The sequence below is a fragment of the Allorhizocola rhizosphaerae genome, from assembly GCF_003426775.1.
Classification (GTDB): Bacteria; Actinomycetota; Actinomycetes; order Mycobacteriales; family Micromonosporaceae; genus Allorhizocola; species Allorhizocola rhizosphaerae.
The window spans coordinates 1-47,532 of record NZ_QJUG01000042.1 but is presented as its reverse complement, the minus strand read 5'-3'; the positions used below and the strand labels follow the sequence as shown (position 1 = coordinate 47,532).

The following is a 47,532-nucleotide window of genomic DNA, read 5'->3' as shown; positions in this document are numbered from 1 at the left end:
CGCGGTGCTCGGGCCGCTGTTCGGTGCGGGCGTGGCCGCGCTGATCGGCTGGCGCGGCATCTTCTGGCTCAACATCCCGCTCGCGTTGCTCGCGGCCATCGCCGTGTGGCGGCTCGTGCCCCCACACCGGGCGCAGGTGCCTCACCCCGGCCTGTCGGCCGCCGCGGACGACCGCGAGCTTGTGCCCGCCGGGCCGGCCGAGCACCGCGCGCAGCAGGCGCCGCGAGTGGGTGTGGTCGGTGGGCTGTTGCTGGCGGTCGCGCTGGCGCTGCTCGTCATCGGGCTGCACAACCCGTCTCCGGAGACGTCGGTGCTGCCGTCGTGGGGTGTGCCGTTCCTCGTCGCAGGCGGCGTGGCGTTCGTCGTGTTTCTGTTCTGGGAGTCGCGTGCCCGCACGCGGTTGATGGACCCGACCGGTGTCCACATGCGACCGTTCATCGCGTCGCTGGCCGCGAGCTTCTGCGCGGGCGCGGCGTTGATGGTCACGCTCGTGGACGTGCAGTTGGTCGCGCAGACGTTGCTTGGCAAGGATTCCATGGGCGGCACGCTGCTGCTCACCCGCTTCCTGGTGGCGCTGCCCGTGGGGGCCATCATCGGCGGGCTGCTGATCCGGTTTGCGGGCGAGACCGTGCTTACTGTGGTGGGCATGCTGCTGGCCGGGTTTGCATACTGGCGCATTGCGGGGGCGCTCGGGGTGTCCGCTTTGGATGTTGACCTGATCGTCGCCGGGCTCGGGCTGGGCCTGGTGATCGCGCCGCTGTCGGCCATCGTGCTGCGCGTCGTGCCCGCGGCACAGCACGGCATCGCGTCGGCGGCCGTCGTCGTGGCCCGCATGATGGGCATGCTCATCGGGGTCGCGGCGCTGTCGGCTTGGGGGCTGCACCGGTTCCAGGAGTTCACCAAGGATCTGCCCACACCACTGCCGTTCGGCGTCACGCCGCAGGAGTTCGAGCGTCAGGTTGCCGCCTATCGCCTCGCGCTTGAGGCGGCTCTGCGCGCCGAGTATCGCGAGATTTTCCTTGCCACGGCGGTCATTTGCGCCCTCGGCGCGATCGTCGCGCTACTCCTGGGACGGCGGCGCGATGTCGCGTAAGCGAGCCTGGCACCTGGTCGGAGCCGTCTGCCTCGGCGTGCTGCTGTGCTGCGGCAGCGTACCGGCTGGATTCTGGCTTTATGACCGCTACGCCAACGGGTCCGGTCCGCTGCGCCGCGACGGCGGGGACGGATGGGGCGGCCGCGCGGAGGATGGCGGGCATCGGTTTGCCCTCGGGACGCTCATCCGCAACCACCACGACCGGCCCGTGCTCCTCGACGCAGCCCGCCTCGACGGCCTGCCGCCCACCGGCGAACCGGATTCGTCGGGATGGATCCAGGGTCCGACGTTGTTGTTGGTGGACTTCATCTTCGAGAGCCCTGCGCGGCCGTTCCCGGTCGAGCTCGCGCCCGGTGAAGTCACCCATGTCGTGGTGCGATTCAAGGTCCGCTGCGCGCCACCGTCGGGGGCGGACGTCTCGCTCATCCTGCGCGCCACCGTCGACGGCCAGCAGTGGGAGGAACGGGTCGGCGCCCCGATCGACCTGCCCGACCACGCCAAAGACCTGCCGCCGTGCGATTGACGGCAAAATCTGTCGGCACGAGCGGATATCGCGCCGCCTTGACGATCATAGGCCCGCTCTGCTGGAACAATAGGAGCGATGAGCACGACGACATTTGACGAGCTGGAGCGGTATCGCGGCGAGCTGACCGCCCACTGCTACCGCATGCTCGGCAGCCTGCAGGACGCCGAGGACGCGGTGCAGGAGACGCTCATCAGCGCGTGGCGTGGGCTGGACTCGTTCGAGGGCCGCAGCTCGCTGCGCACGTGGCTGTACCGGATCGCCACCCACGCGTGCATCCGGCTCGGCAAGAAACGCATCGAGACACCGGATTACGGGCCGCCGTGGAATCGGGTGGACGACCTCGGTGAGCCGGCCGTCGGGCAGGCATGGCTCGAACCGTTCCCCTCCTTCGAGCGGCGGGAGAGCGTGGAGCTGGCGTTCGTGGCGGCGCTGCAGCACCTGCCGGCCAACCAGCGGGCGGTGCTCATCCTTCGCGACGTGCTGGAGTTCTCGGCGGCCGAGGTGGCGCAACTGCTGGACACCACGCCGGTGTCGGTCAACAGCGCGCTGCAGCGGGCGCGAAAGACCGTGCACGAGCGGGTGCCGCCGGTCAGCCAGCAGGCCGAGCTCGCCGCGCTCGGCGACGCCGGGCAGCGGGAGCTGGTGCGCGCGTTCGTCACGGCGTGGGAAAGCTCCGATGTGGACAGTCTGGTCGGTCTGCTCGCCGACGACGCGCGGTTCACCATGCCGCCGCTGCCCGCCTGGTTTGCCGGGCGCGACATGGTCGCCCGCTTCTTCGCCGAGCGCGTCTTCGCCACGCCGTGGAGACTTCGGCCTGCATCAATCAACGCGCAGCTCGGGTTTGTCTGCTATCAGGGAGGCGGCGAGGGCGAGGTGAGCGCGGTGAATGTGCTCAGCCTGCGCGCCGGCAAGATCACCCGGATCAGCGCGTTCATCGACCCGGACGTCCGCAAAAAGTTTGCCGCGGTGCGATGAGTCCGCGGCCGGGCGTGTCTCTACACCAACATGCGTAAGCTCATCGTCACCAACATCATTTCTGTGGACGGGTACTACTCGGGGCCGGGCGACAACGTGATGGCCATGCCGTTCGATCCCGCGTTCGACCACTACGTCGTCGAACGGCTGCGCGCGGCGGACACTCTGCTGCTTGGGCGCAAGTCGTTCGACGGGTTCAAGGACTACTGGCCGCCGGTCGCCGATGACCCGAACCGGCCCGAGGTCGAGCGCGAAATCTCGCGGCTCAACGGCGCGATGCCCAAGGTGGTCATCTCCGACACGCTCACCCGGGACCGGACCGCGCCGTGGACCAACACCACCATCGTGGGCCGCGCGGATGCCCACGAACACGTGGCCGCCCTGAAGCGGGAGCAGGGCAAGGACATCCTGGTGTTCGGCAGCCACATCGTGTGGAACGGCCTGCTCGCGGCCGGCCTGGTCGACGAGCTGCACCTGATGGTGGGCCCATCCCTGTTGGGTGCGGGCATCCCGATGTTTGAGGGGCACCCGGAGGTACCGCTGCGGCTGCTCGATGCCCGTGTGCTTGCCGGGTCGCAGCTCGTGCTGAGCCGATACGCGCCGCGCTGACCTCACCCGCGGCGGCACCGGCGGGGCCGCATGCCCCGCCGGCGGCGTGGTCATGGTCCGTCCGGCGCCGGGGAACGAAAACCGCCCACCATCCGCCACATTGGACAGTGGCGGGTGGGGAGCGGTCTCGATCGGCTGGTCAGCTGAGGCGCTGCAGGACCAGCTCGCGCACGGTCTTGGCGTCGGCCTGCCCGCGCGTGGCCTTCATGACCGCGCCGATGAGGACCCCGGCGGCGGCGTGGTTGCCGCCCCGGATCTTCTCGGCGACATCGGGGTGCGCGGCGATGGCCTCGTCGATGGCGGAGGTCAGGGCGCCCGTGTCGGACACGACCTCCAGGCCGCGCGCGGCCATGATGGCGGCCGGGTCGCCCTCGCCCGCGAGCACGCCCTCAAGCACCTGCCGGGCCAGCTTGTCGGTCAGCTTGCCCGCGTCGACCAGCGCCTGCAGCTGCGCGACCTGGGCCGGGGTGGCGCCGATCGACGCGAGCTCGACACCGGACTCGTTGGCGCGCCGGGAAAGCTCGCCGAGCCACCACTTGCGGGCCGCCTCGGGCGAGGCACCCGCGGCCACGGTCTGCTCGATGAGTTCGACCGCGCCGGCGTTGAGGATCGACTGCATGTCCAGATCGGACAGACCCCAGTCCTGCTGGAGGCGCTGGCGGTGCACGCGGGGCAGCTCGGGCAGGGCCGCCTTGAGCGAGGCCACCCACTCGGCGTCGGGCGCAAGCGGCACCAGATCGGGCTCTGGAAAATATCTGTAGTCGGTCGCTGTTTCCTTGGAACGGCCGGGAGTCGTGTCGCCGGTGTCCTCGTGGAAGTGGCGCGTCTCCTGGATGATCGTGCCGCCCGTCTCCAGCACGTTGCCCTGGCGGATCATCTCGGAGCGCACGGCCCGCTCGACACTGCGCAGCGAGTTGACGTTTTTGGTCTCGGTGCGGGTGCCCCAGTCGCCGCCCGGACGGTTGAGCGACGTGTTGACGTCGCAGCGCAGCGAGCCCTGCTCCATGCGGACATCGGAGACGCCGAGGGTGCGGATGACATCGCGCAGCTCGGTCACATAGGCCTTTGCGACGGCAGGAGCGAGCGCGCCGGTCCCCGGCACGGGCTTGGTCACGATCTCGACCAGCGGGATGCCCGCGCGGTTGTAGTCCACAAGCGACTCGGTGGCGCCGTGGATGCGCCCGGTCGCGCCGCCCACGTGCAGCGTCTTGCCCGTGTCTTCCTCCAGGTGGACACGCTCGATGCCGATGCGGTGTGTGACACCATCCACCTCCACGTCGAGGTATCCATCGACGCACAGGGGCTCGTCGTATTGACTGATCTGGAAGTTCTTCGGCATGTCGGGGTAGAAGTAGTTCTTCCGGGCGAACCGGCACCAGGTCGCGATGGTGCAGTTGAGCGCGAGCCCGATGCGGATCGTGGCCTCGATCGCGGCCCTGTTGGCCACCGGCAGGCTGCCCGGCAGGCCCAGGCACACCGGGCAGATCTGGGTGTTGGGCTCCGCGCCGAACATCGTCGGGCAGCCGCAGAACATTTTCGTCCGCGTGCCCAGCTCGACATGGGTCTCCAGGCCGATCACCGGCTCGAACCGGGCAACCACATCATCGAAGCTCAACATCGCAACCGTCCTCACGCCCATAGCTTAGTGCCCGTCAAGGGAGGCCCTTTACGAGGACATCACATAGGCGCATGCTGATTTGTATGGGTTCCGCAACAATGCCTCGCCTGGTGGGAGAGGCTATCGGCACGGCCCTGCTCGTGTTCTTCATCGTTGGGGCCGTCATCACCAGTCCGGACACGCTCGTCGCGGCGATCGCCGTGTTCGTGACCATCCCCGTGCTTTTCTGGATCTTCGGGGGTCACTTCAACCCATGGATCACGCTGGCCAGCGCGATTCGAGGCGTGCTCGACTGGCTTGGCGCCCTCGCCATCATCGTCGCGCAGCTGGTGGGCGGCGTCGTCGGCGCGCTGCTGGTCTGGGCGGTGCTTGGCGGTGACGGCGTCAGCCGCAGCCTGGGCGTAACCAGGCCCGCCGCCGATCTCAGCGGCGTGCAGTTCGCCGCGCCCCTCATCGCCGAGGCGCTCGGGGTGTTCCTGCTGTGCTGCGTGGTCTTCGGCCTCGCGGACGGCCCCGGCCTGGCTCTCGGTCTCGGCCAGGGCATGGCGCTCGCCGCCGGAACGCTCGCGATCGCGGCGGTTTCGGCGGCCTCGCTGAACTTCGCCCGCAGCTTCGGCCCCGAGGTGGTGATGCTGTTCGCGGGCGAAGCCGTCGACTGGGCAGGGTTCGGCAAACTCTGGGTGTATGCCGTTTCGGGCATCCTGGGGGCGGCCCTCGCCGGGCTCCTGTTCCCGCTGTGGCGCCCGGCCGCCGCCCGTAGGTGAGCATGAACCGCGCCTGCCTATGCCGAGCGGGCGCGGTCACCAACCGCTTGCTGTCGGCGCGTTTCCGGTTTCGGCGCGCCCGCCTGTCAAGCGGTCACCATTCGCCGGCTGCCACCGCGGCGACGATCCGGTCGACGCTCGCGAGCGGGACCATGACGGCGAAGTCCCATGTTTCGTCGTCGGCACCGACCATGACCGCGGCGGTGCCAGCCTCGGCCATCGCCCAGTGCACCGGCGAGCCGGCCGACTGCCCGATGTGAAGGCTTCGCCGCGCTGCCCAATCCGACCCCCGGATCGCGCGCAGACCGGCCAGCTCCTCGGGCGTGGCCCGCAGGTTGAGCTCCCACGCCGGCATCTGCAGCTTGACCGACAGCACCGTCGACTCGCCCGGCCCCGAGGCCAGGCCGAGCGTCACGTCGGCCATGGCCGCTACAGCGCAGGCGGGGTCAGGGTGCCGACGACGGACTCGACGGCGGCGCCCACCCGATACATCCGGTCGTCAGCCATGGTCGGCGCCATGATCTGCAGCCCGACCGGCAGGCCCTCGGACAGTCCACATGGGACGGAAATGGCCGGCCCACCGTACAGGTTGGTCGGGATGGTGTAGAGATCTGCAAGATACATCTGGTACGGATCTGAGGTCCGCGAACCCAGTGGGAACGCGACAAACGGCGTCGTGGGCGACACGATGACGTCGACCTGCTCGAAGGCGGCGGTGAAGTCGCGGGTGATCAGCGTGCGCACCTTCTGCGCCTGGCCGTAGTAGGCGTCGTAGTAGCCGCTGGAAAGCGCATATGTGCCAACGATGATGCGCCGCTTCACCTCCGGGCCGAAGCCGGCCTCACGCGTGACCGACATGACCTCCTCCAGCGAGCGCGAGCCGTCATCGCCCACCCGCAGTCCAAACCGGACACCGTCGAACCGGGCCAGGTTGGACGAGCACTCGCTCGGCGCGATGAGGTAATAGGCCGGGAGTGCGTAGAGGAAGTGCGGGCACGAGATCTCGACGATCTCCGCGCCGAGCTTGGTCAGCGACTCGACGGCGTCGCGGAACACCGACATCACGCCCGGCTCGGCGCCCTCGCCGGTGAACTCGCGCACCAGCCCGATGCGCACCCCGCTCAGGTCACCGGCGGCGCCGCGCCGGGCCGCGCCGACCACATCAGGCACGGGCTGCGGGATGGACGTGGAGTCCATCGGGTCGTGCCCGGCGATCACCGAGTGCAATAGCGCCGTGTCTTCGACGGTGCGCGCGCACGGGCCGGGTGTGTCCAAAGAGGACGAAAACGCGATCAGCCCGTAGCGCGAGGTGCCGCCGTAGGTGGGCTTCGCGCCGACGGTCCCGGTCACCGCGCCCGGCTGGCGGATTGAGCCGCCCGTGTCGGTGCCGATGGAAAGGGGAGCCTCATAGGCCGCCAGCGCCGCGGCCGAGCCACCACCGGAACCACCCGGGATGCGGGTTAAATCCCAAGGGTTGTAGGTCGGCCCGTAGGCTGAGTATTCGGTGGACGAGCCCATGGCGAACTCATCCATGTTGGTCTTGCCGAGGATGACCAGGCCCGCTTCGCGCAGCCGGGTCGTCAGCGTCGCGTCATAGGGCGGACGCCAGCCTTCGAGGATCTTCGAGCCCGCGGTGGTCGGCATGCCCTTGGTGGCAATGACATCTTTGACCGCGATGGGCACGCCGGCGAGCGGCCCAAGCTGCTCTCCGTTGGCGATGCGGGCGTCGATCGCGGCCGCGGCCCGCAGGGCGCCCTCGGGATCGACGTGGAGGAACGCGTGCACCCGGCCATCGACCTCGCTGATCCGGTCGAGGTGGGCCTGCGTCGCCTGCACCGAGGTGATCTCACCCGCGGCAATCTTCGCGCCGAGCGCGGCGGCGGTCTCCTTGATCATGCTCACTCCTCCTCGGCCAGGATCTGAGGCACACGGAACCGGCCCTCGAACGGATCGGGCGCACCGGCCAGCGCCTCGGCGGGGGTCAGGCACGGGGCCTCGACGTCGTCGCGCAGGACATTGACCAACGGCACGGAATGCGACGTCGGCGGGATGTCGTCGGCGACGACCTCACCCACGCGGGCGACCGCCTGGAGGATCGAGTCAAGCTGGCCGGCGAAGAGGTCCAACTCCTGCTCGGTGACGGCGAGCCGGGCCAGCCGCGCCAGGTGCGCGACCTCATCGCGCGAGATAGCAGCCATGGCTCGACAGTCTATTGGGCGGGTGTGACAGCCTTCGCGCGGGCTGTGTCTCCGTAAGCCCGCCGCGGACTCAAGATCGCTGCGGGGAAGCGGCGGCGCGGCACTGCGCGAGCCTCGGGAGATCGCTCGGTTTGACGGCGGTCAGCGGGACGGCCGCTCCGCTGTGCAGGACCGCCCGCGTGCGGCCCTTCTCGTCGGGCACGAGCGCGCTCACCTCGGTCCACGGCACGATCCGGCGGCCCACCAGCGCCCTGACCCGGATGCCATATTCGTTGGCGTCGGTGCCCGCCCGCCACGCCCAAATCGCGACCACGAGCGGGACCAGTGTCACGAGGACCAGCAGACCCGGCAGCCCGCGACCCTCGCGCAGCGCGAGGATCCCCTCGAACAGGAAGGGCGTCGAGCCGATCACGGCCAGCAGGGCGGTGACCGCGACGGCGGCGTGGTAGCGGAACCGGATCACCGTACGAGTGTCTCATGTCGTACCCCGGGTACATACTGAGGCCGTGACCGTCCTACTGATGATTGGCACAGCTAAAGGGCTGTTTCTGGCCCGGCGAGACCGGGTCGGCGACGCTTGGCAGATCAGCGTCCCGCACTTCCCGATGACCGCGGTCTACGCGGTCGGCATCGACCAGCGTGACGGTGCCACGCCCCGCCTGCTCGCAGGCATCGACAGCTCCCACTTCGGCCCAAGCGTCGCGGTCAGCGACGACCTTGGCGGCTGCTGGCGTGAGCCGGAGGAGGCGCCCGTCGCATTCCCCAAAGACACCGAGACCACGCTGACCCGGGTGTGGGCGTTGCAGCCCGGTCCGGCCAGCGAGCCGGGCGTGGTGTGGGCGGGCAGCCAGCCGTCCGCGTTGTTCCGCTCGACCAACGGTGGCTCCAGTTTCGAGCTCGTGCGCGCGCTGTGGGACCACCCGCACCGGCCGCAGTGGGGCGCCGGGTTCGGTGGGCAGGCAATCCACACCATCCTGCCGCACCCGACCGACCCGCAGCGGGTCGTCGTGGCCATGTCCACCGGCGGGGTCTACCGCACGACCGACGGCGGTGCCACGTGGGCGCCCGGCAACACGGGGATCAAGGCCTACTTCATGCCCGACCAGTTCCCGGAGTTCGGGCAGTGCGTGCACAAGGTGACCCGCGACGCGGGCGACCCCGAGCGGCTCTACGCCCAAAACCACCACGGGGTCTACCGGTCCGACGACGACGGGCAGACGTGGCAGTCGATCGCCGACGGGCTGCCCAGCGACTTCGGGTTCCCGATCGTCGCCCACCCGCGCCGGCCCGGCACGATTTGGAACTTCCCGTTGCAGGCCGACAGCTCCCGCTTCCCGGTCGACAACAAGTGCCAGGTGTTTCGCAGCGACGACGCGGGCAAGACGTGGCAGGCGCAGTCCTACGGGCTGCCGACGGCGCCGTTCTACGCGACCGTGCTGCGCGACGCGATGTGCGTGGACAACGCCGATCCGGTCGGGGTCTACTTCGGCAGCCGCACGGGCGAGGTGTTCGCGAGCGCCGACGAGGGCGAGAGCTGGGCACAGGTCGCGGCCCACCTGCCCGATGTGCTGTGCCTGCGCGCGGTCGCGCTATGAGCGAGGGCTTGCCCGAGCGGATCGTGCGGAGCCGAGTGATACCTGAGTTTGCGGAGGCATCGGCATGAGCGTGCAGGTGCTCGTGCCGAGCGCGCTTCGGTCCGAAGTGGACGGTGCGGCACGGGTCGAGGTCGAGGCGGGAGGCGGGTCGCTTCGGGATGTGCTCGACGAGCTGGAGCGGCGCTGGCCCAGGCTGGGGCGGCGGATTCGGGACGAGCAGGGGGAGCTGCGGCGGTTCGTGAACGTTTACGTCGACGGTGAAGATGTGCGCGCGCTCGGTGGGCAAGAGGCGGGGGTCACCGACGGTGCTGAGGTGCAAGTGATTCCCTCAGTGGCCGGGGGCTGAAACCCGCCGCCGCCTTGCACCTCAGCCGTCGGGCCGCCAACCGCGCGGCAGCCGAGCATTTCGGTCGCCGGGCCGGCGAGTTGACTGCAGGATAGTGAGGGGTTGCGGCTTTGTGGTTGGGTGGGTGCCGGTGAGGGAGAGGGCTGGGCATGGGTGAGATTGACGGAAACGCGATTCTGAAGGACAACTTCGCGCCGTGGGTGCAGGAGTTGGGGCTGACCGTGGAGGAGACCGGGGCGGATTTTGCGGTGCTGCGGTTGCCGTGGTCGGATCGGCTCGCACGGGAAGGTGGGGCGATGTGCGGGCAGGCGATGATGGCGGCGGCCGACACGGCGACAGTCATTGCGATCAGCGCGGCGCGTGGTGGGTTTGGTCCCATGACGACGGTGCAGTTGTCGACGACGTTCCAGCGGCCGGTGTTCGGCAAGGATGTGTTGGTGACGGCGCGGTTGACGAAGTCGGGCAAGTCGCTGGCGTTCGCCGATATCACGCTCATGGCGGGTGAGGCGGTGGTTGCCCACGCGACCACGGTTTACGCCATCCTGTGACGCCGGGCAACGGCTGGGCCTGTCCGGCGTCGGCTACGGCTTTCTGCTAACCACCTTCGCCGTCGGCGGGCTACTCGGCACCCTCATCGCGCCGCGGCTGCAAAGGATTTTCGAGGCCGGCGCCCTGCTCCGCGCCGGTCTCGTCGTCGAGGTCATCACCCACACGACCCTGGCGATCACGACGGAACCCCTCGTCGCTGCGGCATCTTGATCGTCTTCGGGATGCACACCATGGTCTGGGGCGTCATCTTGGTGACTCTGCGCCAACGCGTCGTACCCAACCACCTGCTCGGCCGGGTCGGCAGCGTCTACTCGCTGCTCGATCTCGGCGGCGCGGCCATCGGGTCACTCCTCGGTGGCACGCTGGCCCGCACCTGGGGACTCACCACCCCATTCTGGGATCGCCGCCGCCGTGATGGCGCTCATCGTCATCGCGGCCTGGCGACCGCTGCGTCAGGCATCAGCCGCCTGACTCAGCCAATGGGTTCCGCCCGGTCGAGCACCTACGCGCCGGGCGGAACCCGCTCTAGCGGCTGAGCGGGCGGTGCCTCGCACTCGTTGGCCCAGCGGGCGCCTCGTGCACTGAACCACGACGAAACCCAACTGCTGTCCTCAACGGCATACACATTGTTGGCAGGCGATGATGACGGCAGCGACCGCGGGCCTGGTCCAATGACGACGTTCCAGGGGCCGGTGTTCGGCAAGGATGTGTCGGTGACGGCGCGGTTGACGAAGTTGGGCAAGTCGCTGGCGTTCGCCGATATCACGCGGCGGTTGCACGCGACCACAGTTCACGCCATCCTGTGAGCCCTCATCCGTCCTTATAGACGGGCTTGACGAGCAGGGGATGTCCATCCGGTGAACTGAACAGGGCGCCCGTGGCGGTGATGGTATGCGGCTGAGGGTTGCTCACACCGCTATGATCCTGGGTCGTGACTACCCCTCAAAGTGGATACCTGCGTATTTTCACGAAGTATCACTGGATGGCCTTCATGCTGGCGCTGTTTTCGCCGAAGGCCACTATCAACGGGCATCAGATCGCCCTCAAGTGGGGCGAGAACGCGATTCCCGCCCCGCTCGGCACGCACCAGATCGAGATCTGGGTGCCGTATCTGTGGAAGTTCGGCTCGGCCACGATTGTCGTTGACAACACTCAGTTCGCGCCGACGATTCACTACTCGGCGCCGGTGTGGGCGTTCGGCAGCGGCGCGATCGGGTTCGAGCCGCAGAAGCACCCGGGCCTGACGGCCGCGTATGTTCTGTACGGCGTGCTCGCGGCCGTGATCGTGCTGTGCTGCTGCGGCTCGTTCCTGGTGAACATCATGGGGAACAACTAACCCTCGTGGATTCCTGAATGCGCAGCGAGCCAATGGTTGCCGAGCATTACTACCATTCGCGTCGATGGATAGCGGGGGGAGACCCGCCTTCGTGACTCGATGAAGGACGGATGGGATGATCCGACAGACATGGCGACCGTTGGCGCTGCTGGCAGTGCTCGCGCTGGCCGCCGCAACCACTGCGGCGGCGACAGCGCACGCGGCATCGGCCTCCGGCAGCTTGACCGGGCGGGTGGTGACGCACACCGGCGAGCCCGCGGGCAACATCGCGGTTACCGCGCAACGCGCCGGTGGACCCTGGCTCAGGGGGAGCACGAGCAGCGACGGCACCTACGCGTTCAGCGCGGTCCCTGCCGGCGACTACACGATTATGGTGGAGCCGGTCGCGAGCGTGCGCCAATACGTGCCGCAGCAGCGGTTCAACCGGCTCGCCCAAGTGTTCGCCGTGCGCGAGGGCGAAGCCACGGTGGTGAACGAGACGCTGTTGCCGCAGGGAAACCTCGCGGGCAGGTTCGTGGACTTCGACGGGTCGCCGCTCGCCGGCGCCCGGGTCAGCGTCCGTGATCTGGACGGGGAATCGTTCCCCGGCACCCAGACCGACGCCAACGGCAGTTGGCGCATCGACGGGGTGTTCGCCAGCCGGTACCAGGTCCATTTCTCCCACGGGAATGTGATCTCGCAGCACGCCTACGGCAAGGTGGGCGTGGCGACAGCCGACGTGGTGACGGTCGCGCCGAACACGACGACGACCGTCAACGACACGGCGCTTGCCCGCACCAGCGTGCGCGTGACGGCGACCGATTCGCACACCGGCGCACGGCTGACCTCCTTCAACGTGTCCATCGGGCAGAGGTACGAGTCCACTGATACCAGCGAGTTGGTGATCGACGGCATTCAGGCCGGCACGCATGAGGCCGAGGTGTTCGCCGAGGGCTACTTCCAGTCGCGGACGCGGGTCACGCTCACCGCGGGCCAGCAGGGTCACTTGGCGGCCGCACTTGAGCCGCAATCGTTTATCACCGTGCGAGTGGTCGACGCCGCGACCGGCGCTCCGGTGCCCAACTTCTGCGTCGCCGCCATGACTTTGACCGACGCTGTGGTACCGGACAGCCTCTGCGGTGAGCTCACCGACGAGTCAGGCAATCTGCGCATCGGCTGGCTGCACGCCGGCACGTATCAGCTGTTCGCCACCAAACCCCGATTCGGCACCTCGCCCGACTACGGCTCGCAATGGGTGGGCGCGGACGGCGGCACGGGACGGCAGCTGCTGGCCCAATCCGTCCGTGTCGGCACGGGCCAAACCGTTGCCGGCCCGGTCATCCGGCTCGATCGCCCCGGCACCATCACCGGCCAGGTGTCCACACCGGACGGTCAGCTCCCGCGCAACGGCCGGGTCGGCGTGCTCGTGGGTCATCCCTTCGCGGGAATGAACTCGGCGTGCCGGTGACGGCCGATGGCCGGTACACGATAGATTTCCTCGGCCCTTATGATTGGCCGCTGCTGTTCAATGCGTGGGACCAGGCGTCGCAGTGGAGCGGCCAGGTGGGCAATCGGCATCTTGCGCGTGCCGTCAAGGTGAATGCCGGTGCCACCACGACGTTCGACTTCCGCTTCCGCCCGGCGGTCGCCGTGACGGTCAAGGTGCGAGGCGTGCCGGCGGGGATCGACTCGATCGTCGCGCTCAACGCCATCACCGGCGATTTCATGGGCGGCGCGGGCGGCCTACCGGGCGACAGTGTGACCATGGGTCTGGTCGGCCCGCAACTGGTCAAGCTGCTCATCACGCCGAGGGATGGGGAGCAGCGCTGGGTCGGCGGGGATGATTTCCTTGACGCGCAACCGTTCTGGATCCCGGCGAGCGGATCCAGAACGATCACGGTCGATTACTGAGCGGTCGATTACCGAGCAGACGATTAGTGAGCGGTCGCTTCTGAGTTTTAGAACCCGGCGGCGTCGATGGCGGTGGTCAGATCGCTGGAAAGCTGGTTCCATTCGGTGTCCGCGCCCATCGATCGAATTGAGATGTAAAACCCAGTCGATGCCGTCTCCTCGCGAGACGGCAAGGCTGGCCGTGCCGGGCATGCCGCCCGAGCGGGCGAAACCGGGTGCGCGTCCGCCCATGCCCTACACCGCGTTCTGGTTGATGAACGCGGTGTGGGGCCGGGGCGCTCGCGACGAGCGCGCCGCCCGTGTCCATCTCGGCGATGAGGAAATTGCCGTACGCGCCTGGCACGTATGCGCTCGAATACGGATCCCACGCGCTCGACCCGATACCAGAAGATTGCGTCTGGGCAAGGAGATCTGAGGCATGCAGGCAGTGTGATATTGCCATGTGTCGAAGCGATGGTGCCGACGCATTTACGTCAGTTCGCTCCAGAAGGGCACATGCTGCACCGGCCCGGCCTGATCGGGGGTTTGCGTGCCACCGCCGAACTCCCGAATCAGATAGTCGACAAGATCCTGCCCATAGACGACGACATCCGTCTGGACCACCGATAAGACCGGAAGGCCGAATTGCGGCAGGGCCGGAGCAAACCTATGGCCATATATGGGTACCAGCCGCGGCGCGCGCTTGAGCTCCCGCCGCGCGGCCCGCACCGCCTCGGCAGTGCCCTGCGGCCGCGCACCCCACCCCTTGAACCAGAAGCCGTTCTCCTCCACATCGAAGATCACCCCGTCGATCGGCTCGTCCAGGCGGTCGCGCACCGACTCCGGCTCGCGCCAGTTGGGCCACCGCCCGCCCACCGGAAGGCCCGCCGACAGCAGCGAGCAATGGTCGGGGTTGAACTTGAACTCGAACGTCTGCTCGACACGGCGCAGCTCCGCGGCCGTGAGCCCACCCTCGACCGGCACCCGCAGCCGCTCCCACAGGCGCTCGGCCGCGGCAAGCGTCAAGGTCATGCGACCAGACTAGGCGGTCGGACGCCTGCCCTGTGGCCGTGTGGGTCTGGTTTCTTCAGGCGAAGCCGCGGTTTGGCGCGGTTGAGGATGAACGCTTCGTGATCAACCTCAACCGCCGCGGAATTACAGGGCGTGGCCCGGCATCGGGAAGCCGTCGAGCAGGTCCTTGACCTCGCCGGCGATGCGCGCGTATGCGGCCTCGTCCTCCTTGACGGCCGCCTCGATGGCCTGGTCCATCCACGCGGCGACCTGCGGCATGTGCTGTTCGGTGAGGCCGCGTGTGGTCAGGGCGGCCGTGCCGAGCCGGATGCCGGACGGGTCGAACGGGCGCCGCGTGTCGAACGGCACGCCGTTGAAGTTGAGCTCGATCCCGGCCGCGTCGAGCGCCTTGGCCGCGGGCTTGCCGCCGATGCCCTTGTTGGTCAGGTCGGACAGGATCAGGTGGTTGTCCGTGCCGCCCGACACCAGGTCGAACCCGTGCTCGACGAGCGCCGCGGCCAGCGCCTTGGAGTTGGCAACCACCTGCGCGGCATAGTCCTTGAACGATGGCTGGGCCGCCTCGTGCAGCGCGACCGCGATGCCGGCCGTGGTGTGGTTGTGCGGGCCGCCCTGCAGCCCGGGGAACACGGCCTTGTCGACGACCGTCGCGTACTCCGCCTTGGCCATGGCCATCGCGCCGCGCGGGCCGCGCAGGGTCTTGTGCGTGGTGGTCGTGATCACGTCGGCGAATCCGACCGGCGACGGGTGCGCCCCGCCAACGATCAGGCCCGCGATGTGGGCGATGTCGGCCATCAGGATCGCGCCCACCTCCTGGGCGATCTCGGCGAAGGCCGGGAAGTCGATGGTGCGCGGGATGGCCGTACCCCCACAGATAATCATTTTCGGCCGCTCGGCCAGGGCCAGTTCGCGCACCTTGTTCATGTCCACGCGGCCGGTCTCGCGCTCCACCCCGTAGTGCACCGGATTGAACCACTTGCCGGTGATGGACACGGGCGAGCCATGCGTCAGGTGACCGCCGTGCGCCAGCGACATGGTCATGACGGTGTCGCCCGGCGACAGGAACGCCAGATAGATCGCAAGGTTGGCGGGCGAGCCCGAATACGTCTGTACGTTGGCGTGGTCCGTGCCGAACAGCGCCTTCGCGCGCTCGATGGTCAGCGTCTCGATCTGATCGACGAACTGCTGGCCCTCGTAGTAGCGCTTGCCCGGGTAGCCCTCGGAATATTTATTCGTCAATACGGTACCGGTTGCCTCCAGCACCGCCGCGGAGACATAGTTCTCGGAGGCGATCATGCGCAGCTTGTCGTGCTGCCGCTGGGTTTCGCCCTCGATGAGCGCGGCGAGAGCTGGGTCGGCCGTTGTCAGGTGGGACAGCTTGGGATCGTGCATGCTTGGCTCCAACCTTGTCGCAAAGCCGGCACCCAGGCGCGCGGTGCGCGGACGTTTCGCTTCCCGGTGGTTAACCCCACCCATGCGCCAGTCGCGTCGTCAAACGTGATACTAACCGTATGGCCGTGAACTCAGTCATGGTGGAGCTTGGCTCCCCAGCCCCAGATTTCGCCCTCCCATCCGTGACCACCAACGCGCTCGTGTCGCTCAGCGATTTCGCGGAGGCGCCCGCTCTACTTGTCGCCTTCCTGTCCAACCACTGCCCGTATGTCCGCCATGTCGAGTCCGGGTTCGCCGAGTTCGCCGCCGACTATCAGGCGCGTGGCCTGGCGACGGTCGCGATCTCCGCCAATGATGTGATCAACTATCCGGAGGACGCACCGGAGCGCCTCGTGGACCAGATCAAGCGGGCGGGCTTCCCGTTCGAATACCTCTACGACGAGTCGCAGCAGGTGGCGCTGGCCTACCGGGCCGCGTGCACGCCCGACTTCTTCCTCTACGACGCGCAGCGCAAGCTCGCTTACCGCGGGCAGTTCGACGACTCGCGTCCAAAAGGGACGGTCCCGGTGACGGGAGAGTCGCTGCGCGCGGCGGCCGACGCCGTGCTGGCCGGAAAGGCCGTGCCCGAGCCGCACTACCCGAGCATCGGCTGCTCGATCAAATGGAGGCAAGGCAACGAGCCCGATTGATGTTAGTGTCCCGGCATGCGCCGAATTCCTCCGCGATGCTCCGGTACCCCGGCTCTTTCATCACCCCTGCGACGCGCAGCCGCGCTGCAGGGGAGGTGATCCGATGGAATACGTCGCCGTCGCATGCCGGATCTTGATCGGTGTGGTCTTCCTGGCGGCGGTGGTGGGCAAGCTCTCCGGCGGTTCGGCCTATCAGGCGTTCGTGCAATCGTTGCGGCGCATGAAGGTGATCCCGTCCCGGTGGGCCGGGCCCGTCGCCGCCGCCTCCGTTACCGCCGAGATCGCCATCGTCATCCTCGTCCTCACCCCACTGTGGACAGCCGGGCGGATCGGCCTGGCCCTTGCCGCTGTCGTGCTGGCGGCGTTCGCCGGGGCGATCGCGCTCTCGCTGCGGCGCGGGAACAATGCGCCGTGCCAGTGCTTCGGCCGCACGGCCGCGCCGCTGGGCTGGCATCACGTGGCACGCAACACGTTCCTCATCGCGGTCGCGGTGGTGGGCTTGCTTTCGGCCGGCGGGCCGTTGAACCTCGCCGCCACCCTGGCACCCGCTGTAGCCGGCCTGGTTATCGGCGGCCTCGTGGTGATGCTTGACGACATCGTGTACCTCTTCAAACCCGCCAGCCGTCCGTAGGCTACATGACATGTAGGCTACGTGACATGTAGGCTACGTGACATGTAGGCTACATGTCACGTAGCCTACGTTGGCCGGGGGGTGCGGCACATGTCCTTCACCAATCGCGAAGCCGAACTCGCCGCCTTGGACGACTGGTGGCGCCGGCCCGGCGCGCAACTGGGCATCGTCTGGGGGCGCCGCCGGGTCGGCAAGTCGTTTTTGCTGAGCCATTGGGGGGCGGGGCGGCGCAGCGTCTTCCACGTGGCCCGCAACCGGCCGGTCGCGCAGGAGCTCACTGCGGTCAGCGCCGCCGTGGCCAGGGTCATCAAGGTCGGGCGGCGCGATCCGACGCAGCGCCCGTTCGTGGACTGGGACGACCTTTTCGACACCCTCGCCGCCGCCGCCGACCGCGAGCCACTGCTCTTTGTCATCGATGAGGTACCGGAGCTGCTCGCCGCCGATCCGGCATTCGCCAGCGGGCTGCGGGCAATCTGGGAGCGCATGGGAGACTCGAAACTCAGGCTGCTGCTGTGCGGCTCGGCAGTCCGCACCATGGAGCAGCTGCAGCAGGAGCGTGCGCCGCTTTACGGGCGGGCGACGCTGCGGCTGCGGTTGCAGCCGTTCACACCACATGAGAGCGCCAGAATGCTGCCCGGCATGGCAGCCGCCGACCGGGCGCGGGCGTGGGGTGTCTGCGGCGGCATGCCGTTCTACCTCAGCCTGTGGGACCCGGCAGACGACCTGCGCGGCAACCTGGCCCGCCTGTTCGGCAGCGAACAGGCCCTGCTGCTCAACGAGGGCGATCTGGTGTTGTCCACCGAGGACTTCCCCGGCGGGGGTCGGCAGCGGTTGCCGGGCAGGCTTCTGCGCGCCATCGCGAGCGGCAACGCGCGCTTCGCCGAGCTGAAAAACGCGCTGGGCACCGACCCGACCCGCGTCCTGCAGGCCACTCAGGAGCTCGACCTCGTGGTGCGCATGTCGCCGGTGGGATCCACGGTCGACAGCCGCAAGGTGCTCTACCGGGTAGCGGACAACTTCCTGGCCTTCTGGCTCGGCGTCGTCGAGCCGCATCGCACAGCCATCACCCAGGGGCTCGGCAAGCAGGTGGTGCGCGACATGGAGCACCGGTTCGACCAGTTCATGGGCGACCGGTGGGAGGAGGCCTTCCGGGCGCACCTCGTACGCGTGGTGGACGAGCTGGAACTCCCGGAGCCCGTCGTCGAGATTGGACGGTTCTGGAAGACGCGGGCGCGGCCGGAGGAGGATCCGTGCGAGATGGACGCCGTCGCGCTCATGGGACAGTCCCGCCGGGTGGCGCTCGTGGGCGAGGCCAAGTGGGCCAGATCGGAGGACGGGCGCCGGGTCGTGCGATCGCTGGCGCGCAAGGTCGCCGAGTGCGGCCTACCCGTCGACGGTGAGCCGCGTTACGCCGTGTGCGCCCGCGAATCCGTCACCCACACCGACGACGACACGCTCGTGGTAACGGCTGCTGACATCTTCGGCTGACCCGCGACCACACCGCACCACCTTATCGATGAGGCAGCGACCAACTGCCCACGAATCTGGCGGCCAACTGACCGTTGATCATGGTGTGTTGCGGGCGTAATGACCATGTGAGCACTGCCGCTGGCATCGGGCCCCGTCGTGCCCAGCAACTTGTCACCGAGGCGCTGGAGGATACTCGCGTGGTGCTGATCAACGGTGCGCGGCAGGCCGGGAAGAGCACGCTTACCGGACTCGCCACGGCCGGGATGAAACCTCGACGCGACTGCTCGATGATCCGGCAACCCTTCAGGCCGACCTGGACGACCGGCCGGATTCGCCGATCAGGAAGGGCTGGTGATTATCGATGAGATTCAGCTGGCGCCCGGATTGCTCCGGCCTATCAATCTGGCGGTCGACTTGGATCCCAGACTGGGCCGCTTCCTGCTTACTGGTTCCGGACGTGTGTTGGCGCTGCGGCAGCTGCCCGACGCCATGCCTCGCCGCATGGAGATCATCGAGCTCTGGCCCTTCTCGCACGGTGAGATCGGCGGCGAGCCGGATCGGCTCGTCGATGCGGTGTTCGCACACGGCGCGGATCTCGAACACACGGCCCGGCTCGGTGAGCCGGGTGGCGTGGCCTGTGGCGGTTGCACCCATAGGGTGACGGCGCCCGCCCGCCCGACCACCGAAGGGGCCGTGTGGGCGCCTGCCGAAATGGGCCGTGCGAGTGGGGCCCCTGCCTCGGCAGCGTGGAAGGTCGCCTGCAGCGGCCGTGCGGGCGCCGGCCGAGGCGGGCCCCGTGTGGGTTGGGCCCACCCAGCGGCTGCGTGAGAGGCGCGCTGCCGGGGCGCAAACAGAGTTGTCGGGGCTGCCCGGCTTAGTCGGGGACGCGGCGGTAGGCGCCGTCGCTGGCGGAGGTGGCCATGCTGGCGTAGGCGCGCAGGGCCGCGCTCACTGGGCGCTGGCGGTCGACCGGGGTGTAGGGGCGGTCGCGCTTGTCCTGGGCGATGCGCCGCTCGTCCAGGGTGGACTGTGGCACGTCGAGGGTCAGGGTGCGCGCCGGGATGTCGATGGCGATGGTGTCGCCGTCCTCGATGAGCGCGATCAGGCCGCCGCCCGCGGCTTCGGGCGAGATGTGGCCGATGGACAGGCCGCTCGTCCCGCCCGAGAACCGGCCATCGGTGATGAGCGCGCACGCCTGGCCCAACCCACGGCCCTTGAGGAACGAGGTGGGGTAGAGCATCTCCTGCATGCCCGGACCGCCCTTGGGGCCCTCGTAGCGGATGACGACCACGTCGCCCGCGACGATTTTGCCCGCGAGGATGGCGGAGACCGCGTCCTCCTGCGACTCGAAGACACGAGCCGGGCCGGTGAACGTGAGGCAATCGTCGGGGACGCCGGCGGTCTTGACCACACAGCCCTCGGGCGCCAGGTTGCCGTGCAGGATGGCGAGGCCGCCGTCTTTGGTGTAGGCGTTGGCGACGCTGTGGATGCACCCGTTGGCGTCGTCGAGGTCCAACGTGGACCACTGGTTGGTGGTGCTGAACGGCTGGGTGGTCCGCACGCCGCCGGGCGCGGCCTTGAACAACTCGAACGCCACCGATGACGCGCTGCCGCCGCGGATGTCCCACTCCGCCAACCACTGCGTGAGCGACGGCGCGTGGACCGCGTGGACCTCGCGGTTGAGCAGGCCGGCGCGGTCGAGCTCGCCGAGGATGGCCGGGATGCCGCCCGCGCGGTGCACGTCTTCCATGTGGAATTTTTGGCTGTTGGGCGCGACCTTGGCCACGCACGGCACCCGCCGCGAGATGGCGTCGATGTCTTCCACGCCGAAGTCGAGCCCCGCCTCGCGGGCCGCGGCCAGCAGGTGCAGCACAGTGTTGGTCGAGCCGCCCATCGCGACATCGAGCGCCACGGCGTTTTCGAACGCGGCACGGGTGGCGATGGCCAGCGGCAGCACCGACTCGTCGTCGTGCTCGTAGTAGCGCTTGCACAGGTCGACGATGAGCGTGCCCGCCTGGACGAACAGATCCTTGCGGGCGGCGTGCGTCGCCAGCGTGGAACCGTTGCCGGGCAACGCCAGCCCGATGGCCTCGGTCAAGCAGTTCATCGAGTTGGCCGTGAACATGCCCGAGCATGAGCCGCACGTCGGGCAGGCGGCCTTCTCGATGGCGTCGAGGTCACTGTCCGAAACGGACTCGGTTGACGCCGCCACCATCGCATCGACGAGGTCGAGCTTGCGGCCCACCGCCTTGCCCGACTCCATCGGCCCGCCGGACACGAAGACCGTGGGGATGTTGAGGCGCAGCGCGGCGAGCAGCATGCCCGGCGTGATCTTGTCGCAGTTGGAGATGCACACCAGCGCGTCGGCGCAGTGGGCGTTGACCATGTATTCCACCGCGTCGGCGATCAGCTCGCGGCTCGGCAGCGAGTAGAGCATGCCGCCGTGGCCCATCGCGATCCCGTCATCGACGGCGATCGTGTTGAACTCGCGCCCCACGCCGCCCGCCTCGGTGATCGCCTCGGAGACCAAGTCACCTAGGTTTTTTAGGTGCACATGTCCGGGCACGAACTGCGTGTAGCTGTTGGCGATCGCCACGATGGGCTTGCCGAAATCGGAGTCGGTCATCCCGGTCGCGCGCCAGAGGGCACGCGCACCGGCCATGGTGCGACCATGGGTGGATGTCCGGGAGCGCAAGACTGGCATGCCCGCAAGTCTGTCACCGACAACCCGAGCCTGCCCAGTTCACGCGCTCAAAGTCCACTTGATGAGACCCCAGCAGAAGTTGATGTCGCACATCCTGTCTCGCATTGCGTATTGACGTGGTGCAGAGTTAGTCCGTGGACCTCCCGACGGGCCTCGCCATCGCGGCAGCGACCGGTTTCCTCGCCGGCGTGCCGACGGCATGGGCATTGTTCAGCAAACGCGCAGGGCTGCTTGGGAGCGCGCTCCTTTTGACGGTCGGGGGGACGTCGCTGGCCTGGTTCATCACCCGTTCGTGGGACGCCGGCTGGCAGGAGAGCCAATCCCGAGGGGTCACGCTCGGTGGGCTGCTCGGACCGCCCGCCTCGATCGCCTCGCTTCTGCTCATAGCAGTGCTGTTGGAGCTGTGCGATCGCGTGGCCGGGCCGGGTGCCCGGTTGCGCCTCACCCTCGAATCACTGACCGTCGCCTCGGGCATCTTCGTGCCGCTGTGGGTCGCGCTGTTGCGCCCCGACAAGCCGCCCCACCTGACCACGCACGCCGCCTGCATCCCGGTGACGGTCGCCTCCGGCCTCGGCTCGGTGGTGATCGGCCTGGGCATCGTGCTCATCGTCCGCGCGCGCATCGAACGGCTGCGCGTGGCCGGTTGCAGCGTCGGCGTGGTCTCGATCGGCTTCGGCGCGACGCTCATGGCGGCGGCCGGCTGCTACCGCGCTCCCGGCCTGCTCGTGATCGGTGCGGCCCTCATCCCGGTCGGTGGATGGATGTGGCTGCGAAACCAGCTCCCCGCGCCTACCGGTGCGATCAAGGTGGTACGAGAACCGGCCCCGGAAAGCTCGTCGCCCAGCTCCGGTCTGGCCATGGCGCTGATGCCCGTGATCGCCGTTTCGGCTGCGGCACTGTACGGCTTCGCCTACGAGGACGGCATTGACGTGGTCGTCACGATCGTGGGGATCAGCAACGGGTTCTTCCTCGTGGGCCGGCAATATTGCGCGTTCCTCGAACTGCGCCGCGTCTACGAGCGGCTGGCGGTCAGCGAGCAGCACTACCGCGAGCTCGCCCACACCGACCCGCTCACCGGGCTGGCCAACCGGCGCGGGCTGCTGCGCGCCATGTACCAGGACGCGGTCGCGGGCACGCCCTGCGTCCTGCTCACCCTGGACCTCGACGGCTTTAAGAACGTCAATGACGTGCGGGGGCACGACGCCGGCGACGCGGTGCTCATCGAGGTCGGCCAGCGGTTGCGGCTCAACCTGCGCCCGGGGGATCTGGCGGCGCGCCTGGGCGGCGACGAGTTCGCCGTCCTCATGTGGGGCAAGCCGGCCGACGCCTTCAAGGTGGCCGAACGCCTGCTGGCCGTGCTCCAGCGGCCGTACCAACAAGCAAAAGGGTCTATCTATCTCTCGGCGAGTATCGGGCTGGCCGGCTGCAAGACAGCCGACAGCATCCACTCGCTGCTGCGCAACGCCGATCTCGCGCAGCGCGCGGCCAAGTTCCACGGCAAGAACCGCGTCGAGCTCTACGACGAGACCTACGACAAGACCATCCGCCGGCGCATCATGATCGAGCACGAGTTGCGCCACGCCATAGAGAAACAGGAGTTCTTCCTTGCCTTCCAGCCGGTCGTCGCGCTGCCCGCGGTGCGCCCGGTCGGGGCCGAGGCACTGTTGCGCTGGAACCATCCGGAGCTGGGTTCAGTACCCCCCAATGAATTCATCCCCATCGCGGAGGAGAGCGGGCAGATCGAGGCCCTCGGGGCGTGGGTGCTCAACCACGCGTGCCGGCAACTGTCGCTGTGGATCGCCGAGGGGCACGACGTCTGGGTCTCAATCAATGTGTCGCCGCGCGAGCTGCACACCGCCGAGTACGTCTCCCGCGTCCGCGAGGTCCTGCGGGCACACCGGGTCCCGCCGCAGCGGCTGGTGCTGGAGGTCACCGAGCATGCGATAGCCGTCGATGTCGAGGAGTTCAAGCGGGTGCTCGAAGGCCTGCGCAATCTCGGCGTGCGGATCGCGCTCGACGACTTCGGCGCGGGCTATTCGTCGCTGGGCCAGCTGCGCAACATCCCGGTCGACATCCTCAAGATCGATCAGGGCCTGGTCACCGATCAGGATCTTGTCGATGTCGCCGTGCGCATCGGGCAGCGGCTCGGCCTGCAGGTGATCGCCGAGGGCATCGGTGATCCGACTCACCGTCGGGTGGTCGAGGACGCGCGCTGCCCGTATGGACAGGGGTTCCTGTTCGGCCGCGGCGTCCCCGCCGAGCACCTCGAAGCGATGCTCGTGTCCATGCCGCCCATCGCGACCAGCACAGTGCCGCGCCCCAGCCTGGACTGAGCGATCTTGAAAGCACGCTTTTCGCTTTCAAGATCGTGAGGGAAGGCTGGGGCTTAAGGCGGCACTGTCCGCGCGTTGCTTGGCACGCGCCGGTGGTTCTGCGCCGCGCCCCAGCCTGGACTGAGCGATCTTGAAAGCACGCTTTTCGCTTTCAAGATCGTGAGGGAGGGTTGGGGCTTGGGGCGGCACTGTCCGCGCGTTGCTTCGCATGCGCTACGCAGCAGAGACACGCGTGTCCCGAGATTTGGGAGCAGTTGACTCAGCGACTGAGATGCGTCAAGCTGGCCCCATGCTTCGGTCCGGCCGAGTACTTCTCTAGCGCGCTCTCACCCCAAGTGGGTCGAGAGCGCGCCAGCCCCGTGCGATTGCCGCACGAGGGCTTTTTTGTTGGCTGGGGTTCTGCAGAGGGTGTGATAGTGACATGACGAGACCAAGTCCTGAGACGCTCGCGCACGCATTGGAGAAGCAGCGGGCGCTGACCAAACCGGCCGTGCCCGCCCCGGCCGCCGTAACCGGCGCGCAGAGCCTCGTCAAGAGCCTCGAAGCCCTCGACGTCGAGGTGATCTTCGGGATCCCCGGCGGTGCGGTGCTGCCCGCCTACGACCCGCTGTTCGACTCGAAGGTGCGTCACATCCTCGTCCGGCACGAACAGGGCGCGGGGCACGCGGCCACCGGCTACGCGCAGGCGAGCGGCAAGGTGGGTGTGTGCATGGCCACGTCCGGGCCGGGCGCGACCAACCTCGTGACCCCGATCGCCGATGCCTACATGGATTCGGTGCCGATCGTCGCGATCACCGGGCAGGTGCCCAGCGGCGCGATCGGGTCGGATGCCTTCCAGGAGGCCGACATCCAGGGGATCACGCTGCCGATCACCAAGCACAACTTCCTCGTGCGGACCGGTGAGGACATCCCGCGCATCCTGGCCGAGGCGTTCCACCTGGCGTCGACCGGGCGGCCCGGTCCCGTGCTCGTCGACATCCCGAAGGACATCCTGCAGGCGCAGACCACGTTCAGTTGGCCGCCCACTTTGGACCTTCCGGGATACCGGCCGACGCTTCACCCGCACGGCAAGCAGATCCGCGAGGCGGCGCGCCTGATCCAGGCGGCCAAGCGGCCCGTGCTCTACGTGGGTGGGGGCGTGCTGAAGGCGCGGGCGACCGACTCGCTGCTCCAACTGGCCGAGCTGACCGGGATCCCGGTCGTGACCACGCTCATGGCGCGGGGCGCGTTCCCCGACTCGCACCGGCAACACCTCGGCATGCCCGGCATGCATGGCAGCGTCCCTGCCGTCTATGCGTTGCAGCGCAGCGATTTGCTCATCGCACTGGGCGCCCGCTTCGACGACCGCGTGACCGGCAAGCTGGACTCGTTCGCGCCCGGCGCGCAGGTGATCCACGCCGACATCGACCCGGCCGAGATCGGCAAGAACCGGCACGCCGACGTGCCCATCGTGGGCGACGCCAAACATGTGATCGACGAGCTCGTCACGGCGCTCGCGGGCGCGAAGGTGTCCTACGACGACTGGTGGAACACGCTCAACGATCTGCGTCAGCGGTACCCGATGGGATGGGAGGACCCGGTCGACGGCACGCTGGCACCGCAGTTCGTGATCCAGCGCCTGGGCGAGATCGTCGGGCCGGACGCGATCTACTGCGCGGGTGTCGGCCAGCACCAGATGTGGGCCAGCCAGTTCATCAAGTACGAGAAGCCGAGCACGTGGCTCAACTCCGGCGGCCTGGGCACGATGGGCTATGCGGTGCCCGCGGCCATGGGCGCCAAGGTGGCCCGGCCCGACACGGTCGTGTGGGCGGTGGACGGCGACGGCTGCTTCCAGATGACCAACCAGGAACTTGCCACGTGCGCGCTGGAGGGCATCCCGATCAAGGTCGCGGTGATCAATAACGGCAACCTGGGCATGGTGCGGCAGTGGCAGACCCTGTTCTACAACGAGCGATACTCCAACACCGATCTCGGCACGCACAAACATCGCATCCCTGATTTCGTGAAACTCGCGGAGGCGCTGGGCTGTGTGGGCCTGCGCTGCGAGTCGGCGTCCGATGTGGACAAGGTGATCGAGCAGGCCATGCAGATCAACGACGCCCCGGTGGTCATCGACTTCGTGGTGGGCAAGGACGCGATGGTCTGGCCCATGGTCGCGGCCGGCACCAGCAACGATGAGATCATGTTTGCCCGTGGGGTTCGCCCGGTGTTTGACGAGGACGACCTGTGAACCCGGCTGCGCCGATTGCGCCGGCGAGGATCGCAAAGACGAGGATGACCTGTAATGGCTAAGCACACGCTCTCTGTTCTGGTGGAAAACAAGCCGGGTGTCCTGGCCCGCGTGGCGGGGTTGTTCTCCCGGCGCGGGTTCAACATCGACTCGCTGGCGGTGGGGGAGACCGAGCACCCCGAGGTCTCCCGGATCACGGTCGTGGTCAACGCCGAGGAGTCCCCGCTTGAGCAGGTCACCAAGCAGCTCAACAAACTCGTCAACGTGCTGAAGATCGTCGAGCTGGAGCCGGGCTCGTCCGTGCAGCGCGAGCTGTTGCTCGTGAAGGTGCGGGCCGATCGGCCCATCCGGTCGCAGGTCCTCGAAACCGTGCAGCTGTTCCGGGCCCGCGTCGTCGACGTGGCCCCGGACGCGCTGACCATCGAGGCGACCGGCACCGCCGAGAAGCTCGACGCGTTGCTCAAAGACCTGGAGCCGTACGGCATCAAGGAAATGGTCCAGTCGGGCATGGTCGCCATCGGCCGTGGCTCGCGTGCGATTACCGCAAGTCCCGCGCTGCGCGTGGCTGCGTAGGAAAGGTTAGTAATGGTCGAGATTTTCTACGATGACGACGCCGATCTGTCGATCATCCAGGGTCGCAAGGTTGCCGTCATCGGGTACGGCAGCCAAGGGCACGCGCACGCGCTGTCGCTGCGTGATTCCGGGGTGGACGTCCGGGTCGGGCTGCGTCCGGGCTCCAAGAGCTGGGACAAGGCGGCCGAGCAGGGCCTGCGGGTCGTGTCGGTGGCCGAGGCCGCGGCCGAGGCCGACGTGATCATGATCCTCGCGCCGGATACCGCCCAGCGCCACATCTACGCCGCCGACATCGCGCCCAACCTCAGCGCCGGCAAGGCGATCTTCTTCGGTCACGGTTTCAATATCCGGTACGGGTTGATCCAGGCACCGTCCGATGTGGATGTGGCGATGGTCGCGCCCAAGGGGCCGGGGCACCTGGTGCGCCGCCAATATGTCGACGGCAAGGGCGTGCCGTGCCTGGTCGCGGTCGAGCAGGACCCATCGGGCGGGGCGCTGGCGCTCGCGCTGTCCTACGCCAAGGCGATCGGCGGCGCGCGGGCGGGAGTGATAAAGACCACTTTCAAGGAGGAGACCGAGACCGATCTGTTCGGCGAGCAGGCGGTGCTGTGCGGCGGCACGACCGCGCTGGTGCAGACCGGGTTTGAGGTGCTCATCGAGGCCGGGTACACCCCGGAGGTCGCCTATTTCGAGTGCCTCCACGAGCTGAAGCTGATCGTGGACCTCATGTACGAGGGTGGCATCGCCCGCATGCGGTACAGCATCTCCGACACCGCCGAATATGGCGACGTCACGCGCGGTCCGCGACTTATCGACGCGCGGGTCAAGGACGAGATGCGCAAGATCCTTGGCGAGATCCAGAACGGTGATTTCGCCCGCGAGTGGGTCGCCGAGGACGACGCGGGCCGACCGAACTTCACCAAACTGCAGGAGCACGGCGCCGAACACCCGATCGAGGCGGTGGGCGGAAAGTTGCGAGGAATGATGAGTTGGGTGGATCGTCCCATTACGGAAACCGCCTAGTAGCATCACTCTCCGTTGATCCCAGACGACTCTCAGCCTTTGGGGTGAGCGCATGGCTGGACGTTCAGTTATCGTCCAGCCATGCGTTTGGAGTACCCGTACCGCACAGAGCGCTTCGGCGCGGTGCGCATCCACGAACTACAGCGCGTAATCGAGATCGACTGCGGTACGCAGACGTACGACGATCAGCTGGGGCCATCCCGGATCGTCTCGCGTGATGCCATCCGCGATGTCGAACGCGATTTGGTGGTCGTCGTGCCCTGCATGAACGAGCCGCGACGGGTGATCGAGGGCGTGCTTTCGGGCATCCCTCACGACTGTCTGATCATCCTGGTGTCCAATAGCGACCGGCAGCCGGTCGATCGCTATGACCTGGAGGTAGGAGCGCTGGAGCAGTTCTGCCGGCTGGCGGACCGTGCGGCGCTCTCCGTGCACCAACGAGATCCCGGGCTCGCGGCGGCGATCAAGGCGGCCGGCATGCCCGAGCTCATCGACGATGACGGGTTGGTGCACAACGGCAAAGGCGAGGCGATGCTCGTCGGGATGGCCCTCGCGGCCATGACCGGCCGTCGCTACGTGGGTTACGTCGATGCCGACAATTACGTCCCGGGCGCCGTCCATGAGTACTGCAAGGTCTATGCCGCGGGGCTGGCCATGGCAGACAGTCCCTACTCGATGGTGCGTATCAGTTGGCACTCCAAGCCCAAGGTCCGCGACAGCAAGCTGTTCTTCAGCCGTCGGGGCCGGAGTTCCGAGATAACCAACGACTTCCTCAACCGGTTGCTTGCCGAATATTCAGGCTTCGGTACGGAGGCGGTCGTCACCGGAAACGCCGGTGAGCACGCGCTGAGCCTCGAACTCGGCGTGCGCATGCGGATGGCAGGCGGCTTCGCGGTCGAGCCATTCCAATATGTGGAATTGTTCGAGCGGTTCGGCGGGCTGCTGGCGCCGGACGCCGCGAACACCGACGTGATGACGTCGGGCGTGTCGGTGCTTCAGATCGAGAGCCGCAACCCGCATTTCCACGACAACAAGGGAGACGAGCACGTGGTGTCCATGCGCACCCAGGCGCTCAACGTCATCTACCACTCCCAGATCTGCCCACCGGCACTCAAGAGTGAAATCGTCGACTTCCTCGGCGGACATTCGCCGCCCGCGGAGCGGATCTATCCGCCCGTGGCCAGCCTCGCGCTGGACCGGTTGTACGACGGCATCACCGCGGAGGCAGAATCGTTTCACCAGATCGTGCAGCGTCTGCCGGCCCGTGTACGGACGGTCACACCGCTACAACGTGCGTGAATAGTTATGGGTGAGCACGGTCACGGTCTCGCCTCGCGGTGCCGGGGGTGGCCTTCGCCGTACCATGCCTTCATAGGCGCGATGCGGCGCTGGCATCTAAATCTCTTTTCATCGTGAGGCGAGTTGTGACTCCCGTTGTTCTGATAGCCGAAGAGTTGGCCCCGGCAGCGCTCGATGTGCTGGCCTATGACTTCGACGTCCGCCACGTGGACGGCACCGACCGACCGGCCCTGCTCAAGGCGCTGTCCGAGGCCGACGCCGTGATCGTGCGCAGTGCCACCCAGATCGACGCCGAGGCCATCGCGGCCGCGCCCCGGCTCAAGGTGGTCGCGCGGGCCGGGGTCGGGCTCGACAACGTCGAGGTCCCGGCCGCCACCGCGCGCGGCGTGATGGTGGTCAACGCGCCCACGTCCAACATCGTGTCGGCGGCGGAGCAGGCGGTCGCGCTGCTGCTCGCGGTCGCGCGCAACACGGCTTCGGCGAGCAACGCGCTGAAAAACGGCGAGTGGAAGCGGTCCAAATACACGGGCGTCGAGCTGCAGGGCAAGACCGTGGGCGTGGTCGGCCTCGGGCGGATCGGGGTGCTCTTCGCGCAGCGCGTGGCCGCCTTCGGCACCCGCCTGATCGCCTACGACCCCTACGTGCAGCCCGCCCGCGCCGCCCAGCTCGGGGTGCGGTTGGTCGGTCTGGAGGAGCTGCTGCGGGAGAGCGACTTCATCTCGATCCACCTGCCCAAGACGCCGGAGACGGTCGGGCTGATCGGGGAGAAGGAGCTCCAGCTGGTCAAGCCCGACGTGCGGATCGTCAACGCGGCGCGGGGCGGGCTGATCGACGAGCAGGCGCTGGCCGATGCCCTGGCCGACGGCCGGGTCGCGGGCGCAGGCATCGACGTTTACGCCAAGGAGCCGTGCACCGACTCGCCGCTGTTCAAGTTCGACAACGTGGTGGCCACGCCGCACCTGGGCGCGTCCACGCACGAGGCGCAAGACAAGGCCGGCCTCGCGGTGGCCAAGAGCGTCAAGCTGGCGCTGCAGGGCGAGTTCGTGCCCGACGCGGTCAACGTGCAGGCGGGCGGTGTCGTGGCCGAGGAAGTGCGCCCGCTGCTGCCGCTGGCCGAAAAGCTGGGCAAGGTCTTCACCGCGGTCGCGGGCGGGGTCGCGGCCAGCGTGACGGTCGAGGTGCGCGGGTTCAGCCAGGACGTTTCGGTGCTCAAGCTGGCCGCGGCCAAGGGCCTGTTCAGCGCGGTGGTCGAGGAGCAGGTGACCTACGTCAACGCGCCCATGCTCGCGGCCGATCGGGGCGTCGAGATCGAGCTCGTGTCGCAGTCCGAGATCGAAGACCACAAGAGCGTGGTGACCGTGCGCGGGGCCCTGCCCGACGGGCGCACCGTCAGCGTGTCCGGCACGCTGGTCACCCACGGCGCCCGCGACCAGATCAAGCTCACCGAGCTCGACGACTTCGACCTGGAGCTCGACGCCGACGGCATCCTGCTGTTCTTCCGCTACGCCGACCGGCCGGGCGTCGTCGGCACCATCGGCACCATCCTCGGCGAAAACGGTGTCAACATCGCGGCCATGCAGGTGGCCCGGCGCGAGGCGGGTGGCGAGGCGCTCATGACCCTCACCGTCGACTCGCCCGTGACCGCCGACCTGCTCGCCGCCGCGGCCTCCAGCATCGGCGCCGGCGCCGCGAGCACGGTCGACCTCACCGACGACTTCTGAGCCACCATCCGACTGTCCATTTCGGACCTCCGGTAGCGGGAGCCCCGGGCGTAACGTGCGCCCGGGGCTCTTGCTTTCCCGCTGCGGCGTTCGTCCAGACGCGGCAGCGGAAGGGCGGCCTCGCGTCCGTGGCTGAGGACTGTGCCACGGGGTTGCGTATTCAGTGGGCGAAGTCCCAGCGGGTGGCGCCGTGGGGTTCGGCACCGGCGACGCCGACGGCGGAGTGCAGCGTAAGGCGGTACAGGTACCACGGCGGCGGACCGGCGCTCGGCGCACTGTATGGCGCGGTGAACGCGTCGCCGTCGACCTCCGCGGGCCAGCCGCCCTTGCGGTACATGGCCGCCACATGCTCCAAAGTGGACGCGTCGGTGACCCGGTGCGCGTCGCCCTCCATCACGAGATCTATGCCGCGCAGGCGCACCGACACACTGCACGCCGGATTGGCGGCGAGGTTGCGCGACTTGCGCGTGCCCGGCCCGCTCACGATGTAGAGCGCGTCGTCGACCCACAGGGCCCCGACCCCCGCGATGTGCGGGCGTCCATTGGGCCGGACGGTGGCCACAAAGAATGTCAGGTCTGACGTTGGCGTTTCGCTGACGAGCAGATCGCGCGGGCGGCTCCACGGCAGCTCCGCGTTGCCGTATCGGTCGAGGTTGCGGGTTGAGGTCGGCTCTGTCATGTAGTCGGTCATACCCACGCGTCGAACGGGCAGTGGGCGGATCGACACCTGTGCCGAGGAAGATTCTGCCCTTGTGACTGATGACTGAAATGCTATTCTGGTCATCAGTCACAAGGGAGGAACATGACCGAGCCGCAGCCGACGAGCCACATCGACCGCGCCGACCGGATCCTTGACGCGGCAAGGGATTTGCTGCTGCGCTGGGGATACCGGCGGGTGACCATCGACGAGATCGCCCGGCGTGCCGGGGTCGGGAAGGGTACCGTCTATCTGCACTGGCGCAGTCGTGAGCAGTTGTTCTTCGCCGTCGGTGCGCGAGAGGCCGTGGCGATGCTCGGCGCGGTGGTGGCCGCCATGCGCGACGACCCGCGGCAGATCGCCTTGCATCAGTACATGCGTCACTTCTTCCTGGAGGCGATGGCCCGGCCGGTGCTGCGCGCCATCTTCACCCGGGACGCCGAGGTATTGGACCGGTTTCTCTCCAGCCCGGCCCGCCGACCGCTGCAGAGCGGCAAGCTGCTTGCCTCCCGCGAATATCTGGGCGTGCTCGCCGACAACGGCCTGCTGCGGGCCGGACTGCGCCCAGAGGATCTGGACTACACCCTGCCCGCGGTCATGTTCGGCTTCTTCGGCATTGACCCGCTCCTACCCTCCGGGGTGGACCTGACCCTCCAGGCAAAGGCCGACCAGGTCGCCGACCTCCTGCGCCACGCGTTCGAGCCGGCGAAGCCGCCACCTTCGGCGCGGTTCATCACCGCCGCGCCGCGGGCCATCGCCATCTTGGACAGGCACACCGACGACTACCGCCGCGCCGCCTATGGCGCATCCGTCGACGAAAGGTGACCAACATGGGCAACGACCTAAGCGGCCTGCACCACGCGGGCCTGGTCGTGGAAGACATGACCACAGCGATCAGCACCTACCGTCGACTGGGCTTCACCGTGCCACCACCGACCTATCCGACAATGCCCACCGCTGCGCAAGCGCCCGCTCGCCCGGTCGGCGCCGCAAACACCCACATCTCCCTGCGCCGCAACTTTGTGGAGCTTGTCACCGTCGTCCAGGACGGCCAGCCGGTCCCGGATGAAGCTCACTTGATGCCCCTCAAGGTGCCGGCCGACAGACTGCCGGGGCTCCTGGCCGCCGTTCGCGGCGCCGTAGCGAACCTCACCGTCTGCCTGAACCGGTTCCAAGGCATGCACATCCTGATCTTCGACTCGGCAGACCTGGATCGCGTCGCCACCCGGCTGGCCGCCGCCGGCGTTGGCCATGGTGGAGTGCACGCGATACAGCGCCCGATAGAAACCGCCGATGGGATCCGAATGGTTCCAGCCCGCTACCTTGAGATCAACAGCGACGAGCCGGACGCGCCACGCGGACTGTTGCCCGAAGGCAGGGTCGGTGTCGCCGAAAACACCACCGTTTTGGGGCAACGCCGGCTGGAGCACGCTAACGGCGCTATCGATCTGGTTGGATGCATGATGTGTGTTCCCGACGACGCTTTGTCGGACTTCGAGCATCGCTACGAGACTTACCTCGGCTGCGCCGCTGACCGCAATGGCCCCGTGCGGACTTTCGGACTCGACGGCGACGCCACAGTCTCCCTCGTCGCCGCCTCCGCCTTGCCCGACGTCCTGCCGGGCGAGCATCCGCCGTTCATTCCCGCCTTCGTCGCGTACACGATTTCGGTGCATGACATCGCCCAGACAGAGCGCCATTTGCGGGCGGCCACGGTGCCATATACCAAGGGACGCAAGGGCGAGCTCGTCGTGCCGGCCGGCGAAGCTCTCGGCGCCGCTGTCATCTTCAGAACCAGCGCCGGCTGATGTCCGCGGCACGAGCGCCGCTCGAACGGTTTTCACATTGTGGAACGCGAGTACCGATGGATAGGACGAGCTACTAGGGTGGCAGCGTGACAAGTATTGCGGTGGTTGGCGGGGACGGGATCGGGCCCGAGGTTGTCGCGGAGGCCATCAAGGTGCTCAACGCGGTCTCTCCCGGCTTCGAGCTGGTCGACTATGACCTAGGCGCCGCCCGCTATCACCGCTCGGGCGAGGTCCTGCCCGACTCGGTCCGCGACGAGCTGGCCCAGCACGACGCGATTCTGCTCGGCGCGGTCGGCGACCCGACCGTCCCACCGGGTGTGCTGGAGCGGGGTCTCCTGCTCAAGCTGCGCTTCGACTTCGACCAATACGTCAACCTGCGCCCGTCCCGGCTGTGGCCCGGCACGGCGGGCCCACTCGCCAACCTCAAGGCGGGCGAGATCGACTTCGTGGTCGTGCGCGAGGGCACCGAGGGGCTTTACACCGGTGCCGGCGGCACACTGCACCGCGGCACGCCCGCCGAGATCGCGACGGAGGAGAGCCTCAACACCCGGCACGGCGTCGAGCGCGTGATCCGCGACGCGTTCCAGCGGGCGCGCCACCGCGAGCGCCGCAAGGTCACCATGGTGCACAAGACCAACGTGCTCACGCACGCCGGCGGCCTGTGGGCGCGCACCTTCGCCGAGGTCGCCCGCGAGTTCCCCGACGTGACGACCGAATATCAGCATGTCGACGCCGCGGCCATGTTCCTGGTGACCAACCCCCAGCGTTACGACGTGGTCGTCACCGACAACCTGTTCGGCGACATCCTCACCGACATCGCGGCCGCCATCACCGGAGGCATCGGCCTGGCCGCGAGCGGCAACATCAACCCGACCGGTGATTATCCGTCGATGTTCGAGCCCGTGCACGGTTCGGCGCCCGACATCGCGGGTCTTGGCAAGGCCGACCCGATCGCGGCCATCCTGTCGGTCTCGCTCCTGCTCGACCATCTCGGCCAGGCCGAGGCGGCGCGCAGGGTCAAGGAGGCCGTCGGGCAGGAGCTGGCGGGTCGTGTTTCCGGCGAGCCGATCCGCACGCCGGAAGTGGGCGATCGAGTAGCGGTACTTGTGAGCTAGACGCAAGGCCCCTGGCCTTGTTGGCCAGGCGCATGAGGCGATCCCGGCCACCAGGGCGCTATGGGGTGAACGAACGTTAGAGGTAAGTTTCACCCGAGAAGCAGTTTCGAGCCTGGAGGGCAGCGCTTATGAGCGGTGGTGGTGGCATGATCGACTTCGAGATCCACAGGAATCCGCAGCCGGTAACGGCCACCGAGCGCGAGGCGCTCCTGGCCAACCCGGGGTTTGGCCGGGTGTTCACCGACCACATGGTCACGATCCGCTACGCGGAGGGCAAGGGGTGGTATGACGCGCGGGTCGAGCCGCGCGCACCGATCCCGATGGATCCGGCGACGGCGGTCCTGCACTACGCGCAGGAGATTTTCGAGGGCCTGAAGGTCTACAACCGTGTCGATGGCAAGCTCGGCCTGTTCCGGGCCGACGCCAACGCGCGCCGGTTCGTCGACTCGGCACATCGCATGGCGATGGCCCCGCTGCCCGAGGAGCTGTTCCTCGGCTCGATCCGGCACCTGGTCAACGTCGATCGCGAGTGGGTGCCGTCCGACGGCGAGAGCAGCCTCTATCTGCGCCCGTTCCAATACGCGAGCGAGGTTTTCCTCGGTGTGCGGCCCTCGCTGGAATATCTTTACGTGCTCATCGCCTCGCCCGTCGGGTCGTATTTCTCGGGCGGTGTCAAGCCCGTGACGCTGTGGGTGTCCACCGACTTCTCGCGTGCCGCGCCGGGCGGCACGGGCGCGGCGAAGTGCGGCGGCAACTACGCGGCGGGCCTGATCGCCCAGGCGCAGGCCATCGAGCAGGGCTGCGACCAGGTGGTGTACTTGGATGCGGTGCACAGAAGATATATTGATGAGTTGGGCGGCATGAATGTCTTTTTCGTGTACGCCGATGGCTCCCTGGCGACCCCCGAGCTCAACGGCGCGATCCTGCCGGGAATCACGCGTGACTCGGTCATCACGCTGGCCCGCGAGGAGGGCCGCACGGTGACCGAACGCCCCGTGACCATCGACGAGTGGCGTGACGGGGCGGCCAGTGGCGAGATTGTCGAGACGTTCGCCTGCGGGACCGCCGCCGTGCTTACCCCGATCGGGCGAGTGCGTGCTGCCGAGGGCGAGTTCGTGATCGGCGACGGCGGCACGGGACCGGTCACCAGCGCTTTGCGGCAGTCCCTCGTGGACATCCAATATGGCCGAATCGCCGACTCTCACCAGTGGACCAGCATCATCTGATCGGTCGTTGCGTACCCCCTGGGTGGGATCCGCTTGGTCGGGAACCACCCGGGCGGGTGCCGGCGTACCCGAAAACAAATTGATACTCGACGCTGGATTCGGGACGCTCTAGATTGTCTACCATGCTTCGACTAACGAGCGAAGCTGGCGATTACTACGCGTGGGCGAATCTGCGGGACGGGCGGACGCTCAGCGGTCGGTCAAGGAAGGTGGCGTCGAGGGCGACGAGCGCCCCGATGATGGCCGCCTGCACCTGGTCGGGGGCGGGCAACCGCCAGCCGACCTGCCGGGGCGTGACGTGCCAGCGCACCGGGCCTTCCGGCAGGACGGTGGGCGGCGCCGGGATCCATGATCCGGCCGTGTGCTGCACGATGTCGGACCGGTCGGCGAGGATGGGCAGCAGCGGGGATCCCCTTCGCACCAAAAAGATCCAGTGTCCGGCGGGTGTGACGATCACGGGCCCGGGTGGCGCTTTGACAACTGAGCCAACGAGCATGGGGACCTCGATGGCGTCAAATGCGTGTCCCGTCGGCAGGAGCACCGAATGCGGTTTGCGGTTCCACCAGTCTTCAGCGAACCCGGTGTGGTGCTCCCAGTCGGGCAGCACCGGATGGCAGCTCGTGGCCCAGCAGGTCGCCCTGTCGCAGGCCATGCGTTCGCCGTTGAAGTATCCGCCCGGCATGACCGGCCAGCCGTGGCCGACGAAGGTTTTCGCCGCACGACGCATCCGCATTCGCATAAACATGTTGACATTCATCTGTGCGTCACCTTCGCCTTCACATTTCGTTGACCTTTGCAAGGTCCAAAATCGCAAGAGTCGTTCTGCAATCTCTAACTGCAACTTGCATCTTAAGTTACTAGGGACTTCGAGATGTACCCGCACAAGTTGTGCGATCGGAGGGCTGGGACCATGGACGAGCTGCCGATAGGACGGCGGGTCGCCTACTGGCGCAACCGGAGAAAGATGTCCCAGCAGGTCTTCGCCGACCGGCTGGGCAAGTCGAAAAGTTGGGTCGACAAGGTTGAGCGAGGGGTGCGGAGGCTCGACAAGCTGTCCGTCACGTCCGAGATCGCCGACGTGCTTCAGGTGGATGTGCAACTGCTCCTGGGGCGCGAACCGGAACGGCGACCCGAAAGCATGAATTGCATCGATCAGATCGAGGTGGCCGAGATCCGGTCCGCATTGGAGCGGTACGACCAGATCAGCGCGTTCTTCTATGCGCCGCCGGAGCCACCGCCGATCGTGGAAATGCGCAAGGCGACGGCACACGCGTGGCAGACCCTCCTGCACGCCAAGTGGGGCATGCTCGCCCGGGTGCTGCCCAAGCTGCTGCGCGACGCGCAGGCCGCAGACACCGCATACGCCGGCAGCGAGCACGCCGAGGAGGCGGCACGACTGCTCGGGCAGGTCTACCAGATCACGTCGTCGGCCATGCGCCGCATGGGCGAACTTGACCTCGGCTGGCTCGCGGCCGACCGGTCCATCGCCGTGTCGCAGCGGGCAGGCGACCATCTGCTCGCCGGCGTGGCCACCGCTCGGGTGGCGCTGGCCCTTCGCGCACTGGGCCGGCACCGCTCCGCGCTGGAGGTCAACGTCAACATCGCCAACCGGCTGTGTCCGGGCGCCGAGCAGGCCGACCCGGATCGGCTCTCGGTCTATGGCTTTCTCCTCCTGCAGGGCGCGATGGCCGCCTCCTGCCTGGGGGACAGCGCGACAATGCACGATCTGCTCAACGCGGCCGAAGACGCGGCGCAGGGGGTCGGCGCCGACGCCAACCACTATTGGACGAGTTTTGGTCCCACGAACGTGTTGCTGCACCGGGCCGCGGCGGCGGTCGAGCTCGGTGAGGGCGGCGCGGCGGTGGCGGTGCACGAGTCGATCAATCCGCACGTGTTCAACGCGCTCGTCCCGGAGCGGCGGGCGCACCACTTCATCGATATGGCGCGAGGCTTCACCCAGGTGGGCGACATCGCCCGCGCGGGTGAGATGCTGCTGGAGTGCGATGCGATCGCGCCGGCCGAGGTGAGATGCCGGCCCATCGCACACGAGGTGATGAGCGATGTGCTGCGCCGCACGAAGGGCTCACCGCCACTGCAGGTCGCCGACCTGGCCGAGCAAATGGGAGTAGGAGTTTGACGGTCCTCTACGTGATCGCCTGTGGTTCCCCAGTCGCCCGCGATGTCGGGCGACTGATTACGTTGGGACAGAAGAAGAATTTTAATGTCTGTCTGGTACCGACCGAGTCCGCGCGGCCGTTCCTCGACATCCCGGCGTTGGCCGAGCTGACGGGCAACCCGGTGCGCAGCACGTTCAAGCATCCAGGCGAGCCGGACCTGCTCCCGCTGCCCGACGCGATCATCGTCGCGCCTGCCACGGTCAACACCATCAACAAGTGGGCCGCCGGCGCGGCCGACACGCTGGCCCTCGCGCTGCTGATCGAGGCGCACGGCCTGGGCATCCCGATCGTGGCCGTGCCCTACACCAACTCGGCGATGGCCAGGCACCCGGCGTTCCAGGAGAGTCTGGTCAGGCTCAAGAGCTGGGGCGTGCGGGTGCTCTATGGTGACGAAGTGGTGAAGCTGCACCCGCCCCGGGCGGCGCACCGGGCAGACTTCCCGTGGCATCTGGCCTTGCGGGCGCTTGGGGAGGGATGGGAGGCATGATGCGGCTCGCCGAGTTGATGGTCCTGTTTGAGGCGCGCTACCCGGCCGAGTGGGCCGAGCACTGGGACCGCGTGGGCCTGGTGACCGGGCGGCCCGAGCGGTCGATCCACCGCGTGCTATGCGTGATCGACGTCACGCCGGACACGGTGGCCGATGCGATCGCGCTGAAGGCCGACCTGATCCTGGCCCACCACCCGCTGCTGCTCAAGGGTGTGTCGTCGGTGGCGGCGGTCAACCCGGCCGGGCGCATGATCCACGATTTGATCGCGAACGACGTGGCCCTGTTTGTGGCGCATACCAACGCCGATATCGCGAGTCCGGGGGTGAGCGATGCGCTCGCCGACGCGCTGGGCATCGTGGGGCGGATGCCGCTGCGGCCGGCGAAGTTCCCCGCGACCGGGGACGGGCGCGGGCACGGCCGGGTCGGGCGGCTCCCGGTGGTGATGCCCCTTCGCGAGTTCGCTCAGCTGGCGGCGCGCGTGCTGCCAACCGGCGACCTGGGGGTGCGCATCGCGGGTGATCCGGCCAAGCGCATCACGCTGGTCGCCGTGTGCGGGGGCTCGGGCGACGAATTTCTTCCGCAGGCCCGCGAGCTGGGCGTGGATGTGTACCTCACCGGAGATCTCAAGCACCACAAGGCGAGCGACCACCTGTTGGAGGGCGGCCCGGCACTGATCGATGCTGGTCACTGGGCGACCGAGCAGCCGTGGCTGGCGGAGGTGGCACAGTGGCTGCAGAAGGAGGCCAGCCTCGAAACCGTGGTGTCGAGCGTGCGCACCGATCCGTGGACCATGCACGTCTACGGAAATTTCGCGCGCTGAGACGAAATCCTGCGGTCGGTGATCGTGCCGCGCACGCGGGGCGCGACCTGGACCCGCGACCCGGCGGCCAAGCTGCGCGGCAGGCTAACGTAGCCGGGTGACCTCAGGCTCGCGCCTCGCGGCCGTCACGGCGGTCGTGCACACGGCCATCGACCACTGGCTGGACGCGCCGCGCGGCACGAGCCTGCGGGCCACCCTCGCGCGGGCGTTTGACCTGATCGCCGTGTTGGAGAATCGTGGTACCCATAAGCGCATAACGGAGACAGGGAGCTCATGAAGGCCGACCCCAAAGACCAGCAGCGCCTGCTCGACCTGCAGGCCATCGACACGGCGCTGCGGCAGCTCGCCCATCGAAAGAAAAACCTGCCGGAGTTCGCCGAGGTCGACGGGCTGACGAAGGTGATCGGCGCGCTCGAGGACGAGCGGGTGCGGGCCGAGGTGGACCTCGACGACCTCGACCGCGATATCGCGCGCCTGGAGCGGGAGATCGACTCGGTGCGCCAGCGGCACGATCGCGACCGGCAGCGGCTCGACGACGGGCGCCTTCCGGCGCGCGAGCTGACCGCGCTGGAGCACGAGATGGTCTCGCTCAAGCGGCGTCAGTCCGAATTGGAGGATGCCGAGCTTGAGCTGATGGAGAAGCGGGAGACCGCACAGGCCACTTTGGACGCCGTCGACGAGAAGATCGCCTCCGCGCGGGCCAGGCGCGAGGGCGCCGAGGAGAAGCGCGACGCGGCACTGGGCGAGATCGCCAAGGAGGAGGAGTGGAAGGGGCAGGCGCGCCGGCCACTGGTGGCCGATCTGCCCGCCGAACTGGTTGCGCTGTATGAGAAGGTGGGCGCGGCATTGGTCCAACATGGACGATGTGGCTCGTGCCGCATCGAGCTGTTCGGCGCCGACCGGGCACGGGTCAAGGCCGCGCCTGCGGACGAGGTGGTGCGGTGCGAGGAGTGCCGGTGCATCATGGTGCGCACAGCGGAGTCCGGCCTGTGAGAGTCGTTGTCCAGGCTGATGGCGGGGCCCGGGGAAACCCTGGGCCTGCGGGCTACGGGGCGGTGGTGCGCGATGCCGAGACCGGGGTCGTGCTCGCCGAGCGCTGGGAGGCGCTGGGCGTCACCACCAACAACGTCGCCGAATACTCGGGCCTGATCGCGGGCCTGGAGGCCGCGTTGGAGATGGGCGCGACCGAGGTCGAGGTCCAGATGGACTCCAAGCTTGCGATCGAGCAGATGTCGGGCCGGTGGCAGATCAAGAATCCCGGGCTGCGCACGCTGGCCGCGAAGGCGGCGGCGCTGCAGCGCAAGTTCCGGGCCGTGGACTATCGGTGGATCCCGCGGGAGCGCAACAAGCACGCCGATGAGCTGGCCAACCGGGCCATGGACGGTGCCGATGCGGTTGCCGAGACGCCTGCTCCCGCCCCGACGTGGGAGCCGCGCACGGACGCGCGCACCCGGCTGGTCCTGGTGCGGCACGGCCAGACCGCGCTTACCGCGGAGAAGCGCTACTCCGGGCGGGGCGATGTCCCGCTGACCGACACCGGGCGGGCGCAGGCGCGGGCCGTCGCGGCCCGGGTCGCCGCCATGCGCCCCGAGGTCGCGGTCACCTCGCCGCTGTCGCGCTGCGTCGAAACCGCGCGGCTCATCGGCTCGCCGGTCGTGGTCGAGCAGGACCTGATCGAGTGCGACTTCGGTGAGTGGGAGGGCATGACGTTCGCCGACGTGCGGGCGCGCTTCCAGAGCGAGCTCGACACGTGGCTCGGCTCGACCGCGGTGGCACCGCCGGGAGGCGAGTCGTTCCAACAGGTTTCGAAACGCGTGCGGGCGGTGGTGGGCCGGTTGCGCGAATCCTACGCGGGCCAGACCATCGCGGTGGTGTCGCACGTGTCGCCGATCAAGCTGATTCTGCGTGACGCGCTGGCGGCGGGCGATGCCATCCTGCACCGGCTGTACCTCGACCCGACCGGGCTGTCCATTGTGGACCTCTACCCGGACGGCGGGGTCGCGGTGCGTACCGTCAATGACACCTCTCATCTCGACGGACTCGGCTCGCCCTAGGGTGTCAGATATTCAAACCAGACCTCGATGGTGATATATCCCGGGGTCTCGGTGGCGTGCGAGATGTCGACGAACTTCACAAACGAGATGGGTCCGATGGCGGCCCCCTCGTCCTCGTCGCGGCAATACACGCGGCCGGCCTGGATCGGGAGTGCGTCGACTCCGGTGAATCCGTGCGAGCCGCACTGCGGCGGCGTGGGCGTCGCGCTCCCGGTTGCCGTCGCGCCATAGTAGAAGATCTGCGTCCACGCCCTGTCGTAGGCGACCGCGTAATCCTCCACGCCCACCTGGGTCCGGGTGGGCTGCGAGATCCCGTTGAACTTGATGGCGTCCTTGAGTTCCTTGTCCGCGGTGGACCGGTCGTAGAGGGTGTACCGCCACGGGCCCGCCTTCGCCCAGGGAAGTGTGCTCATCCGCACGTGTGCGCTGTCGGCCGACTCGCGGCCGGCGGTGTCGAAGGCGCGCACGAAGTATTCGTAGGACTTGTTGGTGGGCAGGTCGGTGTCGGTGAACGACAGGCCGTTCGCGGTTTTGTGCAGGCCGCCGTCGCGGAAGACGCGGTACCCGGCGATGGGATTGCTGCCCGGCGACGACGGTTGCCAGGACATGGTGATCGAGCTTTGGTTGCTGCGGTCGTGCTTGAAACCCTTGGGCGCGCTCGGCGGTGTCGGCCCAGGCTGCGGGGGAAGCGGCGCATCCCCGGCGGGAGTCGTCACCGTGACGGCCGGGCTCGACTCCGACTCCTCGCGCTTGGCGGTGTCGACCACGCGCACGGCATAGCTGTACGACGTCTGCGGCGCCACGGTCGTGTCGGTGTAGGTGGGCTGGTTGCTCTGGGCGATCTTCGCGCCGTCGCGCAGCACGCTGTACTCCAGACCGGGCCCGCTGTCCGTCCAAGCGAGGGTCACGGATCGGGCCTCGATCGCCGTGGCCGCCAACCCGTTGGGCGGTTTCAAGGTCGCCGACGGCTTGAGGGTGCTCACCTTGCGCTTGATCGGCACCGATTCGCCGCCGTCTACCCCGACGGCGATCACGCTGTACTCGTACTCCGTGGCGGGCTTGACGTTCTTGTCTTCGTATCTGGTGTCCGTGACCTCCTCCAGGAAATCCCCGTTGCGCAAGACCTTGTACGCCTTCACCCTGTCGGCGGGCGCGTCCCACGTCAGGGTGACGCTGTCTGCGGAGACCTCCGGGGTGAGCTGGGTCGGCGGCGCGGGCGTCTTCGGCGGCCACAGCAACGCCGAACCGGCGATCACCGCCACGGCCAGCAGCCCGGCCACGACCTTGCGGGCATTGCTCATCTTGGCGATCGGGCCGCCGAACACGCCATAGGTGGCCACACACACGCCCAGCCCCACCGACGCGCCCACGATCAACGGCGGGAAGTCCAACGGCACCGCGGCCACCAGGCCGCTGAGAGCCAGGACAAAACCCGCGATGAGAATGACGATTTCGGTACGCGAACGCGCCGATCCCTCCCCCTCGACCATGGACGAACGGTAGGCGGTTCGAGGCGATGGATTGAACCCCAGAAATGTGGGGATTCGCTAGGGTGGGGGCCATGCCGCCACGCCGCAGGCGAGACCCGGGCCGGGTGGCCCGAGAAGTGCAGGAAAATCTGGTACCGGCGGGCAATGCCATCGACGTCATCAACCGCGCGATCGACGTGTTGCTGCCGCATGTGCCCGCGGCGATCTGGTGCGGTGTCGTGGTCGACCCGGCCACGCTGCTCGATACCGGGGGCGAGCATCGCAGCGGCTTCCCGGCGTCGGTGATGCCCCGGCTGTTCGAGATCGAGCACGGCGAGCAGGACGACGTGGACAGCCTGCGCCGACTCGTCCGGCGGGCGGAGCCGGCCAGCGCGCTGAGCGCGTCCACGGCCGGGCAGCTGCACACGAGCAAGTACTACCGCGACATCCTGCGACCGCTCGACCTGGCCGACGAGCTTCGCGTGTTGCTGCGCGACGGCGGCCGGACGTGGGGTCTGCTCGTCATGTGCCGGGAGGAGGGCACGGCCGGATACAGCGCGCAGGACGTGGAAATCGCGGCCGCCGTGGCGGTGCCCGCGGCCGCGGCTCTGCGCAAGTCTCTGCTCACCGGCGGGGTCGATGGCGGGACCGTGCCCGATGCGCCGGGCGTCGCCGTCGTCAACCGGGACCACAGCATGGCCGCGCTCAGCCCGACCGCACAGCACTGGCTCGACCGGCTCGCCGAAAATCACGAACCGGGACGGACCCCGCACGCGGTCTCCGCGATCGTGAGCCACGCCCGCGCGGGCGAGCCGGGAGCGATCGCCCGCTCCCGCGCCCGCACGCGCGACGGCGGCTGGGTCACGCTGCACGCCTGGCACACGTCCGAAACCGGCCAGACCACGATCTCGATCGGGCCGGCGCTGCCCGGCGAACTCGCCGCGCTCATCCTCGACGCGTATCCGTTCACGGCCCGCGAACGGGAGATCACCCAGCTGGTCCTGTTAGGACGATCGACGGCCGAGATCGCTGCGGCGCTTTACGTTTCCACGCACACCGTCCAGGACCACCTGAAGGCGGTGTTCGACAAGACGGGTGTGCGCAGTCGCCGCGATCTCGTCGCCGACGTGTTCTTCCAGCATTATCTGCCGCAGCTGGCCAGTGCCCGCCTGACGACCGACGGCCGTCTGCTAACGCAGTAGGAACTCCTGCACGGCCGCGTCGGCCTCGGCGTTGCGGCCCTGCATCGAGTGGCCCATGCCGGGCACGATCACCAGGCGGGCGCGCGGCGTGCACGCGGCCAGATCGCGCGCCCACTTGTCCGGTGTGGACAGGTCGCGGTCCCCGTTGAGCAGCAGCACGGGCATGGTGAGCTTCTTGAACGGCGGCCTCGGGCTGGGCCGGCTCGGCGGCCACTGCCCGCACACCGACGCGATGGCCTGCTCGCCCGCCGCGCTTGTGGGGAACGGCCACACATACGCCGGTGACAGCTTGCCGACCGCCCGTGCCAAGGCCTGCTCTCGCCCGGCGAGCGGCGCAGACGAGTCGCCCCATGGCGCGTCCACCAGATCCGCGCAGATGGTCGCTATGTGCAGGCCCGAGCTGAACTCGCTCGCCGGGGTGAAGTTGCTGTGCAGTCGCTCGATCGCCGTGCGCATCGGCGCCAGGTCGCCCTCGCCGGCCTGCCGCAACAACCGCAGCACCGGGAAGTACGTCTGCCCGGTCAGCTTCGGATCGACGATGCTCGCGATAATGATGAAGTCGAAGAAGTCGACTGCGTTGAGCCCGGCCTGCAGCGCGCGCTCCAGATAGACAGCGGGATCCCAGTCACAGCCCTGTTCGCGGCACGCTTCCCGCAGCACGAACTCCACGCGATGGAAGCTGTCCGCGTACAGCGTGTAGATGCCCTCCTTGGGCACGACCGAGTCAAGCACCAGCCGCTCCACCCGCCATGGATAGGTCAGGCCGTACTGTGCCGCGACGAACGCTCCATATGAGACGCCGTCCAGCGTCCACCTGCGCACGCCCAACGCCGCGCGCAGCTCGTCGAGGTCTTTCACCGTGTCGTGGGTCGTGTAGAAGTGCCGCGTCTCTCCGAAAATCGCCGCACACTCCGCGATCGCCGCTGCCGACGGCGGCCGTACATCCGACGATCCCACCTCCCGCTGCAGCTGCGGGCAGTCGATCGCGCCCGCGCCCGTCCCGCGCTGGTCAATCATCACCAGCCGGTAGTCGGCCAGCAGATAGGCCAGCCGCTGCGAAATACGCGGGACGAAGCTCACCCCCGGCTGCCCCGGGCCACCGGTCAGGACCAGCAGTGTGCCGCGCGGTGCCGTGGCATCGGTCTCGAATGCCACCTGCAACCGCAACGTCTCGCCGCCGCGGCCCGACCTGTCCAGCGGCACCGGCAGAAACGCGCACGTGAATCCCGTCATCCCCGCACATTCGTGTCTGTCCACAAGCGACGGTCCGCCCGCCTGACCCGGACTGGCGGTCAGCGTGGCCATCATCAACGCGGCACATAACGCCGCACCCCATCGTGACTTCATCCCCGCATGCAATCGCATGCCCATAGCCACGGCGTAGAACTTCTATGCTCTTAGAATCTTTTTGAGGGTACCGGGTGAGCCTCCCGCGTGCCGCCGCACCACCCTGATCATGTGCGCCTGGTCGGCAAAACCGTACCGGGCCGCCAGCTCCCGCAGGTTGTCCGCGCCATCCTGCAGCTCACCGAGCACCTCCCGCACCCGCGCGCGATTGCGATACTCCGTCAGCGTCTGCCCCGTCACCCTCCGAAACGTGCGGCTCAAATGGTGCGGCGAGCAATCCAGCAGCCCCGCGATCTCGCCCAGCCCCACCGTGTATCCGACCGCCGCCAACAACTGCGCGGCATGCGACGTCAGCCTGCGATGCGCCGCCGTCACCGCTCCCGTCGGGGCCAACCCGGCGTTGGGCAGCCGCTCCAACAACATGCCGATGCGCTCGTTCAGCTCCAACTCGTCGATCCCGCGCCGGGCCGCCGTGACGATCTGCCGCTGCGCCAGGTCGATCTCGTCGTCCACGGCGAACACACCGGTTCGCAGCGGGTCGGCCAGTTCCTCGGACAGGTCCAGAAGCACAAGCTGATCGCCACACCCCAGCGGATGCGCGACCGCCATCTCGTCGCCCGGCTTGACCACCAGCACCGAGGTGCTGTCGCCAAACGACTCCACCCCGTTCACCCGGCGCAGGTAAGCCCCGTGCCGCACGAACGCCACGCGATGCCTGCGCACCGGCGACCCGGCCGTCCACTTCGGATCCTCGACCGGGCACAATCCCTCAATCAGGCACGCCCCGTCCACACACCACACGTTCACCCTCACCCAACGCCTGGATCACGCTCACAGGTTGCCTCCCACGGATCGCGCTCGCGGCGCGCCTCGCCTCCGGCACCCGGTGGCAAGCATGCCGACCATCGGCCGATTGACAGTCTTCCCCGCCGCTGGCCAAGAATCTGCGGTGACTTCGGCCGAACCCAAGCACGCCGTTGCGGCCATCCCATGCCGTTGGCGCTTCGGCCTGTGGCCTTCTTGTGCGCTGCGTGGTCTGCCTGCCGTTGGCGCTTCGGCTCGCGGCCCTCTTGCGCCGGGCAGGGCTGGGGCGCGGGTGACCGCCGCCGCTAAGCAGGTCGCCAAAAGCCTTGTCCGTAACGTCGGCGACCGGGGCCAGGTCAGCCCAGAACTATCCGCCGAAGTCACGGACAACAATTCTGAGCAGGTGCTCAGAGCAGCGCCAGCACGGCATCGATCGTGTCGGCCTCGGAGGCCGGCTTGTCCTCCCGATATCTCAGCACTCGCGCGAACCGCAGCGCCACCCCACCCGGATATCGCGTGCTCCGCTGCACCCCGTCGAACGCGACCTCCACCACCAACTCCGGCCGCACCTTGACCACCCAGTCGCCGCGCTCCACCGCCAACGACAGCAGCTTTTCCGTCTGCCACGCGAGCATCTGATCGGTCAGCCCCTTGAACGTCTTGCCCAGCATCACGAACCCGCCCCCACGCGGATCCCGCGCCCCCAGATGCAGGTTGGAAAGTTTGCCCGTGCGCCGCCCGTGCCCCCACTCCACGGCCAGCACCACCAAATCGAGCGTGTGTCGCGGCTTGACCTTCACCCACGCCGACCCGCGCCGCCCGACGTCGTATGCCGCCTCGGCCGCCTTGACCACGACACCCTCGTGCCCCGCGCTCAACGAAGCCTGGAACGCCGCCTCGGCCTCCGCCTCACCGGACACCATGACCCGCCGCACGCGCATCTCCTCGGGCACCACCTCATCCAAAGCAGCCCACCGCACCGCTCCCGGCTCGTCGATGAGATCGCTCCCGTCCACGTGCAGCGCGTCGAAGAAATATGCCCGTAGCGACCCGGACTCCCTGCGCATCGAGCGGCTGGCCGTGTCTTGGAACGGCATCGGCCGCCCGTCGGGCCCGACCGCGAGCGCCTCACCGTCGAGCACGACCCGCGCCACCGGCAGCCGCAAAACCTGCTGCACCACCTCGGGCATGCGCCCGGTCAGGTCGTCGAGGCTGCGGCTGAACACCGCCACCGTCTCGCCCTCCCGGTGCACCTGGATGCGCACGCCGTCGAGCTTGTCGTCGACCGCGGCCGGAACCCCGGTCGCGGCAAGGGCCGTGCCCACGTCGGCTGCCGACTGAGCGAGCATGGGTGCGATCGGCCGGCCGACCGTGAGCGCGAACTCGGCGAGCGCCGGCGCTCCACCCAGCAATGCGGCCACCGCCACCAACTTCAGGTCTCCGGCCAACAGCAGCGCGCGCCGAATGGTGCCCGCGGGCACAAGCGCGGCAACGGCTATCGCGTCGGCGAGCAGCCCGGCCTGCGCGCCCTGCCGCAGCTCGCCCGTGACCAGCCCGCCGAGCATGCGCTGCTCGTCAACGGTCGCCGCGCCGAACAGCCGGTGCACCAGCTCGCGCCGCCGCGCCTGCGACCCCTGCCCGGACAGCGCGCCCATCGACTCGAACGCGGTGTCGACGTCGCGCACCGTCAGCGTGGCCGCCTCGGCCGGTGGCGGCAGGTCGCGCAGGCCCGCATAGCCCAGGCCGATCTGGC

47 protein-coding genes, 1 pseudogene and 1 riboswitch are annotated in these 47,532 nt (G+C 68.2%); of the genes and pseudogenes, 34 read left to right on the top strand and 14 right to left on the bottom strand.

The features are described 5' to 3' along the window. The 4 genes from DM816_RS11625 to DM816_RS11610 all read left to right on the top strand — a co-directional run. Positions 1-1,093 (top strand): MFS transporter (locus tag DM816_RS11625; protein WP_162907357.1); only part of this gene is annotated, 1,093 nt, incomplete at its 5' end. After that, positions 1,083-1,616 carry a hypothetical protein gene (locus DM816_RS11620; protein WP_117210179.1) on the top strand — a complete coding sequence of 178 codons (534 nt, stop codon included), beginning with the start codon at positions 1,083-1,085 and terminating at the stop codon, positions 1,614-1,616. The genes DM816_RS11625 and DM816_RS11620, both read left to right, overlap by 11 nt. A 78-nt stretch (positions 1,617-1,694) precedes the next feature. After that, positions 1,695-2,594 (top strand): RNA polymerase subunit sigma-70, encoded by a 900-nt coding sequence (locus DM816_RS11615; RefSeq protein WP_117210178.1) that lies wholly within the window; start codon positions 1,695-1,697, stop codon positions 2,592-2,594. Positions 2,595-2,624: 30 nt separating this feature from the next. Beyond that, positions 2,625-3,203, top strand: coding sequence for a dihydrofolate reductase family protein (locus tag DM816_RS11610; protein WP_117210177.1), 579 nt, complete (start codon positions 2,625-2,627; stop codon positions 3,201-3,203). A 139-nt stretch (positions 3,204-3,342) separates the two neighbouring features. On the opposite strand, the gene gatB is transcribed toward DM816_RS11610, so the two are convergent. Then, positions 3,343-4,821, bottom strand: a complete 1,479-nt coding sequence (gatB, locus tag DM816_RS11605; RefSeq protein ID WP_117210176.1) for an Asp-tRNA(Asn)/Glu-tRNA(Gln) amidotransferase subunit GatB — start codon at positions 4,819-4,821, stop codon at positions 3,343-3,345. A gap of 110 nt (positions 4,822-4,931) precedes the next feature. Here gatB and DM816_RS11600 point away from each other — a divergent pair, with 110 nt between their 5' ends. Then, positions 4,932-5,585, top strand: coding sequence for an MIP/aquaporin family protein (locus tag DM816_RS11600; RefSeq protein ID WP_162907356.1), 654 nt, complete (start codon positions 4,932-4,934; stop codon positions 5,583-5,585). Positions 5,586-5,679: 94 nt separating this feature from the next. On the opposite strand, the gene DM816_RS11595 is transcribed toward DM816_RS11600, so the two are convergent. The 4 genes from DM816_RS11595 to DM816_RS11580 form a co-directional block, all read right to left on the bottom strand. Then, complete coding sequence (locus DM816_RS11595) at positions 5,680-6,009, bottom strand: hypothetical protein (protein WP_117210174.1); 330 nt, start codon at positions 6,007-6,009, stop codon at positions 5,680-5,682. A gap of 5 nt (positions 6,010-6,014) precedes the next feature. Beyond that, positions 6,015-7,481 (bottom strand): Asp-tRNA(Asn)/Glu-tRNA(Gln) amidotransferase subunit GatA, encoded by a 1,467-nt coding sequence (gene gatA, locus DM816_RS11590; RefSeq protein ID WP_117210173.1) that lies wholly within the window; start codon positions 7,479-7,481, stop codon positions 6,015-6,017. Positions 7,482-7,483: 2 nt separating this feature from the next. Continuing rightward, positions 7,484-7,783 carry an Asp-tRNA(Asn)/Glu-tRNA(Gln) amidotransferase subunit GatC gene (gatC, locus tag DM816_RS11585; RefSeq protein ID WP_117210172.1) on the bottom strand — a complete coding sequence of 100 codons (300 nt, stop codon included), beginning with the start codon at positions 7,781-7,783 and terminating at the stop codon, positions 7,484-7,486. Between the two features lie 70 nt (positions 7,784-7,853). Further along, positions 7,854-8,246: a PH domain-containing protein gene (locus DM816_RS11580; protein ID WP_117210171.1), complete on the bottom strand. Its 393-nt coding sequence runs from the start codon at positions 8,244-8,246 to the stop codon at positions 7,854-7,856. 43 nt (positions 8,247-8,289) lie between these two features. Between DM816_RS11580 and DM816_RS11575 the strand changes: the two genes are divergently transcribed. From DM816_RS11575 to DM816_RS11540, 8 genes and pseudogenes are all read left to right on the top strand, one after another. Continuing rightward, entirely contained in the window at positions 8,290-9,378 is a 1,089-nt protein-coding gene (locus DM816_RS11575) for a WD40/YVTN/BNR-like repeat-containing protein (protein ID WP_117210170.1), read from the top strand. 64 nt (positions 9,379-9,442) lie between these two features. Next, positions 9,443-9,724, top strand: coding sequence for a ubiquitin-like small modifier protein 1 (locus tag DM816_RS11570; RefSeq protein ID WP_117210169.1), 282 nt, complete (start codon positions 9,443-9,445; stop codon positions 9,722-9,724). Positions 9,725-9,873: 149 nt separating this feature from the next. After that, positions 9,874-10,272, top strand: a complete 399-nt coding sequence (locus DM816_RS11565) for a PaaI family thioesterase (protein ID WP_117210168.1) — start codon at positions 9,874-9,876, stop codon at positions 10,270-10,272. Between the two features lies 1 nt (position 10,273). Then, positions 10,274-10,744 (top strand): annotated as a pseudogene (locus tag DM816_RS11560) (MFS transporter); the annotation flags it as partial. 200 nt (positions 10,745-10,944) lie between these two features. After that, entirely contained in the window at positions 10,945-11,079 is a 135-nt protein-coding gene (locus DM816_RS45225) for a hypothetical protein (RefSeq protein WP_281274317.1), read from the top strand. A gap of 125 nt (positions 11,080-11,204) precedes the next feature. Beyond that, positions 11,205-11,609 carry a hypothetical protein gene (locus DM816_RS11550; RefSeq protein WP_117210167.1) on the top strand — a complete coding sequence of 135 codons (405 nt, stop codon included), beginning with the start codon at positions 11,205-11,207 and terminating at the stop codon, positions 11,607-11,609. Between the two features lie 115 nt (positions 11,610-11,724). After that, the gene (locus DM816_RS11545) at positions 11,725-13,056 is read left to right on the top strand and encodes a carboxypeptidase-like regulatory domain-containing protein (protein WP_117210166.1); all 1,332 of its coding nucleotides are present in this window, start codon (positions 11,725-11,727) and stop codon (positions 13,054-13,056) included. After that, positions 13,047-13,499: a hypothetical protein gene (locus DM816_RS11540; protein WP_117210165.1), complete on the top strand. Its 453-nt coding sequence runs from the start codon at positions 13,047-13,049 to the stop codon at positions 13,497-13,499. The genes DM816_RS11545 and DM816_RS11540 overlap by 10 nt, the downstream gene beginning before the upstream one ends. 468 nt (positions 13,500-13,967) lie before the next feature. Here the strand turns inward: DM816_RS11540 and DM816_RS11535 are convergent, their stop codons facing one another. Next, entirely contained in the window at positions 13,968-14,510 is a 543-nt protein-coding gene (locus DM816_RS11535; RefSeq protein ID WP_117210164.1) for a hypothetical protein, read from the bottom strand. 123 nt (positions 14,511-14,633) lie between these two features. Beyond that, a complete protein-coding gene (locus DM816_RS11530; RefSeq protein WP_117210163.1) occupies positions 14,634-15,899 on the bottom strand; it encodes a serine hydroxymethyltransferase in 1,266 nt (421 codons plus the stop codon). A gap of 23 nt (positions 15,900-15,922) precedes the next feature. Then, positions 15,923-16,002: riboswitch (ZMP/ZTP riboswitch) on the bottom strand. 16 nt (positions 16,003-16,018) lie between these two features. Between DM816_RS11530 and DM816_RS11525 the strand changes: the two genes are divergently transcribed. From DM816_RS11525 to DM816_RS45745, 4 genes are all read left to right on the top strand, one after another. Further along, on the top strand, positions 16,019-16,588 hold the full coding sequence (locus DM816_RS11525; RefSeq protein WP_117210162.1) for a thioredoxin family protein: 570 nt from the start codon (positions 16,019-16,021) through the stop codon (positions 16,586-16,588). A gap of 103 nt (positions 16,589-16,691) precedes the next feature. Then, the gene (locus tag DM816_RS11520) at positions 16,692-17,219 is read left to right on the top strand and encodes a MauE/DoxX family redox-associated membrane protein (protein WP_117210161.1); all 528 of its coding nucleotides are present in this window, start codon (positions 16,692-16,694) and stop codon (positions 17,217-17,219) included. 90 nt (positions 17,220-17,309) lie between these two features. Continuing rightward, entirely contained in the window at positions 17,310-18,707 is a 1,398-nt protein-coding gene (locus DM816_RS11515; RefSeq protein ID WP_117210160.1) for an ATP-binding protein, read from the top strand. Positions 18,708-19,040: 333 nt separating this feature from the next. Beyond that, entirely contained in the window at positions 19,041-19,517 is a 477-nt protein-coding gene (locus tag DM816_RS45745) for an AAA family ATPase (protein ID WP_211588644.1), read from the top strand. A gap of 46 nt (positions 19,518-19,563) precedes the next feature. Here the strand turns inward: DM816_RS45745 and ilvD are convergent, their stop codons facing one another. Beyond that, the gene (ilvD, locus tag DM816_RS11505; protein ID WP_117210159.1) at positions 19,564-21,393 is read right to left on the bottom strand and encodes a dihydroxy-acid dehydratase; all 1,830 of its coding nucleotides are present in this window, start codon (positions 21,391-21,393) and stop codon (positions 19,564-19,566) included. Positions 21,394-21,527: 134 nt separating this feature from the next. Here ilvD and DM816_RS11500 point away from each other — a divergent pair, with 134 nt between their 5' ends. The 6 genes from DM816_RS11500 (at position 21,528) to serA (ending at position 30,572) form a co-directional block, all read left to right on the top strand. Further along, positions 21,528-23,726 (top strand): putative bifunctional diguanylate cyclase/phosphodiesterase, encoded by a 2,199-nt coding sequence (locus tag DM816_RS11500; RefSeq protein ID WP_246001883.1) that lies wholly within the window; start codon positions 21,528-21,530, stop codon positions 23,724-23,726. Between the two features lie 421 nt (positions 23,727-24,147). After that, positions 24,148-25,956 carry an acetolactate synthase large subunit gene (locus tag DM816_RS11495; RefSeq protein WP_117210158.1) on the top strand — a complete coding sequence of 603 codons (1,809 nt, stop codon included), beginning with the start codon at positions 24,148-24,150 and terminating at the stop codon, positions 25,954-25,956. Between the two features lie 54 nt (positions 25,957-26,010). After that, positions 26,011-26,529 carry an acetolactate synthase small subunit gene (gene ilvN, locus DM816_RS11490; protein WP_117210157.1) on the top strand — a complete coding sequence of 173 codons (519 nt, stop codon included), beginning with the start codon at positions 26,011-26,013 and terminating at the stop codon, positions 26,527-26,529. Positions 26,530-26,541: 12 nt separating this feature from the next. Continuing rightward, the gene (ilvC, locus tag DM816_RS11485; protein ID WP_117210156.1) at positions 26,542-27,552 is read left to right on the top strand and encodes a ketol-acid reductoisomerase; all 1,011 of its coding nucleotides are present in this window, start codon (positions 26,542-26,544) and stop codon (positions 27,550-27,552) included. Positions 27,553-27,633: 81 nt separating this feature from the next. After that, entirely contained in the window at positions 27,634-28,851 is a 1,218-nt protein-coding gene (gene mpgS / locus DM816_RS11480) for a mannosyl-3-phosphoglycerate synthase (protein ID WP_117210155.1), read from the top strand. 125 nt (positions 28,852-28,976) lie between these two features. Then, the gene (serA, locus tag DM816_RS11475) at positions 28,977-30,572 is read left to right on the top strand and encodes a phosphoglycerate dehydrogenase (RefSeq protein WP_117210154.1); all 1,596 of its coding nucleotides are present in this window, start codon (positions 28,977-28,979) and stop codon (positions 30,570-30,572) included. A gap of 160 nt (positions 30,573-30,732) precedes the next feature. On the opposite strand, the gene DM816_RS11470 is transcribed toward serA, so the two are convergent. Continuing rightward, positions 30,733-31,251, bottom strand: coding sequence for a pyridoxamine 5'-phosphate oxidase family protein (locus tag DM816_RS11470; protein ID WP_117210182.1), 519 nt, complete (start codon positions 31,249-31,251; stop codon positions 30,733-30,735). Positions 31,252-31,374: 123 nt separating this feature from the next. Between DM816_RS11470 and DM816_RS11465 the strand changes: the two genes are divergently transcribed. The 4 genes from DM816_RS11465 (at position 31,375) to DM816_RS11450 (ending at position 35,418) form a co-directional block, all read left to right on the top strand. After that, on the top strand, positions 31,375-32,094 hold the full coding sequence (locus DM816_RS11465) for a TetR/AcrR family transcriptional regulator (protein WP_117210153.1): 720 nt from the start codon (positions 31,375-31,377) through the stop codon (positions 32,092-32,094). Between the two features lie 5 nt (positions 32,095-32,099). Continuing rightward, positions 32,100-33,077, top strand: coding sequence for a VOC family protein (locus DM816_RS11460; RefSeq protein WP_246001882.1), 978 nt, complete (start codon positions 32,100-32,102; stop codon positions 33,075-33,077). Positions 33,078-33,163: 86 nt separating this feature from the next. Then, on the top strand, positions 33,164-34,192 hold the full coding sequence (locus DM816_RS11455) for a 3-isopropylmalate dehydrogenase (RefSeq protein ID WP_117210151.1): 1,029 nt from the start codon (positions 33,164-33,166) through the stop codon (positions 34,190-34,192). A gap of 146 nt (positions 34,193-34,338) precedes the next feature. Continuing rightward, positions 34,339-35,418, top strand: coding sequence for a branched-chain amino acid aminotransferase (locus DM816_RS11450; protein WP_425455235.1), 1,080 nt, complete (start codon positions 34,339-34,341; stop codon positions 35,416-35,418). Positions 35,419-35,572: 154 nt separating this feature from the next. On the opposite strand, the gene DM816_RS11445 is transcribed toward DM816_RS11450, so the two are convergent. Next, entirely contained in the window at positions 35,573-36,151 is a 579-nt protein-coding gene (locus tag DM816_RS11445; protein WP_211588643.1) for a bifunctional DNA primase/polymerase, read from the bottom strand. 177 nt (positions 36,152-36,328) lie between these two features. Here DM816_RS11445 and DM816_RS11440 point away from each other — a divergent pair, with 177 nt between their 5' ends. The 6 genes from DM816_RS11440 (at position 36,329) to DM816_RS11420 (ending at position 40,957) form a co-directional block, all read left to right on the top strand. Next, complete coding sequence (locus tag DM816_RS11440) at positions 36,329-37,555, top strand: helix-turn-helix domain-containing protein (RefSeq protein ID WP_117210149.1); 1,227 nt, start codon at positions 36,329-36,331, stop codon at positions 37,553-37,555. Next, positions 37,552-38,082, top strand: coding sequence for a flavoprotein (locus tag DM816_RS11435; RefSeq protein ID WP_246001880.1), 531 nt, complete (start codon positions 37,552-37,554; stop codon positions 38,080-38,082). Before DM816_RS11440 ends, DM816_RS11435 begins: the two co-directional genes overlap by 4 nt. Further along, the gene (locus tag DM816_RS11430) at positions 38,079-38,903 is read left to right on the top strand and encodes a Nif3-like dinuclear metal center hexameric protein (RefSeq protein WP_425455234.1); all 825 of its coding nucleotides are present in this window, start codon (positions 38,079-38,081) and stop codon (positions 38,901-38,903) included. The genes DM816_RS11435 and DM816_RS11430 overlap by 4 nt, the downstream gene beginning before the upstream one ends. A 97-nt stretch (positions 38,904-39,000) precedes the next feature. Then, positions 39,001-39,180: a hypothetical protein gene (locus tag DM816_RS11425; RefSeq protein WP_117210147.1), complete on the top strand. Its 180-nt coding sequence runs from the start codon at positions 39,001-39,003 to the stop codon at positions 39,178-39,180. After that, the gene (locus DM816_RS44355; RefSeq protein WP_246001879.1) at positions 39,177-39,896 is read left to right on the top strand and encodes a zinc ribbon domain-containing protein; all 720 of its coding nucleotides are present in this window, start codon (positions 39,177-39,179) and stop codon (positions 39,894-39,896) included. The genes DM816_RS11425 and DM816_RS44355 overlap by 4 nt, the downstream gene beginning before the upstream one ends. Continuing rightward, positions 39,893-40,957 carry a histidine phosphatase family protein gene (locus DM816_RS11420; protein ID WP_246001877.1) on the top strand — a complete coding sequence of 355 codons (1,065 nt, stop codon included), beginning with the start codon at positions 39,893-39,895 and terminating at the stop codon, positions 40,955-40,957. Before DM816_RS44355 ends, DM816_RS11420 begins: the two co-directional genes overlap by 4 nt. On the opposite strand, the gene DM816_RS11415 is transcribed toward DM816_RS11420, so the two are convergent. Further along, entirely contained in the window at positions 40,954-42,447 is a 1,494-nt protein-coding gene (locus tag DM816_RS11415) for a fibronectin type III domain-containing protein (protein WP_117210145.1), read from the bottom strand. The two genes, DM816_RS11420 and DM816_RS11415, sit on opposite strands and share 4 nt — an antisense overlap. 71 nt (positions 42,448-42,518) lie before the next feature. Between DM816_RS11415 and DM816_RS11410 the strand changes: the two genes are divergently transcribed. After that, positions 42,519-43,628 carry a helix-turn-helix transcriptional regulator gene (locus tag DM816_RS11410; protein ID WP_162907354.1) on the top strand — a complete coding sequence of 370 codons (1,110 nt, stop codon included), beginning with the start codon at positions 42,519-42,521 and terminating at the stop codon, positions 43,626-43,628. On the opposite strand, the gene DM816_RS11405 is transcribed toward DM816_RS11410, so the two are convergent. The 3 genes from DM816_RS11405 to DM816_RS11395 all read right to left on the bottom strand — a co-directional run. Continuing rightward, positions 43,617-44,975, bottom strand: a complete 1,359-nt coding sequence (locus DM816_RS11405) for an alpha/beta fold hydrolase (protein WP_162907353.1) — start codon at positions 44,973-44,975, stop codon at positions 43,617-43,619. The two genes, DM816_RS11410 and DM816_RS11405, sit on opposite strands and share 12 nt — an antisense overlap. 42 nt (positions 44,976-45,017) lie before the next feature. Further along, a complete protein-coding gene (locus tag DM816_RS11400; RefSeq protein ID WP_162907352.1) occupies positions 45,018-45,788 on the bottom strand; it encodes a helix-turn-helix transcriptional regulator in 771 nt (256 codons plus the stop codon). 398 nt (positions 45,789-46,186) lie between these two features. Further along, a partial coding sequence (locus DM816_RS11395; protein WP_117210141.1) for an ATP-dependent DNA ligase occupies positions 46,187-47,532 on the bottom strand: 1,346 nt, incomplete at its 5' end.

What these genes read in the sequence shown, in the direction of transcription:
- DM816_RS11410 (WP_162907354.1), top strand. Translation starts at nt 42,519, where the DNA reads ATGCCGCCACGCCGCAGGCGAGACCCGGGCCGGGTGGCCCGAGAAGTG.
- ilvC (WP_117210156.1), top strand. Translation starts at nt 26,542, where the DNA reads ATGGTCGAGATTTTCTACGATGACGACGCCGATCTGTCGATCATCCAG.
- DM816_RS11525 (WP_117210162.1), top strand. Translation starts at nt 16,019, where the DNA reads ATGGCCGTGAACTCAGTCATGGTGGAGCTTGGCTCCCCAGCCCCAGAT.
- DM816_RS44355 (WP_246001879.1), top strand. Translation starts at nt 39,177, where the DNA reads ATGAAGGCCGACCCCAAAGACCAGCAGCGCCTGCTCGACCTGCAGGCC.
- ilvD (WP_117210159.1), bottom strand. Translation starts at nt 21,393, where the DNA reads ATGCCAGTCTTGCGCTCCCGGACATCCACCCATGGTCGCACCATGGCC.
- DM816_RS11495 (WP_117210158.1), top strand. Translation starts at nt 24,148, where the DNA reads ATGACGAGACCAAGTCCTGAGACGCTCGCGCACGCATTGGAGAAGCAG.
- DM816_RS11430 (WP_425455234.1), top strand. Translation starts at nt 38,079, where the DNA reads ATGATGCGGCTCGCCGAGTTGATGGTCCTGTTTGAGGCGCGCTACCCG.
- DM816_RS11450 (WP_425455235.1), top strand. Translation starts at nt 34,339, where the DNA reads ATGATCGACTTCGAGATCCACAGGAATCCGCAGCCGGTAACGGCCACC.
- gatA (WP_117210173.1), bottom strand. Translation starts at nt 7,481, where the DNA reads ATGATCAAGGAGACCGCCGCCGCGCTCGGCGCGAAGATTGCCGCGGGT.
- DM816_RS11470 (WP_117210182.1), bottom strand. Translation starts at nt 31,251, where the DNA reads ATGACAGAGCCGACCTCAACCCGCAACCTCGACCGATACGGCAACGCG.
- DM816_RS11530 (WP_117210163.1), bottom strand. Translation starts at nt 15,899, where the DNA reads ATGCACGATCCCAAGCTGTCCCACCTGACAACGGCCGACCCAGCTCTC.
- DM816_RS11615 (WP_117210178.1), top strand. Translation starts at nt 1,695, where the DNA reads ATGAGCACGACGACATTTGACGAGCTGGAGCGGTATCGCGGCGAGCTG.
- DM816_RS11570 (WP_117210169.1), top strand. Translation starts at nt 9,443, where the DNA reads ATGAGCGTGCAGGTGCTCGTGCCGAGCGCGCTTCGGTCCGAAGTGGAC.
- mpgS (WP_117210155.1), top strand. Translation starts at nt 27,634, where the DNA reads ATGCGTTTGGAGTACCCGTACCGCACAGAGCGCTTCGGCGCGGTGCGC.
- DM816_RS11520 (WP_117210161.1), top strand. Translation starts at nt 16,692, where the DNA reads ATGGAATACGTCGCCGTCGCATGCCGGATCTTGATCGGTGTGGTCTTC.
- DM816_RS45225 (WP_281274317.1), top strand. Translation starts at nt 10,945, where the DNA reads ATGACGACGTTCCAGGGGCCGGTGTTCGGCAAGGATGTGTCGGTGACG.
- gatC (WP_117210172.1), bottom strand. Translation starts at nt 7,783, where the DNA reads ATGGCTGCTATCTCGCGCGATGAGGTCGCGCACCTGGCGCGGCTGGCC.
- DM816_RS11440 (WP_117210149.1), top strand. Translation starts at nt 36,329, where the DNA reads ATGGACGAGCTGCCGATAGGACGGCGGGTCGCCTACTGGCGCAACCGG.
- DM816_RS11415 (WP_117210145.1), bottom strand. Translation starts at nt 42,447, where the DNA reads ATGGTCGAGGGGGAGGGATCGGCGCGTTCGCGTACCGAAATCGTCATT.
- DM816_RS11610 (WP_117210177.1), top strand. Translation starts at nt 2,625, where the DNA reads ATGCGTAAGCTCATCGTCACCAACATCATTTCTGTGGACGGGTACTAC.
- DM816_RS11595 (WP_117210174.1), bottom strand. Translation starts at nt 6,009, where the DNA reads ATGGCCGACGTGACGCTCGGCCTGGCCTCGGGGCCGGGCGAGTCGACG.
- DM816_RS11460 (WP_246001882.1), top strand. Translation starts at nt 32,100, where the DNA reads ATGGGCAACGACCTAAGCGGCCTGCACCACGCGGGCCTGGTCGTGGAA.
- DM816_RS11405 (WP_162907353.1), bottom strand. Translation starts at nt 44,975, where the DNA reads ATGAAGTCACGATGGGGTGCGGCGTTATGTGCCGCGTTGATGATGGCC.
- DM816_RS11565 (WP_117210168.1), top strand. Translation starts at nt 9,874, where the DNA reads ATGGGTGAGATTGACGGAAACGCGATTCTGAAGGACAACTTCGCGCCG.
- DM816_RS11545 (WP_117210166.1), top strand. Translation starts at nt 11,725, where the DNA reads ATGATCCGACAGACATGGCGACCGTTGGCGCTGCTGGCAGTGCTCGCG.
- DM816_RS11535 (WP_117210164.1), bottom strand. Translation starts at nt 14,510, where the DNA reads ATGACCTTGACGCTTGCCGCGGCCGAGCGCCTGTGGGAGCGGCTGCGG.
- gatB (WP_117210176.1), bottom strand. Translation starts at nt 4,821, where the DNA reads ATGTTGAGCTTCGATGATGTGGTTGCCCGGTTCGAGCCGGTGATCGGC.
- ilvN (WP_117210157.1), top strand. Translation starts at nt 26,011, where the DNA reads ATGGCTAAGCACACGCTCTCTGTTCTGGTGGAAAACAAGCCGGGTGTC.
- DM816_RS11445 (WP_211588643.1), bottom strand. Translation starts at nt 36,151, where the DNA reads ATGCGGATGCGTCGTGCGGCGAAAACCTTCGTCGGCCACGGCTGGCCG.
- DM816_RS11515 (WP_117210160.1), top strand. Translation starts at nt 17,310, where the DNA reads ATGTCCTTCACCAATCGCGAAGCCGAACTCGCCGCCTTGGACGACTGG.
- DM816_RS11620 (WP_117210179.1), top strand. Translation starts at nt 1,083, where the DNA reads ATGTCGCGTAAGCGAGCCTGGCACCTGGTCGGAGCCGTCTGCCTCGGC.
- DM816_RS11465 (WP_117210153.1), top strand. Translation starts at nt 31,375, where the DNA reads ATGACCGAGCCGCAGCCGACGAGCCACATCGACCGCGCCGACCGGATC.